Annotated in this window: 58 protein-coding genes and 2 pseudogenes (2 of these 60 cut by a window edge); 35 read left to right on the top strand and 25 right to left on the bottom strand. The window is 68.9% G+C overall.

Features of this window, described 5'->3' with window-relative positions; all coding sequences use genetic code 11:
• The 3 genes in view from AVR91_RS19345 to AVR91_RS19335 are tightly spaced (at most 32 nt apart) and all read right to left on the bottom strand, a layout consistent with a single transcriptional unit that may run on beyond the window.
• A protein-coding gene (locus tag AVR91_RS19345) for a TetR/AcrR family transcriptional regulator (RefSeq protein ID WP_043848118.1) crosses the window boundary here: on the bottom strand, nt 1-303 show its start. It extends 303 nt beyond the left edge of the window; the window shows 303 of its 606 coding nt (coding positions 1-303); it begins with the start codon at nt 301-303; its stop codon lies beyond the left edge, outside the window.
• A 32-nt stretch (nt 304-335) separates the two neighbouring features.
• Entirely contained in the window at nt 336-794 is a 459-nt protein-coding gene (locus AVR91_RS19340) for a peroxiredoxin family protein (protein ID WP_063275602.1), read from the bottom strand.
• Between the two features lie 21 nt (nt 795-815).
• Nucleotides 816-1,349 carry an RNA polymerase sigma factor gene (locus AVR91_RS19335; protein WP_063275601.1) on the bottom strand — a complete coding sequence of 178 codons (534 nt, stop codon included), beginning with the start codon at nt 1,347-1,349 and terminating at the stop codon, nt 816-818.
• Between the two features lie 145 nt (nt 1,350-1,494).
• Here AVR91_RS19335 and AVR91_RS19330 point away from each other — a divergent pair, with 145 nt between their 5' ends.
• From AVR91_RS19330 to AVR91_RS19315, 4 genes are read left to right on the top strand one after another with little or no spacing between them, the layout of a single operon-like run.
• Complete coding sequence (locus tag AVR91_RS19330) at nt 1,495-2,010, top strand: DinB family protein (protein WP_063275600.1); 516 nt, start codon at nt 1,495-1,497, stop codon at nt 2,008-2,010.
• Nucleotides 2,011-2,012: 2 nt separating this feature from the next.
• On the top strand, nt 2,013-2,780 hold the full coding sequence (locus tag AVR91_RS19325; RefSeq protein ID WP_063275599.1) for an NAD(P)-binding domain-containing protein: 768 nt from the start codon (nt 2,013-2,015) through the stop codon (nt 2,778-2,780).
• Nucleotides 2,777-3,535 carry a putative protein N(5)-glutamine methyltransferase gene (locus AVR91_RS19320; RefSeq protein WP_063275598.1) on the top strand — a complete coding sequence of 253 codons (759 nt, stop codon included), beginning with the start codon at nt 2,777-2,779 and terminating at the stop codon, nt 3,533-3,535. Before AVR91_RS19325 ends, AVR91_RS19320 begins: the two co-directional genes overlap by 4 nt.
• 10 nt (nt 3,536-3,545) lie before the next feature.
• Entirely contained in the window at nt 3,546-4,187 is a 642-nt protein-coding gene (locus AVR91_RS19315; protein WP_063275642.1) for a class I SAM-dependent DNA methyltransferase, read from the top strand.
• A gap of 1 nt (nt 4,188) precedes the next feature.
• Here AVR91_RS19315 and AVR91_RS19310 read toward each other — a convergent pair whose 3' ends face one another.
• Both AVR91_RS19310 and AVR91_RS19305 read right to left on the bottom strand, forming a co-directional pair.
• A complete protein-coding gene (locus AVR91_RS19310) occupies nt 4,189-5,028 on the bottom strand; it encodes a class I SAM-dependent methyltransferase (RefSeq protein ID WP_063275597.1) in 840 nt (279 codons plus the stop codon).
• Between the two features lie 49 nt (nt 5,029-5,077).
• Complete coding sequence (locus AVR91_RS19305) at nt 5,078-5,917, bottom strand: NAD(P)H-binding protein (protein WP_063275596.1); 840 nt, start codon at nt 5,915-5,917, stop codon at nt 5,078-5,080.
• 92 nt (nt 5,918-6,009) lie between these two features.
• Between AVR91_RS19305 and AVR91_RS19300 the strand changes: the two genes are divergently transcribed.
• Complete coding sequence (locus AVR91_RS19300) at nt 6,010-6,378, top strand: winged helix-turn-helix transcriptional regulator (RefSeq protein ID WP_063275595.1); 369 nt, start codon at nt 6,010-6,012, stop codon at nt 6,376-6,378.
• On the opposite strand, the gene AVR91_RS19295 is transcribed toward AVR91_RS19300, so the two are convergent.
• Together AVR91_RS19295 and AVR91_RS19290 are read right to left on the bottom strand one after the other, a co-directional pair.
• Complete coding sequence (locus AVR91_RS19295; protein ID WP_063275594.1) at nt 6,347-6,775, bottom strand: VOC family protein; 429 nt, start codon at nt 6,773-6,775, stop codon at nt 6,347-6,349. The two genes, AVR91_RS19300 and AVR91_RS19295, sit on opposite strands and share 32 nt — an antisense overlap.
• Nucleotides 6,776-6,818: 43 nt before the next feature.
• Nucleotides 6,819-7,307: a DUF4303 domain-containing protein gene (locus AVR91_RS19290; protein WP_228708281.1), complete on the bottom strand. Its 489-nt coding sequence runs from the start codon at nt 7,305-7,307 to the stop codon at nt 6,819-6,821.
• A gap of 601 nt (nt 7,308-7,908) precedes the next feature.
• Between AVR91_RS19290 and AVR91_RS19285 the strand changes: the two genes are divergently transcribed.
• Nucleotides 7,909-8,889: a tyrosine-type recombinase/integrase gene (locus AVR91_RS19285; RefSeq protein WP_016334315.1), complete on the top strand. Its 981-nt coding sequence runs from the start codon at nt 7,909-7,911 to the stop codon at nt 8,887-8,889.
• Between the two features lies 1 nt (nt 8,890).
• Here AVR91_RS19285 and AVR91_RS19280 read toward each other — a convergent pair whose 3' ends face one another.
• A complete protein-coding gene (locus AVR91_RS19280; protein ID WP_007034383.1) occupies nt 8,891-9,274 on the bottom strand; it encodes a hypothetical protein in 384 nt (127 codons plus the stop codon).
• A gap of 66 nt (nt 9,275-9,340) precedes the next feature.
• Here AVR91_RS19280 and AVR91_RS19275 point away from each other — a divergent pair, with 66 nt between their 5' ends.
• Complete coding sequence (locus tag AVR91_RS19275; RefSeq protein WP_063275593.1) at nt 9,341-10,120, top strand: glycerophosphodiester phosphodiesterase; 780 nt, start codon at nt 9,341-9,343, stop codon at nt 10,118-10,120.
• Nucleotides 10,121-10,176: 56 nt separating this feature from the next.
• Here AVR91_RS19275 and AVR91_RS19270 read toward each other — a convergent pair whose 3' ends face one another.
• A complete protein-coding gene (locus tag AVR91_RS19270) occupies nt 10,177-10,851 on the bottom strand; it encodes a transglycosylase family protein (protein ID WP_063275592.1) in 675 nt (224 codons plus the stop codon).
• Between the two features lie 270 nt (nt 10,852-11,121).
• On the opposite strand from AVR91_RS19270, the gene AVR91_RS19265 reads away from it, so the two are divergent.
• The 3 genes from AVR91_RS19265 (at nt 11,122) to AVR91_RS19255 (ending at nt 13,885) form a co-directional block, all read left to right on the top strand.
• A complete protein-coding gene (locus AVR91_RS19265; protein WP_063275591.1) occupies nt 11,122-12,522 on the top strand; it encodes an MFS transporter in 1,401 nt (466 codons plus the stop codon).
• A 30-nt stretch (nt 12,523-12,552) separates the two neighbouring features.
• The gene (locus tag AVR91_RS19260; RefSeq protein WP_043848119.1) at nt 12,553-13,311 is read left to right on the top strand and encodes a thymidine kinase; all 759 of its coding nucleotides are present in this window, start codon (nt 12,553-12,555) and stop codon (nt 13,309-13,311) included.
• Between the two features lie 226 nt (nt 13,312-13,537).
• Nucleotides 13,538-13,885 carry an RNA polymerase-binding protein RbpA gene (locus AVR91_RS19255; RefSeq protein ID WP_005151365.1) on the top strand — a complete coding sequence of 116 codons (348 nt, stop codon included), beginning with the start codon at nt 13,538-13,540 and terminating at the stop codon, nt 13,883-13,885.
• Nucleotides 13,886-14,160: 275 nt separating this feature from the next.
• On the opposite strand, the gene dapA is transcribed toward AVR91_RS19255, so the two are convergent.
• The gene (dapA, locus tag AVR91_RS19250; protein WP_063275410.1) at nt 14,161-15,057 is read right to left on the bottom strand and encodes a 4-hydroxy-tetrahydrodipicolinate synthase; all 897 of its coding nucleotides are present in this window, start codon (nt 15,055-15,057) and stop codon (nt 14,161-14,163) included.
• 73 nt (nt 15,058-15,130) lie between these two features.
• Between dapA and AVR91_RS19245 the strand changes: the two genes are divergently transcribed.
• On the top strand, nt 15,131-16,132 hold the full coding sequence (locus AVR91_RS19245; RefSeq protein WP_063275411.1) for a LysR family transcriptional regulator: 1,002 nt from the start codon (nt 15,131-15,133) through the stop codon (nt 16,130-16,132).
• On the opposite strand, the gene AVR91_RS19240 is transcribed toward AVR91_RS19245, so the two are convergent.
• From AVR91_RS19240 to AVR91_RS19230, 3 genes are all read right to left on the bottom strand, one after another.
• Complete coding sequence (locus AVR91_RS19240) at nt 16,025-16,810, bottom strand: SDR family NAD(P)-dependent oxidoreductase (protein WP_063275412.1); 786 nt, start codon at nt 16,808-16,810, stop codon at nt 16,025-16,027. The two genes, AVR91_RS19245 and AVR91_RS19240, sit on opposite strands and share 108 nt — an antisense overlap.
• Before the next feature lie 67 nt (nt 16,811-16,877).
• On the bottom strand, nt 16,878-18,143 hold the full coding sequence (locus AVR91_RS19235) for a sigma-70 family RNA polymerase sigma factor (RefSeq protein WP_211282738.1): 1,266 nt from the start codon (nt 18,141-18,143) through the stop codon (nt 16,878-16,880).
• A gap of 44 nt (nt 18,144-18,187) precedes the next feature.
• Nucleotides 18,188-18,562: a DUF4406 domain-containing protein gene (locus AVR91_RS19230; protein WP_228708280.1), complete on the bottom strand. Its 375-nt coding sequence runs from the start codon at nt 18,560-18,562 to the stop codon at nt 18,188-18,190.
• A gap of 51 nt (nt 18,563-18,613) precedes the next feature.
• Between AVR91_RS19230 and AVR91_RS19225 the strand changes: the two genes are divergently transcribed.
• Complete coding sequence (locus tag AVR91_RS19225) at nt 18,614-19,411, top strand: DeoR/GlpR family DNA-binding transcription regulator (RefSeq protein WP_063275414.1); 798 nt, start codon at nt 18,614-18,616, stop codon at nt 19,409-19,411.
• Here the strand turns inward: AVR91_RS19225 and AVR91_RS19220 are convergent.
• From AVR91_RS19220 to AVR91_RS19210, 3 genes are read right to left on the bottom strand one after another with little or no spacing between them, the layout of a single operon-like run.
• Complete coding sequence (locus tag AVR91_RS19220; RefSeq protein WP_016334326.1) at nt 19,365-20,132, bottom strand: polyprenol monophosphomannose synthase; 768 nt, start codon at nt 20,130-20,132, stop codon at nt 19,365-19,367. The genes AVR91_RS19225 and AVR91_RS19220 overlap by 47 nt on opposite strands.
• A 26-nt stretch (nt 20,133-20,158) precedes the next feature.
• Nucleotides 20,159-21,751 (bottom strand): apolipoprotein N-acyltransferase, encoded by a 1,593-nt coding sequence (lnt, locus tag AVR91_RS19215; RefSeq protein WP_063275415.1) that lies wholly within the window; start codon nt 21,749-21,751, stop codon nt 20,159-20,161.
• Nucleotides 21,752-21,760: 9 nt separating this feature from the next.
• Entirely contained in the window at nt 21,761-23,371 is a 1,611-nt protein-coding gene (locus AVR91_RS19210) for an amidohydrolase (protein ID WP_063275416.1), read from the bottom strand.
• 142 nt (nt 23,372-23,513) lie between these two features.
• On the opposite strand from AVR91_RS19210, the gene AVR91_RS19205 reads away from it, so the two are divergent.
• From AVR91_RS19205 to AVR91_RS43835, 9 genes and pseudogenes are all read left to right on the top strand, one after another.
• Nucleotides 23,514-24,905 (top strand): KamA family radical SAM protein, encoded by a 1,392-nt coding sequence (locus AVR91_RS19205; RefSeq protein WP_063275417.1) that lies wholly within the window; start codon nt 23,514-23,516, stop codon nt 24,903-24,905.
• Nucleotides 24,906-25,316: 411 nt separating this feature from the next.
• Entirely contained in the window at nt 25,317-26,687 is a 1,371-nt protein-coding gene (locus AVR91_RS19200; protein WP_228709243.1) for an MFS transporter, read from the top strand.
• Entirely contained in the window at nt 26,687-28,162 is a 1,476-nt protein-coding gene (locus tag AVR91_RS19195) for an FGGY family carbohydrate kinase (protein WP_063275419.1), read from the top strand. Before AVR91_RS19200 ends, AVR91_RS19195 begins: the two co-directional genes overlap by 1 nt.
• A gap of 33 nt (nt 28,163-28,195) precedes the next feature.
• Nucleotides 28,196-29,866, top strand: coding sequence for a glycerol-3-phosphate dehydrogenase/oxidase (locus tag AVR91_RS19190; RefSeq protein WP_063275420.1), 1,671 nt, complete (start codon nt 28,196-28,198; stop codon nt 29,864-29,866).
• Nucleotides 29,863-31,425, top strand: a complete 1,563-nt coding sequence (locus tag AVR91_RS19185; RefSeq protein WP_063275421.1) for an FAD-binding oxidoreductase — start codon at nt 29,863-29,865, stop codon at nt 31,423-31,425. Before AVR91_RS19190 ends, AVR91_RS19185 begins: the two co-directional genes overlap by 4 nt.
• 18 nt (nt 31,426-31,443) lie before the next feature.
• Nucleotides 31,444-32,037: a glycerol-3-phosphate responsive antiterminator gene (locus tag AVR91_RS19180; RefSeq protein ID WP_016334334.1), complete on the top strand. Its 594-nt coding sequence runs from the start codon at nt 31,444-31,446 to the stop codon at nt 32,035-32,037.
• Nucleotides 32,034-32,324, top strand: coding sequence for a putative quinol monooxygenase (locus tag AVR91_RS19175; protein WP_063275422.1), 291 nt, complete (start codon nt 32,034-32,036; stop codon nt 32,322-32,324). The genes AVR91_RS19180 and AVR91_RS19175 overlap by 4 nt, the downstream gene beginning before the upstream one ends.
• Nucleotides 32,321-32,725, top strand: a pseudogene (locus AVR91_RS44435) (alcohol dehydrogenase catalytic domain-containing protein); the annotation flags it as partial. The gene AVR91_RS19175 and the pseudogene AVR91_RS44435, both read left to right, overlap by 4 nt.
• A gap of 262 nt (nt 32,726-32,987) precedes the next feature.
• Entirely contained in the window at nt 32,988-33,413 is a 426-nt protein-coding gene (locus AVR91_RS43835; protein ID WP_228709242.1) for a zinc-binding dehydrogenase, read from the top strand.
• Nucleotides 33,414-33,687: 274 nt separating this feature from the next.
• On the opposite strand, the gene AVR91_RS19165 is transcribed toward AVR91_RS43835, so the two are convergent.
• Entirely contained in the window at nt 33,688-34,242 is a 555-nt protein-coding gene (locus tag AVR91_RS19165) for a YceI family protein (RefSeq protein WP_063275423.1), read from the bottom strand.
• A gap of 192 nt (nt 34,243-34,434) precedes the next feature.
• On the opposite strand from AVR91_RS19165, the gene AVR91_RS19160 reads away from it, so the two are divergent.
• From AVR91_RS19160 to AVR91_RS19125, 8 genes are all read left to right on the top strand, one after another.
• Nucleotides 34,435-35,340, top strand: coding sequence for a LysR substrate-binding domain-containing protein (locus AVR91_RS19160; RefSeq protein ID WP_063275424.1), 906 nt, complete (start codon nt 34,435-34,437; stop codon nt 35,338-35,340).
• Entirely contained in the window at nt 35,340-36,443 is a 1,104-nt protein-coding gene (locus AVR91_RS19155) for a mandelate racemase/muconate lactonizing enzyme family protein (RefSeq protein WP_063275425.1), read from the top strand. The genes AVR91_RS19160 and AVR91_RS19155 overlap by 1 nt, the downstream gene beginning before the upstream one ends.
• A gap of 26 nt (nt 36,444-36,469) precedes the next feature.
• Nucleotides 36,470-37,321, top strand: a complete 852-nt coding sequence (catA, locus tag AVR91_RS19150) for a catechol 1,2-dioxygenase (RefSeq protein ID WP_063275426.1) — start codon at nt 36,470-36,472, stop codon at nt 37,319-37,321.
• Nucleotides 37,322-37,346: 25 nt separating this feature from the next.
• Nucleotides 37,347-37,628: a muconolactone Delta-isomerase gene (gene catC, locus AVR91_RS19145; RefSeq protein ID WP_063275427.1), complete on the top strand. Its 282-nt coding sequence runs from the start codon at nt 37,347-37,349 to the stop codon at nt 37,626-37,628.
• A 181-nt stretch (nt 37,629-37,809) separates the two neighbouring features.
• Nucleotides 37,810-38,754 carry a threonine ammonia-lyase gene (locus AVR91_RS19140; protein WP_063275428.1) on the top strand — a complete coding sequence of 315 codons (945 nt, stop codon included), beginning with the start codon at nt 37,810-37,812 and terminating at the stop codon, nt 38,752-38,754.
• A complete protein-coding gene (gene sbnA, locus AVR91_RS19135; protein ID WP_063275429.1) occupies nt 38,741-39,727 on the top strand; it encodes a 2,3-diaminopropionate biosynthesis protein SbnA in 987 nt (328 codons plus the stop codon). The genes AVR91_RS19140 and sbnA overlap by 14 nt, the downstream gene beginning before the upstream one ends.
• 10 nt (nt 39,728-39,737) lie before the next feature.
• On the top strand, nt 39,738-40,664 hold the full coding sequence (locus tag AVR91_RS19130) for an ornithine carbamoyltransferase (protein ID WP_063275430.1): 927 nt from the start codon (nt 39,738-39,740) through the stop codon (nt 40,662-40,664).
• Nucleotides 40,661-41,698, top strand: a complete 1,038-nt coding sequence (locus tag AVR91_RS19125) for an ornithine cyclodeaminase family protein (RefSeq protein WP_143254031.1) — start codon at nt 40,661-40,663, stop codon at nt 41,696-41,698. The genes AVR91_RS19130 and AVR91_RS19125 overlap by 4 nt, the downstream gene beginning before the upstream one ends.
• Before the next feature lie 16 nt (nt 41,699-41,714).
• On the opposite strand, the gene AVR91_RS19120 is transcribed toward AVR91_RS19125, so the two are convergent.
• The 3 genes from AVR91_RS19120 to AVR91_RS19110 form a co-directional block, all read right to left on the bottom strand.
• Entirely contained in the window at nt 41,715-42,746 is a 1,032-nt protein-coding gene (locus tag AVR91_RS19120) for a TolB-like translocation protein (protein ID WP_063275431.1), read from the bottom strand.
• 15 nt (nt 42,747-42,761) lie between these two features.
• Nucleotides 42,762-44,321: a discoidin domain-containing protein gene (locus AVR91_RS19115; RefSeq protein WP_063275432.1), complete on the bottom strand. Its 1,560-nt coding sequence runs from the start codon at nt 44,319-44,321 to the stop codon at nt 42,762-42,764.
• An 89-nt stretch (nt 44,322-44,410) separates the two neighbouring features.
• Nucleotides 44,411-45,979 (bottom strand): discoidin domain-containing protein, encoded by a 1,569-nt coding sequence (locus AVR91_RS19110; protein ID WP_063275433.1) that lies wholly within the window; start codon nt 45,977-45,979, stop codon nt 44,411-44,413.
• A gap of 173 nt (nt 45,980-46,152) precedes the next feature.
• On the opposite strand from AVR91_RS19110, the gene AVR91_RS19105 reads away from it, so the two are divergent.
• The 5 genes from AVR91_RS19105 to AVR91_RS19090 all read left to right on the top strand — a co-directional run bounded on the left by AVR91_RS19105 (nt 46,153) and on the right by AVR91_RS19090 (nt 50,898).
• Nucleotides 46,153-47,688, top strand: coding sequence for a PucR family transcriptional regulator (locus AVR91_RS19105; RefSeq protein WP_063275434.1), 1,536 nt, complete (start codon nt 46,153-46,155; stop codon nt 47,686-47,688).
• 107 nt (nt 47,689-47,795) lie between these two features.
• Nucleotides 47,796-49,058 carry an NAD(P)/FAD-dependent oxidoreductase gene (locus AVR91_RS19100; RefSeq protein ID WP_063275435.1) on the top strand — a complete coding sequence of 421 codons (1,263 nt, stop codon included), beginning with the start codon at nt 47,796-47,798 and terminating at the stop codon, nt 49,056-49,058.
• Nucleotides 49,058-49,228, top strand: a complete 171-nt coding sequence (locus AVR91_RS43365) for a hypothetical protein (protein WP_170064556.1) — start codon at nt 49,058-49,060, stop codon at nt 49,226-49,228. Before AVR91_RS19100 ends, AVR91_RS43365 begins: the two co-directional genes overlap by 1 nt.
• Nucleotides 49,229-49,318: 90 nt before the next feature.
• On the top strand, nt 49,319-49,765 hold the full coding sequence (locus AVR91_RS19095; RefSeq protein ID WP_063275436.1) for a GreA/GreB family elongation factor: 447 nt from the start codon (nt 49,319-49,321) through the stop codon (nt 49,763-49,765).
• Between the two features lie 227 nt (nt 49,766-49,992).
• On the top strand, nt 49,993-50,898 hold the full coding sequence (locus AVR91_RS19090; protein WP_076857377.1) for an ornithine cyclodeaminase family protein: 906 nt from the start codon (nt 49,993-49,995) through the stop codon (nt 50,896-50,898).
• Nucleotides 50,899-50,911: 13 nt separating this feature from the next.
• Here AVR91_RS19090 and AVR91_RS19085 read toward each other — a convergent pair whose 3' ends face one another.
• From AVR91_RS19085 to AVR91_RS19070, 4 genes are all read right to left on the bottom strand, one after another.
• Nucleotides 50,912-51,145 carry a hypothetical protein gene (locus AVR91_RS19085; protein WP_211282736.1) on the bottom strand — a complete coding sequence of 78 codons (234 nt, stop codon included), beginning with the start codon at nt 51,143-51,145 and terminating at the stop codon, nt 50,912-50,914.
• Between the two features lie 341 nt (nt 51,146-51,486).
• Nucleotides 51,487-53,661 carry a xanthine dehydrogenase family protein molybdopterin-binding subunit gene (locus tag AVR91_RS19080; protein ID WP_063275437.1) on the bottom strand — a complete coding sequence of 725 codons (2,175 nt, stop codon included), beginning with the start codon at nt 53,659-53,661 and terminating at the stop codon, nt 51,487-51,489.
• A complete protein-coding gene (locus tag AVR91_RS19075) occupies nt 53,658-54,620 on the bottom strand; it encodes an FAD binding domain-containing protein (RefSeq protein ID WP_063275438.1) in 963 nt (320 codons plus the stop codon). The genes AVR91_RS19080 and AVR91_RS19075 overlap by 4 nt, the downstream gene beginning before the upstream one ends.
• Nucleotides 54,607-55,059 (bottom strand): (2Fe-2S)-binding protein, encoded by a 453-nt coding sequence (locus tag AVR91_RS19070; RefSeq protein WP_063275439.1) that lies wholly within the window; start codon nt 55,057-55,059, stop codon nt 54,607-54,609. The genes AVR91_RS19075 and AVR91_RS19070 overlap by 14 nt, the downstream gene beginning before the upstream one ends.
• Nucleotides 55,060-55,283: 224 nt before the next feature.
• Between AVR91_RS19070 and AVR91_RS19065 the strand changes: the two genes are divergently transcribed.
• Complete coding sequence (locus AVR91_RS19065; RefSeq protein WP_016334361.1) at nt 55,284-55,859, top strand: TetR/AcrR family transcriptional regulator; 576 nt, start codon at nt 55,284-55,286, stop codon at nt 55,857-55,859.
• 19 nt (nt 55,860-55,878) lie between these two features.
• On the opposite strand, the pseudogene AVR91_RS19060 reads toward AVR91_RS19065, so the two are convergent.
• Nucleotides 55,879-56,015, bottom strand: a pseudogene (locus tag AVR91_RS19060) (TetR/AcrR family transcriptional regulator) (it continues 446 nt past the right edge of the window).

The raw sequence follows: 56,015 nt of genomic DNA, 5'->3' as shown, positions 1-56,015 counted from the left end.
GCTCGCGAAGGTGTCGAAGACCGCCACGACCCGCTCGGCGGGTGTACCGGGCCGCTCCGACACCTCGCGCACAGCCTCGACCTCACGCGTGACGACCTTGCGGAACAACTCCACGACCAGCGCGGCCTTGGTGGGGTAGTGGCGGTACACGCTGCCGACCGCCACCCCCGCGCGTTCCGCGACCGCCGCCACCGAGCAGCCCGCGTACCCGCGCTCGGCCAACTGCTCCATGGCGGCGGCGAGGACCGCGTCGCGCTGGGCGTCCAACCGCTCCTGGACCTTCGGTGTACGTCGATACGGCACCCAAGAAGTGAAGCACTGATTCACACCTTCAGTCAACGCACCTTGGCGAGCCCTTCGACGGCCTTGGCGATGCCCTTCTTGTCATAAGCACCGGTCGGCATGGTCGCCGCATGCGCGTGACGGACCACCCCATCCCGGTCGAACAGCACACTGCCCGACCGCTGCAGCAGCTTCTTCCCCAGCCCGAAGGCCTCGTGCGGCGTACCGCCGCGACCGGTCACCACCTGGAACGGCACCCCGCGCTTCGTCCGCCACGCCTTGGCCTCCGCCCGGTCCTCCGGGACGGCGACCAACACCCGCACGTCGGCGGCGGCCAGTTCCTCCGCACGCCCCACGAGATCCTTCACATGGCCGTTGCACACCGGGCACGAGGTCGACCGCATGAAATAGATCAACACGTTCCCCGTGCCACGGAACTCCGCAAGCCGCACGACCTGCCCGGACGTGTCCTCCAGAACGACATCAGGCACCGTGGAACCGATTTCCAGCATTGAAGACTCCTCAACAGAAGGTCAGGAAGAGGGGATGTCGAGAGAGGCACGGACCGCCGCCCGCGCGCGATGCAGCCGGGACTTCATCGCGGCCGGGCTCAGCCCGAGCGCGTCGGCCACCGCCCGACCCGAATGACCCTGGATGTCACGCATGATCAAGACGCGACGCTGATCGGCGGGCAACCCGGCGATCGCCGCGGCCACCCGCTGCGCCTCCAGCCGATCCAAGGCGTCCTCTTCGGCCGACACCATCACCACGGAATCCGCCGGCTCGTCACCCCGCCACGCCCGGCGAGCCCGCCTGAGACATTCGTTGCGCACGATCCGGAACATCCACGACGCCAGCGCACCGGTGGCCCGCAGCGACCCGATCTTCCGGTACAGGATGATCAGCGCCTCCTGCGCCGAATCCTCCGCGTCCTCCGGCGAAGCACACAACGACCGCGCGAACCGCTGCACATGCGGATGGGAACCCGAAACCAAAGCGGCGATGGCGGACGCGTCCCCGCCCTGCGCCGCCACGATCAGCGAATCCCGCGGCCAATCGGCCTCCACGACGAACCTCCTCCCGCGCCGAGCTTGTCCCGGCCCTTACAAGAGCCGGGAACCCCGCAAAAGGATTCAGCCCCTTCCACGTGACCCCGCTCACCCCAGTCGGCGCACCACGAATCCCACGTCACCCGATGGCATGATCGCCGCTATGACATGGACCGCCCCCGAGGTGACCCGACCGTCCGGCGACACCGCCGCCGACGAGCGGATCCTTCTGCCCTCCCTGCTGACCTGGCACCGCAGCACCTTCCTCCACAAGCTGTCCGGTCTCACCGGAGAACAACTCGCCACGGCGTCGGTCCCGCCGTCGAACATGACCCTCCTCGGCCTCGTCCGGCACCTCGCCAAGGTCGAACGCTTCTGGTTCCGCCTGCGCTACGCCGCACAGGACATCGAACCCCTCTACGACCCCGCCCTCGGCAAGGACCACGACTTCGAAGTCCTCGACGCCGCCAAAGCCGAAGAGGCCTACGACATCCTCCTCGAAGAGATCCGGCTGGCCGACGAGGCCGCCGCCGAAGGATCCCTCGACGACACCTTCGACCTCGGCGGAACCCCGTTCTCACTCCGCATGCTCTACCTCCACATGATCGGCGAATACGCCCGCCACAACGGGCACGCCGACCTCATCCGCGAACGCGTCGACGGCCACACGGGAGCCTGACCATGGACTACGGATTCATCGGTGCGGGGGAGATCACCGCCGCCATCGTCGAAGGCCTCAGCAAGGACATCACCGACCCGCCGCGGATCTTCCTCTCACCCCGCAGCCGCAGCGTCGGACAAGAACTCTCCGCCCGCTTCGCCAACGTCGAAGTCCGCGACAGCAACCAAGCCGTCGTCGACAGCGCCACGACGATCATCCTCGCCGTCCGCCCGCCGATCGCCGAAGAAGTCCTCCGCGACCTCACCTTCCGCCCCGAACACGTCCTGATCAGCGCCCTCGCCGGCGTCCCCCTCGACCGGCTGCGCGATTGGGCCGCCCCCGCCGGCGAAGTCGTCCGGAGCATCCCGCTGCCTCCCGCCGCACGCCGCCAAAGCCTCACCGCGATGTACCCCGACAACCCCGAAGCACGCGCCCTCTTCGACAGCATCGGAGGCAGCGTCGTCCCCGCCGCCGAGAAGGACCTCGACATCTTCAGCGGCGCCACCGCCACCTTCGCCGCCCACCTCGACTACCTCGGCACCATCGCCGCCTGGATGACCGACCAGGGCATCGGCGACACCACGGCGACCGCCTTCACCAGCCACATCTTCGGCCAGCTCGGCCAATCCCTCGCCGAACGGAACGGCTCCCTCGAAACCCTCACCGGCAAACACATGACCCCCGGCGGACTCAACGAACAGTTCCTCACCGACCTGCGCACCAACGGCGTCCCCGACACCGTCCGCGAGGCCCTGGACGGAATCCTCACCAGACTGCGGGACAAGTGACCATCATCGACGAACTGCGGGCGGCCGGGTGCGTCTTCGCCGAAGACGAAGCCCGGCTCCTCACCGCCGAAGCCCGCACCCCGGCCGAGCTCGACACCATGGTCCAACGCCGCATCGACGGCGAACCACTCGAAGTCATCCTCGGCTGGGCCGGATTCCACGGACTCCGCATCGCCGTCGAACCCGGCGTCTTCGTGCCACGGCAACGCTCCGAACTCCTCGTCCGCCACGCCGTCACCCTCGCCGGACCAGGAGCGGTCGTCCTCGACCTCTGCTGCGGAACCGGCGCACTCGGTGCCGCCATCGCCGGCGAACTCGGCGACATCCGCCTCTACGCGGCCGACATCGAACCCGCCGCCGTCCGCTGCGCACGCGAGAACGTCACCCAAGCCGGGGGAGAGGTCTTCGAAGGCGACCTGTACGCACCCCTTCCCGCGTCGCTACGAGGCCGCGTCGACATCCTGGTCGTCAACGCCCCGTACGTCCCCTCCGACGCCATCGCGATGATGCCGCCCGAGGCGCGAGACCACGAACCCCGCGTCGCACTCGACGGCGGGCACGACGGCGTCGACGTCCACCGCCGCGTCGCCGCCGAAGCCATCCACTGGCTCGCACCAGGCGGGCACCTGCTCATCGAAACCGGCGAAAACCAAGCCGCGAGCACCGCGGAAGCCATGGCACACAACGGTTTGACCCCCGAAGTGATCACCGACGAAGAGCTGTACGCGACGATTGTTGTCGGTGCCCGGGGTTAAGGTCGCCGCCGTGACCGACTACCTCCAAACCACCCGCACCGCCTACGACACGGTCGCGGCCGACTACGCCGAACTCCTCCGCGACCACCTCGCCGGATCCACCTGGGACCGAGCCGTCCTCGGCGCGTACACCGAGCTCGTCCAGGCCGCCGGCGGCGGCCACGTCGCCGAAATCGGCTGCGGAACCGGCCGCATCACCGAGTACCTCCACCAGCTCGGGCTCGACATCCACGGCGTCGACCTCTCTCCCGGAATGCTCGCCGTCGCCCGGAAGTGGTACCCACATCTGGACTTCCAGCTCGGGGAGATGCCCGGACTGTCCCTTGAGGACGGTTCACTCGCCGGCGTCGTCGCCTGGTACTCCATCATCCACACACCACGAGAGCGACTGCCGGAGATCTTCGCCGACTTCCACCGGATCCTCGCCCTGGGCGGCCACCTGCTGCTCGCCTTCCAGGTAGGCGACGAAGTACGCCACATCGAGCACGCGTACGGGCACGACATCTCCTGCGACGCCTACCGGCTGGCGCCCGAGAAGATCGCCGCACAACTGGGGGAGGCCGGCTTCAGCCTGCTCTCCACCCTCGTCCGCGAGCCGTCCGAGGAATTCGAAAACACCCCACAGGCCTATCTGATCGCCCGCAAGCAGTAGCTCAAGGCCGCCGCGCCTCGACGAGCCAGGCCGCCGAGCCGTAGAAAACGCCCCGGTCGGCCTGGTGCTCGGCGAGATCCGCACGCAGAGCCTGGATGGCGCCGTCCCGCGCGGTGTCATCCAGGTCGCCCAACCGCCCACCGTGCTGCTCGACGATGAACTCCGCCGCGTCATCGACGTCCGCACCGAAGTACATCGGCTTGTTCACCGCGGTGCACTCGACGTCGACATACCCGGCGGAGGTCAGCAACTCGCCGATCTCTCGGGGATCGCTGAGCGCGAGATCCGCCGACGGAACCTCACGGCCGGCCGCGAAGATCGTCCGGAACGTGGTGATCCATTCGTTGAGCCGCAACGGCTGCCACGTCAGCAGGACCAGACGGCCACCCGGCCGGGTCGCCCTGGCCAGATTGCCGAACGCGGCCAGGGGAGTGCCGAAGAACATCGAGCCATGCCTGCTGATCACCACGTCGAACGACGCCTTGGTGAACGGATGAACCTGCGCGTCCGCCTGCTCGAACGAGACGTTGGGAACACGCTCCTCCTCGGCGAGCCGACGAGCGACACCGAGCATCTCACTCGAGAGATCGACACCCAGCGCCGAACCCGCGGCGGCCAGCCGGGCCGCGTCCCGCGTCGTCTGACCGGCACCACAGCCGACGTCGAGAACCCGATCCGCCGCCTGGACATCGGCCGCGGCGAAGAAGAGATCCCGGTACGCGGCGACACCGTCGTTGAAACGCTGCGCACGCTTCGCCCAGAACGAGCCGTCGTCACCATCCCACGCCTTCAACATCCGCTCGTTGGACGGATCGACACGCACAGCGGTGCTCTCGGACATTTCGGCAACCCCCAGATTCGGTATCCGGGGACGACCCTAGCGTGACCCGTCAGCGGAACGCCGCGACATTCCTGGCGGCCCACTCGGCGAACGACCGCGGCGCGCGACCGAGCACCCGCTCCACATCCGGGCTCACCCGCAACTCCGCCGGAGTCGGCGAACCAATGATGTCCAGGGTGTCGTCCGCGAGCTCCGACGGCATGCTCAAGACCATCCCCGCCTTCGCCTCTTCCCGCGTGAGCTCCTGAAAACGCACCGGCGAACCCAAAACGTCAGCGAGGGCCGCGGCCTGCTCCCGCGGCGTGATCACCGCCGGACCGGTCAGCTCGTACACCGCACCGAGATGCCGATCGTCCAGCAGACAAGCGGCCGCGACCTCCGCGATATCCGCCGGATCGACGATCGGCACCCCGGTATCCCCGAACGGCGCGGCGACCACCTGCCGCGAGCGGACCGAATCCGCCCACCACAGCGCGTTGGACGCGAAACCACCCGGCCGCAGGACCGCCCAGTCCAGACCGGACCCCCGCACCACGTCCTCCAGCTCCCGCATCGCGATCCGCGTCGTTCCGAACGGCCTGGTCGCCACACCCAACGTCGAGAGCAGGACGACCCGGCGCACCCCGCTCGCCGCGGCCAGGCCGATGATGTCGGCCGGGTTCGCCCCGACGGCATGCAGATCGCCGGAAAGCAGCAGGAACAACGCCTTCGCCCCGGCCAAGGCGGGTTCGAGCGTGGCGGGCTCGGCCAGATCGGCCACCACATGCCTGCCGCCGGACGGTGCCGCCGCAGCGTGCCGCGACACCGCCGTCACCTGCTCACCCGCCTCGGCCAGCGCCCGCGTCAACGGCTTGCCGATGTTCCCGGTAGCCCCGGTCACCACGATCATGGACAACTCCTTCGCTCGATCTTCTCGTGGCGACGACGCTAGGGATCGCGGCTAACCTTTCGTAAGTACATACCCAGAGGTAAGCTCCTCCCATGGCAGGAGGCGCGCAGTTCACACCGGCCGACACCGAGCCGCGGTATGAGGTGTTTCACACCGACTGCGCCGCCCGTGACGTGGTCGGTCACGTCACCAGTCGATGGGGGATCTGGGTGCTGATCTCCTTGCAGCGCAACGATCTCCGCTTCTACGAGCTACGGGAGAGCATCCAGGGGATCAGCGAGAAGATGCTCGCCCAGTCCCTGCGGGCCCTCGTCCAGGACGGCCTGATCTGGCGGCAGGTCGAGCCCACGACGCCGCCACAGGTCACCTATGGACTGACAGAATTCGGCAAGGACGTCAGCGAGCCACTAGTGGAACTGTTCGACCGGATCACCCGGCGAGTGGCTCCGACGGCAGGGTGATGTTGAACATCCAGGAAATCCCGAACTGGTCCACCAGCGCGCCGGCTTCGTCACCCCACAGCTGCTTCTCCAAAGGCATCGTCACGGTCCCGCCGACGGACAGCTTCTCGAAGTATTCGCGAAGTTCGCCATCGCCGCCGAGGTAGACCGCGACGTTGTTGCCAGGGGAGTGGGGCGCGTCCTCGACCTGGCCATCGACATCGCAGGCCATCAGCGTGTGTCCGTTCGCGGTGTCGAGCTGAGCGTGCATGACCTTGTCGGCGGCAGGGGAGTCGGGTGCACCGAAATCCGCGATCGTGCCGATTTCCAGCTTGCCGCCGAAGACCTCCTGGTAGAACTCCATCGCCTGTCGCGCGTTTCCGTTGAACCTGATGTACGGGTTGAGTCGAGATTCCATGACAGGACCATTCCACCCAATATGCGACACCTTGTGTCGTGTATCAGCCGACGTCCCAATAGGCCAGCCAAGCATCCAGGGCCGGCCCAGGCGGGTTGAGTCGACGAGCCCGGGCGACGTTGTCCTCGTCCTCGGGAACGACCTCGGCCAGAATCAGGATTTCGGCGCGAGCCTCGCCGACGCCGAACAGTCCTTCGTCGGACAGCCTGTGCAGTGCCGTCTCCATCGCACGCAGTCGAAGGTCGAACTCGGCCTCGGAGGCTTCGTCGTCGAGGTCGAACACCGCCGGCCGGGCGGCGAACAGATCGCGGACCGGCTTCAGCTGGTTCTCACCCAGAATCGAGAAAGGTGAATCGGCATAGGAGTAGCGGACGTCGTCAGCGTCCGTTCGCTGAGCCAGCGCTTCGTGCGACCACGCTGACAGTGCCGGACCGAACGCTTCGCCGGGCGTCGTCAGCGTGACGTAGTAGAAGGTGTGGCCGGGGTTGTCGCGGAACAGGTCTGTGACAGCCGCACGGGTGGCCGCGGCCAAGGCGTCAGCGAGGTCGGTTTCGGTCGGAGTCATCGGGGCATCGAACCACATGCCGCTTACTTGACATAATGTACATTATCGGCACTTTGGACGGCCTGGATAACGGCGGCCGAGAGGGGCCCTTGCGGTGGGCTGAAGGCGTCCTTCATCGCATGTCACGCGGCGAAAGCGTCCTTCGCCGCGCTCGACGCGGGCATCTCTCCCTCTCGTGCCCCTTGGGGTGCCGGTGTCCTGAGGCTCCAGGGCGCCTCAGGACACCCCCGAGGGTGACGGACCGATGTCCGATCACTCGACCTCAATACGTCACTGTGACGAATCGATCCGGGCGTCTCGGCTGAAGATGATCAATGGAGGCGTCGGTCGCGGGCAGATCCCGCCGGGTCGGCCAGGTCGACGACGTTCGCAGCCCCCGGGGTCGGAAGTGTCATGAAAGGGTCGTTCAGGACGAAAAACGTCAGGAACGACCCTTTCATGACATATCAGAGAACGACAGGAGCGCCGAGATCCCCCGCGAGGAGTTTCCGGACCCATCACTCCGTTTCATGCATAATCACTATTATGCATGAAACGGGATATAACCCAGTGTAAGACTGTCGGTGCCATGCGGTACAAGATGTTCATGAGGGTTTCCGAGGCACAGCAAGCCTTTTTCGCCGCACGTCGTCCCCGCAAGGATTCTCCTCACACCACCGACGCCTACCGCCGCGACCTCGCCGGCATCACCGCTCTTCTGCTGCGCGAGCTGGACCGCTCCCCTGACGACCTCATGGTCGAGATGCTCACCGCCCAGGCACTTCGCAACGCCTTCGGTGCCTTCGCCGACACCCACGCGAAGAGTTCGGTGCTGCGTGCGTGGTCGACCTGGAATCAGTTCCTCACGTTCTGTGTGTCCGACGGGCTGCTCGCGGGCAATCCGATGGGCGCCGTCGCCCGGCCGAAGGCACCTCCGTTGACGCCGAAACCCTTGCGGGGCGAGGAAACCCCGGAGCAGTTGCTTGCAGCCGCGGCCGACGGTGCGCGCCGGACGCGGGATCCGTGGCCGGAGCGGGACGTCCTGGTGATCGCGCTCGGGCTGGTCGCCGGGCTGCGTGCCGCAGAGATGCGGGCGCTGACGGCGCGGTCGCTGGTCGGCCGTCAGGGCGAGATGCGCTTGCACGTCCATGGCAAGGGAAGCCGGGACCGGTCGATCCCGGTGCAGCCGATCATGGAGAAGATCATCGAGGAGTACCTCGCCTCCTGTCGCCGCCGGTTCCCGCAGCAGCGGTTCGGGCCCTCCACTCCCCTCCTTCGGGATCGTGCCGGCGAGCCGATCGGCCGCGGGGCCCTGGAGTACCTGGTCAAATCCTGCTACCGATGGGCAGGCCTGCACGACCGGGTGCCGGTCGGGGCGAACCTCCACGCGTTGCGGCACACGTTCGCGACCCGGCTGGCGGAGGACGGCGCGACGGCGTCGGAGATCATGGCGCTGCTGGGGCACGCGAGCCTGGCGACCAGTCAGAACTACATCGAGGCGACCGGTCGTGAGCAGCGGGCGGCGGCCGCGAGCAACCGGACGTACCGGGCGCTGGACGGGATCGTGTAGGTCAGCGGAGTTGTTCGAGGTCCTTGGCGGCCTGGGCGATCTCGCCCGCCAGGCTGCGGAGTTCGGCGACGGAGGCGCCGTCGTCGGCCGCGGTGACGACGTCTTCCGCGGCGCAGCGGAGCTGGAAGAGCCGGTCCTGGAGGGTGGCGATCTCGGTGTCGGAGAGGACGACGGCGTCTTCGGGGAGGCCGCTGCGCTGCAGGGCGGTTCGCCGTTCGTAAGCTCGCTGGCGGCATGATTGCCCGCAGTAACGGCGGCGCCTGCCGACGTTGCCGCCTTGTTCCAGGCGCCGGCCGCACCATCCGCAGTGTTTGGGTGCCCCCGCGCGGCGTAGCTCGGACACCTCTTCGGCGGACGTCTTCGGGTGTTCGGCCACTTCCCTCACGGTTCAGACCCTAGCTGGCCACCCGACGATCATGCCGGGGCCACGACCGAAGTGCACACTAGTGGGGTGCCGACACTGTTTCCGTACCTCGCCGATCCGCTTCCGCGCGCCTTCGCCCATCGGGGCTGGCACCTCGGTGACCTGGAAGGACTGGAGAACTCGTTGCCTGCCTTCCAGCAGGCGGTGACGGAGGGCTACCGCTACCTGGAGACGGATGTGCACGCGACGTCGGATGGCGTGGTGGTCGTGCATCACGACGCGTCGTTGGACCGGACGACCGATGGCACCGGGTTGATCTCGCAGCAGACGTGGGCCCAGCTGCGGACGGTCAAGATCGGCGGGCGTGTGCCGTTGTCGCGGCTGGAGGACGTGCTCGAGGAGCTGCCGGAGGCGCGGTTCAACATCGACGTGAAGTCGAACGAGGCGGTGGAGCCCTTCGTCCGGGCGATCGAGCGGTCGGGTGCGCATGACCGGGTGGCGGCGGCGTCGTTCTCCGACGCGCGGTTGGCGCGGATCCGGAAGCTGGCGGGGCCGAAGCTGGTGACGGCGATGGGGCCGCGTTCGGTGGCGGTGATGTGGGCGAACGGGTTCTTGCCGCTGTTCTCGCTGCGGGCGTTGTCGCGGGGGGCGATGGCGCAGGTACCGGTGCGGCAGGGTCGGTTGAAGGTGGTGGACCGGGCGTTCCTGCGGCAGGCGACGCGTGGGGGTTTCGAGGTGCACACGTGGACGGTGGACGATCCGGCGGAGATGCGGTTGCTGCTGGATCTGGGGGTGCACGGGATCGTGACGGATCGGCCGGATCTGCTGCGTGAGGTGCTTCGGGAGCGGGGCGCTTGGCCGTCCTGATCCGCGTTTAGTCCTCTAAATGCGTGTGAGTGCATTTAGAGGACTAAACGCGGGGGTCAGCGGGGTGGTTTGCCGTTCCAGGCGGCGTCCCAGGTTTTGGGGCCGAGCCGTCCGGAGTCGTTGATGCCGTTGGCGCGCTGAAGGGCGAGGACGGCTTCGCGGGTCTTGTCGTAGTAGCAGCCTGTTCCGGTGAAGCCGTAGCCGAAGGCGTTCATCCGCAGCTGGAACTGCTTGAGCGGGACGGCGCAGTCGCCGTAGGCGTAGACGACGCCGGGCCAGGCGGGTTTGGGGCCGCCGGGCGGTGCGGGCGGGGTGGGCTTCGGTTTGGGTGCGGGCGGCGGGGCGGGCTGTCCTCCCCCGCCGATGTAGGCCGATTCGGCGTAGGACGGGACGCGTTTGCTGCGGCCGTCGCTGTCGTTGCGGAAGCCGAGTTTGCCGGCGCATTCCCAGGGTTGCCAGCCGCGCATGCGGTACAGGTAGAGGGCCCGGTAGTCCTGTTCGCGGGGGGCGGCCTGGTCGGGTCGTCCTTGGCCGCCGACGCTGCGCCAGGTGGGCAGGTCGAACTGGTAGGCGCCGTAGTAGCCGTTGCCGGTGTTGATGTTGTAGCGCCCGCTCGATTCACACATGCGGAGCTTGGCCCAGTGGGAGCCGTGGGGATCCGCGGCGGCGGATCCGGTGGTGGCGATCTGCAGGCCCGTCACGGCGAGGGCGAGCAGGAGCGTTCTCGCCACTACGCGGTGTGCTGTGCGAAGGCGATGGGTCCTCATGAGCGGAACAGTAAATACCGGACACTTGCTTCACAAGAGTCACAGCTCGCTCACCAGCCTCACACGAAACACACGGCGATCGTGGCAGCGACACGCCGACGATGGTCGTGGAGGTGTCCGGGAAGGGTTCGTCCCGCGTCGAAACGAACACGGTCCGGACTCGTGCCGGACACGTGGGTGTGATCGCCAGTAGTCTCCCGCTGACCTCGACGTTCTCGACTTCAGGAGCTGTGCATGACGGTGGCCGTGACCCGTGAACGCAAGCGGGTGTGGCGGGCTTGGTACCTCTACGACTGGGCCAATTCGCCGTTCTATTCGTCGGTGATCACCGTCTTCGGAGCGCTCTATTTGAGTGAGATCGCGTCCGCGGACGCGAAGGCGAATTTCACCCTTAACGGGGACAGGGCGTGCACCGATTCGAGTGGAGCTTCGAGCACCCTGCAGAGCTGCGACGTCTCGTTGTTCGGGTTGCAGTTCCCGGCGGGGTCGCTGTGGGGCTATCTGCTGTCGGTCGCGACGGTGACCCAGGTGCTGGTACTGCCCATCGCCGGCGCAATCGCGGACCGCAGCAGGCACAAGCGACGGATCCTCGGCGGGTTCGCGTTCCTGGGTGCGGCGGCGTCGGCCTTGATGTTCTTCATCGCGGGAACGAACTGGGAGGTCGGCGTCTGGACGTTCATCCTGGCCAACATCGGTTACGGCGGTGCGCTGGTCGTCTACTACTCGTTCCTGGTGGACATCGCGGAGCCGGACGAGCGGGACGCGGTGTCGTCGAAGGGGTGGGCGTTCGGGTATCTCGGCGGTGGTCTGGCGCTGGCGCTGCAGCTCGGGTTCTTCCTCGGACACGAGGCTTTCGGGGTGAGCGAGTCGCTCGCCGTCCGGATCTGCTTCCTGACGTCGGGGATCTGGTGGGCGGTGTTCACGTTCCCTGCGGTGCGGGCACTCCCCCAGACTCACGTGCCGAAGTCGAGCGAGCGGGGCCTGTCGGTGTTGACGGCCGGGTTCAAGGAGCTGAAGCAGACGATCAAGGACGCGCGGGCCTATCCCCTGACGCTGGCGTTCCTCGGGAGCTATCTGGTCTTCACCGACGGGATCACGACGGTGGTGGCGGTGTCGGCGCAGTACGGCAAGGACGAGCTGAAGTACAGCACCCAGGTGCTGATCGTCACGATCCTGGTGATCCAGTTCCTGGCGTACGCCGGGGCGATGATCCATGGTGCGATCGCGGCCCGGGTCGGGGCGAAGAAGACGATCTTGGGCAGCCTGGTGGCGTGGGTGGCGGTGCTGTGCTTCGCGTACTTCATCGAGGCCGGTCAGCCGCTGCAGTTCTACGCGGTGGCGGTCGGGATCGGACTGGTGCTGGGTGGGACGAACGCGTTGTCGCGGTCGTTGTTCGGGCAGATGATCCCGGAGGGCAAGGACGCGCAGTACTTCTCGCTGTACGTGGTCGGTGAGCGGGGGACGTCGTGGCTCGGTCCCCTGCTGTTCGCCGCGGTCGGGCAGATCACCGGCTCGTTCCGGTACGCGATCATCGCGCTGGTGATCTTCTTCGTGCTCGGTTTCGTGTTCGTGTGGCTGGTGCCGGTGCGCCGGGCGATCGAGGCGGCGGGTAACCGACCACCGGCGGTGCTGTGAGGGTGGAGCGTGCCGATAGGGTCGGGCGTCGTGACCGTACTGAAGGAGAGTGGCCCCGATCCCACGGACGCGTTGTCGTCGGTGCCGGTGGCGGGTTCACGGCGGGGTGTGCCGGTCGTCGGGAAGTTGAAGTTCTGTTACGGGCCGATGGACTGCGGGAAGTCGACGCTGGCGTTGCAGATCGACCACAACCACGCGCGGCAGGGTCGCCGCGGGATGGTGCTGGTGCGGCATGACCGGTCCGGGGAGCCGCAGATCACCAGCCGGATCGGGTTGACGCGCAAGGCGATCGAGGTGGGGAACGAGACCGATCTGCGGTTGCTGGTGCGTGAGCAGTGGGCGGCCGGGCGGCATGTGGACTACTTGATCGTCGACGAGGCGCAGTTCTTGTCGCCCGATCAGGTGGATCAGCTGGCCGAACTGGCCGATGACGTCCAGATCGACGTGTACTGCTTCGGGATCGCGACGGATTTCCGGAGCATGTTGTTCCCGGGGGCCGCGCGGTTGTTCGAGCTGGCGGACGAGTTGCAGCCGGTGCAGGTCGAGGTGTTGTGCTGGTGCGGGCAGACGGGACGGTTCAACGCGCGGGTTTCCGACGGTGAGGTGCTGCGGGCCGGGGACACCGTGGTGGTCGCGGATACCGAGCAGTCGCTAGTTGAAAGTTCACCGGCATCACGTTCCGAGGGTGAGTCGAACACGGTCCGTTATCAGGTATTGTGCCGTCGGCACTTTCGACTGGGCGACCTGGGGCCCACCTCAGCCCAACACGGTCAGTTACGGTTGACGTGACAGGCGTACTACTAGCCCATCTGGGGGATATCCGCACCAAGATGGCCGTATTGACGTCACGCCAGAGCGCGAAACCACTCCTACTAGGAGAAGCTGTTGCCACCGGGTGACACAGCTCATCGTGAGCAAGGACATGCTGTCCAGGGAATCTCTTGGGCGTCATCGTCGTTGCATAGGGTGAGCATCACCCTGGCTCCACCCGGAGCTGACTGAAAGGACCCCCATCATGGCCGACCGTGTTCTCCGTGGAAGCCGGCTGGGAGCGGTCAGCTACGAGACCGACCGCAACCACGACCTCGCGCCTCGGCGCACCGTGCGCTACGCCTGCCCCAAGAACCACGAGTTCGAGGTGCCCTTCTCCGACGACGCCGAGATCCCCTCGGTGTGGGAGTGCAGGCTGCACGGCAGCGAGTCCGAGATCGTGGACGGCGGGCAGCCGGAGCAGAAGAAGGTCAAGCCCCCGAGGACGCACTGGGACATGCTCCTGGAGCGCCGTTCGATCCCGGAGCTCGAAGATCTGCTCAACGAACGTCTCGCCGAGCTGAAGGGACGCAGGACCACCCGGTCCGCCTGACGCACGGCACAAGTAGCTAGCCCCACCACGAACCGGCGAAGCCCCCNNGGGGGCTTCGCCGGTTCGTGGGCCCTGCCAAGTTCCGTGAAGGCCTCCTTCATTACCTACCGACGACCATCCTTTGAGGGATCCGAGACGCTCCTCATCGCAGCACCCAGTGCCACCAATGTGGCATTGGAGACGCTCGGTGTCCCCAATGCCACATTGGTGGCACCGGGCCCATCGCGAAACGGACCCCGGTCTGGGATCAGCCGCAGCCGGGATTGCCTAGGTGGCTAAGACACCGCGAGAGCCCCGACGCTGAGGGGCGTCAAGGCGTCGCGAAGGCGCCGTAGGTGCTCCGGCGGCGATTCGAGCAGCGGAAGCCGCACCGTCGCGTGCGGGATGACGCCGAGTTCGGCCAGCGCGGCCTTGGCCATGATCGCCCCCTGCGAGGTACGCATGACGGCCTCCGCCAGCGGAAGCAGCCTGGCGTTGAGCGATCGCGCGGTGTCGAGGTCTCCCCCGCGTACGGAGGCGATCAGTGCGGCGTTGCGGTCGGCGACGGCGTTGCCCACGACGCTGACCAGCCCGGTGGCGCCGGCGGCGAGGTAGGGCAGGTTGAGCTCGTCGATGCCGCAGTAATAGGCCAGCGGTGTGTGCGCCATGACGGTCATCGCTTCGAACAGGTCGCCCTTGGCGTCCTTCACGGCCCGGATCCTGGGGTGACGGGCGAGTTCGATCAGGGTGGCCGCTTCCATGGCCGTCCCGGTGCGGGCTGGGACGTCGTAGAGCATTACGGGCAGGTCGGTGGCGTCGGCGACCGCCTGGCAGTGCGCCACGATCCCGGCCTGTGTCGGCTTGGAGTAGTAGGGGCAGACGAGCAGGAGTGCGTCGGCGCCTGCGGCCTCGGCTTCCTTCGCGCGTCGGATGCAGGCGGTGGTGTCGTACGTGCCGACTCCGGCGATCACGCGCGCCCGGTTACCGGCGCGGTTCGCCACGGTGTGGACGAGCCATGCGGCTTCGGTGTCGGTCAGGGTGGGTGACTCCCCGGTGGTTCCGCCGACGACGATGCCGTCGCAGCCGGTGTTCAGCAGGTGGTCGACCAGGCCGGTGAGGCCGGGTTCGCTGAGCGCGCCGCCGGGTTCCATCGGGGTGACCATGGCGACGAGGTTGGAGCCGAAGGGTGTCATGCGGTCGATCCTGTCGGCGCTGATACCTGTGGTCCAGCGATGGTTTTTGGACGGTATTGCGTAGCCTGGCTTCATGATTGAGGTCGGGGCACTGCGGGCCCTGCGGTCGGTGGCCGTGTTGGGGACGTTGGCGCGGGCGGCCGACGAGCTCGGTTTCACGGCGTCGGCGGTGTCGCAGCAGATCAAGCGGCTGGAACGGCAGATCGGGATGCCGGTGCTCGCTCCGGCCGGTCGTGGCGTCGTGCTGACTCCGGCGGGCCAGGCCGTCGTCGACTCCTCGCTGGAGGTGTTCCAGGCGCTCGAACGGTGCGCCGAGGCCGCTCAGTCGGTCGCGGAGGGCGCGCCGCGCGGGGTCCTGCGGGTTGCCGCGTTCTCGACCGGTATCCGCGGCCTGCTCGCCCCTGTCCATCCGCGGCTCCTGACCCGCTACCCCGACCTCCGGCTGCACATCACCGAGCAGGACCCCGACCAGGCTCTGCATTCGGTCGAGGCCGGGACCGCCGACCTCGCGCTCCTGCATGACGCCGACGGCCTGCCGGTCCCGCTGTCCCCCGCGTTGTCGCGGCGCCTGGTGCACACCGACCTCGGTGACGTCGTCATGTCCGAGACCCATCCCCTGGCGCGGTCCGAGCCGCTGCTGGACGGCGCGGACCTGGCCGGGCACGCGTGGGTGACCAGTCCGCCCGGCACGGTCTGCCACCAGTGGTTCCGGCGCGTGTTCGCCGGCCTTCCCGAAGAACCCGACGTGCGGCATCTGGTCGACGACTTCTCCACGCAGCTGTCGCTGGTGGCCTCGGGCGAGGTCGTCGCGTTGATCCCGCGGCTGGCTCGTCCGCCGTTGGCCGAAGGGCTGGTCGCCCGGCCGCTGCGGCGCCCGCCGACGCGCGAGGTGCACGCCGCGTGGCGCCGCAGTGCCGAGTCGAGTCCCGCGATCCGGGCGGTGCTGGCGGAGCTGGGGGCGGCTCGGTCAGCTGGGGTACATGCTGGTCACGTTGATGAACGTGCCGGTGATCCCCATGGCGTCGTCGGAGGCGAGGAACGCCAGCGTGGCGGCGACCTCGGCCAGGCGCGGTGAGCGTTTGGTCATGCGGGCCTCGGTGAGGCCGTCGAGGACGTTCTGCACCATTTCGGGGGTCGCCGGCAGCTGGTTGTTCACCGCGGAGAGCTTCTCGGGCGTGAAGGTCTCCGGGATACCCGCGACCCAGATGCCGAGCGCGCGGACGCCGTGCGGTCCGATCTCGACGGCGAGGTTGCGGATGAAGGTGTCCAGCGCGGCGTCGATCGAGCCCGTGGCGCCCATCATCGGGCTGCCGTGGGCGGATCCGCTGTCGAGGGCGAGGATGGCGCCGGAGCCCTGGGCGACCATGTGCCGGGCGGCGGCCCGCGCGGTGATGAAGTTCGTCGTGATGCCGTCGGTGATCGGGCGGACGTAGTCCTCGACCGACATCTCCACGAGCGGGATGCCCTGGATGTCGCCACGCGGGACGAGGTTGAGCGAGACGTCGATGCTGCCCGCCTCGGCCACGACGGAGGCCGCGTGCGCGTCGACCGCGGTTTCGTCGAGGCCGTCGACGACGGCGACTTCGGCCCGTCCCCCGGCCTCCTTGATCTCGCCGGCGAGCTTCGTCAGTGCCGGTTCGTGGCGGCCGGTGAGGAAGACGCGGGCTCCGCGCGCGGCGAACTCCTTGGCGACGCCGTTGCCGATCGCCCCGCCGGCGCCGTAGATGATCGCGTTCTTGTTCTGGAGGCTCATGGGTTTTCCTTCCGCGTTGTCGGTTACGACGGTTGAGACGCGGAAGGCCCGGAGATCTCATCGGTCCTCAGGTCAGCGTCAGCGGCAGCCCGAACGCGGGGAACAGATGCGGCTCGAACGCGGTGATCTCGGCGACCTTCCCGTCTTCGATGCGCAGCACGTCGAGCACCTGTGCCCGGTAGATGCGGGTGCCCGGCCGCCGGACGTAGCCCGCTGCGGCGGGAAGCCCGTTGGCCACGGTCGGAAGGTGTTTCCACTCCCCGAAGTACGTCGACGAGGCGGGATCGAGGGATTGGGCGACGAACTCGAGGAAGACGTCGCGGCCGGAGAACCACAGCGGGTTCGGCGGCATCGTGACCAGCACGTCCTCCCTGAGCAGCTCGGCCATGACCCGGCTGTCCCCGTTGGCGGTGGCAGCGGCCATGTAGCGCCGAAGGATCGCCTGCTCCTCGTCGGTCGGCTGCACGGTCCTGGCCCACTCGGTGCGGCGTTCCGGCAGGCGTTCGCGCAGCGTGGGGCGTGCACGCTGAAGGGCACTGGTGACCGAAGCGACGGTGGTTTCCAGCAGGTCCGCGGTTTCGGCGGCCTTCCAGCCGAGGACGTCGTTGAGGATCACCACGGCGCGCTGTTTCGGTGGGAGGTGCTGGATCGCGGCCAGGAAGACGAGCTCCATCGTTTCCCTTGTCTCGGCGATCTCCGCGGAGTCGTCCGGGAACGGCTGCAACCAGGGCAGGAACTGCGGAGGTTCACCCTGCTCGACGTCGGGCAACGGGTCGTAGGGACGGGGGACCCGTTTGTTGCGGCGCAGGAAGTCGAGGCAGGTGTTGGTGGCGATGCGGTAGAGCCAGGCGCGGAAACTCGACCTGCCTTCGAACCCTTCGCGGCCGCGCCACGCTCGCAGAAATGTCTCCTGGACCAGGTCCTCGGCGTCGTCGTAGGACCCGACCATGCGGTAGCAGTGCACGCGCAGCTCTCGCTGGTGCTCCTCGATCCTCCCGGCGAAGGCGACCTCGTCGACGGTTTCCGTCACGGGTTCCGATGTGACGTTTTCGTCCTTCGTCCGCAGTGCCAGTTGAGCGATCCGCCGCAGCCTCCCGACGCCCGAGGTGAGGGAGGTGAGATCGGTGAGGAACTCCTCCGGCGGCTGGGGTGCGAGCCGGTTCGCGAGGCGGCCGACCTCGGCGATGAGGGTTTGCACATCGGGCGCGGGGTCGCGCCGTGACCGGTAGGCCCGCTGGCGGCACGCGGCCGAGCAGTAGAGGGCCGTACGCCCGCGCGAATCCGCCTTCGACGGCAGCGGGCCTCCGCACATCCCGCAGACCTTCCCGGTCACGGCTCACCTTCCCCCGAAAACGTCACATTCGATCGAGTGACGCATTATGCGGCTTGATACCCCGGGATGTCCTCGACTCGGTGATAGACGTCGAGCCCGCGGGACAGGGCGATGGCGACGTCCTGGTCGGCTCCGGTGGATTCGCCCGGCAGCCGCAGGACGGCGTCGCAGTGGTGCAGCAGCCGGTCGGCCGTCGGGTACATGACCTCCTTGGCGACCGGATCGGCGACGGTCTTCCCGCCCGCGCCACGCAGCACCGGCAACGCGACCCACTCGCCGATCATCGGCACGTGCCCGCTGCGGAAGATCGGCCAGGCGGCCTCTTCGAGCCGGGCGAGGTTGCGGGCGAGAAGTTCGGGGTCGTCGCCGGTGCCGGAGCGGAACGGCCCGGCGATGAGGATCATCAGAGGTTTGCTCATGCGGCAGAGCATAATGTGCAACAATCGGCAGGAACAAGGAGGAACGTGCAGATGTTGGCTGCGCAGCGACGAGACCTGCTGATGGAACGACTCAAAACCGAAGGCCGGATCGTGGCCAAGGATCTCGCCGCCGAACTCGGCGTGTCCGAGGACAGTATTCGCCGTGACCTGCGAGAACTCGCCGACGCCGGGCTCTGTCAACGCGTCTACGGCGGAGCCTTGCCGGTCTCCCCAGCCACTGCGGACTACGCGACGCGTATGGCGGTCAGCGTCGCGGGCAAGGAAAGGATCGCAAAACGTGCAGCAGCGTTGATCCGGCTCGGCTCGACGGTCATCCTCGACGGCGGGACCACCGCGCTCGCGCTGGCGAAGGCGCTCCCCGTCGATCTCGAAGCGAAGATCGTCACGCACAGTCCCACGGTCGCGGCCGCGCTCGTCACGCATCCGAAGGTCGAGGTGTTCCTGATCGGCGGCCGGCTCTTCAAACACTCCGCCGTCACCTGTGGAGCGGCCGCGGCGGAGGCCGCGATGGGGATCAACGCCGATCTGTTCTTCCTCGGCGTCACCGGGGTGCACCCGGAAACCGGGCTCACCACCGGGGACTCCGACGAGGCCGCGATGAAACGCACCCTCGCCAAACGGGCCGCCGACACCTACGTGCTGGCCAGTTCCGAGAAGATCGGTGCGGCCTCGCCGTTCACCGTGCTCCCCCTGTCCGACGTCGCGGGCGTGATCACCGACGCGGCGCCGGACGAGCCGACAGTGAAGGAACTGGGGAAACTCGGGGTGAGCGTGCTGGGCGTCAGCCCTTCTTGGCCAGCCCGCGAAGCTGCTGCCAGCGACGCTTGACGCCCCACAGCCCGACCAGGACGATCGCTTCGCGCACGACCGAGCCGCTCATCTTCGACTGGCCGACCTCGCGTTCGGTGAAGGTGATCGGCACCTCGACGACCTCGAATCCGGCGAGTGCCGTGCGGAACGCCAGGTCGATCTGGAAGCAGTAGCCGCGCGAGGCGATCTCGTCGAGCGGGAGCTTCTCCAGCACCGTGCGGCGATACGCGCGGAAGCCCGCGGTGATGTCCTTGATCTTCGTGCCGAGCGCGACCCTCGCGTAGAAGTTCGCCATCCAGGACAGCGCCTTGCGCTGGAACGGCCAGTTCACCGTGCTGCCGCCGGGAACGTAGCGGGAGCCGATGGACAGATCCGCGTCTTCGAGCGCGGCCAGCACCCGGGGCAGATCCTCCGGCGCGTGCGAGCCGTCGGCGTCCATCTCGACGATGGTGGCGTAGTCGCGGGAGAGCCCCCAGCGGAATCCCGCGACGTACGCGGCGCCGAGGCCGGCCTTCTCGGTCCGGTGCATGACGTGGATCCGCTCGTCGGCCTTCGCGAGTTCGTCGGCGACGTCACCGGTGCCGTCCGGGCTGCCGTCGTCGACGACGAGGGCGTGCACGTCCGGGAGTGCTTTGAGCAGACGTTCCAGGATCGGGCCGATGTTGTCCCGCTCGTTGTACGTCGGGACCACCACCAGCACCGGGTCGATTCCCTGGGCCCCCCGCGGCGCCTGCGCCATCCGCTTTTCCTCCGTGTTCCGGCGGGTCAGCCCGCCGCTTCCCTCGTTGCCTTGGCGGCGCTCGCGCGCCGGGTGCGGAAACGGAGCACGTACCCGCCGGTAACCCCGGCGATCGCCAGGGCCAGCAGTCCGTACTCCGTCGTCACACCGAGTAGATCCGACAGCGTAGTCTGCTGCCTCAGCGGTACGCGCCCCACCAGGGAGTCTGCGGTGAACAGGCTGGTGGAGGCCTTGATCGAACCGTCGGGCGCGACGATCGCACTGACCCCGCTGGTGGCCGAAACGATCACCGCGCGCCCATGCTCGACCGCCCGCAGCCGCGACATCGCCAGCTGCTGGTAACTCATTTCCCCCGGCCCGTACCAGGCGTTGTTGGTCGGCACGACGAGCAGTTCCGCGTCGTCGGCGACCGATTCCCTGGCCGGGTAGTCGAACGCGGTCTCGTAGCAGATGAAGACGCCGACCTTGGTGCCCGCGACCGACAGCGCGGCGTTGGCGCCGTCACCCGGTGTCATGTTCGCCACGCTGTCGACGAACGGCGTCACCAGCTTCGCGATCTCGCGAGCCGGGACGTATTCGCCGAACGGGACCAGCTGCTGCTTGGCGTAGCGCTGGCCGGGACCGGTCACCGGATCCCAGACCAGCGCGGAGTTCTGGGCGGTGCCGTCGGGCAGCCGGACCAGCGCGCCGATGATCGCCTGCGTGCCGTAGTCGCGGACCATCTGATCGACGCCGGCGTCTCCGGTGCGCATCGCCATCGCGGTCTCGGGCCACACCAGCAGGTCGACCTTGGTGTTGCTCGCCTTCAGCTTTTCCAGCAGGCGTGCGCTCTCGGCGAGGTGGTTGTTCCGCAGTTCGTCACGGCGGCCTTCCAGCGCCAGGCCGATGTCCGGGGCGTTGCCCTGCACCGTGGCGACGGTGAGTTCGCCGTCCTGGGCTTCGGTGCCGATCGTCGGCCACACCGCGAGACCCGCCACCACCGGCACCAGCGTCACCGCCGCCGCGGCCACCAAAGAACGTTGCGGATCGGCGCCCCTCAGCCGCAGGCACAGCGCAGCGAGCCCGAACCCGGTCGCCACGACGGCGAGGCCGACCAACGGAGCGCCGCCGATCGAGGCCAGCGAGACGAAGGCGCCCTCGGGCTGGCTGAACGCCACCCGGCCCCACGGGAAACCGCCGAAGGGGAACCAGGCCCGCGGTGTCTCCAGCGCGATGATCACCAGCGCGGCCCACAGCGGTCCGAGCGGCAGCCGCCACACCACGGTGGCGAACGCGCCGCCGAAACCGAGGTACACCGACAGCGCCATCGACAACGCGATCCAGGGCCACGGCCCGAAGCCCGGGCCGAGGAAGTCCAGCAGCCACGTCAGCAGCGGCAGGAAGAACCCCATCCCGAACACGAACGCGTAACCGAACGCACCCCGGAACCTGCGTCCGTGCACCACGAGGGCGAAGCCGGTGAACGCCAGCGGCGCGAGCCACCACAGCGGACGCGGCGCGAAACTGAGGTACAGCGAGAAACCCGACGCCGCGGCGACGAGGAAACGCAGGAGCCAGGCGCGGGAGAACCGCTTCCGGGGCACCGCTTCGGGGTCCGGATCGGTCACGGTCGAGGGCACTCCTGAACCCTAGGCCGTGCGGGTGAACACATCGTGGATGACCTCTCCGTCCCGCACCGTGCGCAGGCACTGGGGCAGCGTCGCCCCCTCGGCCAGGTTCGGCAGCGGGGGCACCCCCGCCCGCGGGTCGGTCGACCAGCGCTGCACCCGCGAGTCCGGCGTCGCGACGACGAGATCCTCGGCGTCCCAGATCGCGTAGTGCGCGGGAGCGCCCGGGACCAGGCTGCCGGTGACGCCGTCGTTCACCCCGGCGGCTCGGTGCCCCGCGCGGGTGTGGGCGGTGAAGGACGCGCGAGCGGACAGTCCCGAGCCCGGCGTGCGGTGATAGGTCCCGGCGCGGACGGTGGCCCACGGGTCGACAGGCGTGACGGGAGCGTCGGAGCCGAAGGCGAGCAGGAGCCCTTCGGCGGCCATCGCGGCGAAGGGATTGAGCTTCGGGGCTCGTTCGCCGCCGAGGCGGTCGACGTACATGCCGTGCTCGCCGCCCCATTCCGCGTCGAACTGCGGCTGGACCGACGCGACCACACCCCAGCCGGCGAGTGCCTTCGCCTGCTCGGCGTCGATCATCTCGACGTGCTCGAGCCGGTGGTGCCGGGCGGCCAGCGCGCGACGGCCGACGGTCTTCTCCGCGAGCCGGAATCCTTCGACGACCTCGGCGACGGCGGCGTCGCCGATGACGTGGAAACCGGCCTGCAGTTCGGCCTCGGTGCAAGCGGCGACGTGCTCGGCGATGGCGGCCGCGTCGAGGTAGAGCGTTCCGGAGGTGCCGTGGGCGTCGGCGTACGGCTCGTGCAGCGCGGCCGTGCGCGAGCCGAGCGCGCCGTCGACGAACAGGTCGCCCGCGACTCCCCTGGCCCCGAGCGCGCGGGCGGTGTCGATTCCGCCGCGCTCGCCCCAGTAGCCGACGACCTCCGGCAGTCCCGGCTCGGACGCGAGCGCGAGCAGGTCGGTGAGGTCTTCGGCGCCGGAGATGTCCGGCCCCGCGCATTCGTGGACGCTCACGACACCGCGCGCGGCGGCTTCGGCGAGGAACGCGCGCTGGGCCTCGCGGCGCTGTTGCGGGGTGATCGCGTCGCGCATCGCGGCACGCACGAGGTGGTGGGCGTCGCGGGTCAGCGGCCCGTCGGCCGACCAGCCCGGCGCGTCGTGCACCCCGGTGGCCAGTGCGACGAGGGCGCTGGAAACGAGTGCCGAGTGGACGTCGACCCGGCTCAGGTACACCGGGGCGCCGTTCGCGGCCTCGTCGATCTCGGCGCGGCTGGGCAGCCTGCCGTCGGTCCAGCGGGATTCGTCCCAGCCGTGCGCGACCAGCACCTGGCCGGGACGGACGGCTTCGCGGACGGCGGCCAGGAGCTCGGCGGCACCGCGGACGTTCGCGAGGTTCAGCCCGGTGAGGTGCAGGCCGGTCGCGGTGGCGTGGACGTGCGCGTCGACGAAGGCCGGGGCGACGAAGGCGCCGTCGAGGTCGACCGGTTCGGCGTCGGGGTGCAGGGCTTTGGCCGGGCCGTCCTGTCCCACCCAGACGACGATGCCGTCGGTGATCGCCATGGCGGTGGCGTCGGGAGCCGAGGGGCTGTAGATGCGCCCGCCGAGCAGGAGCGTCGTTCGCGCGTTCGTCACCCTCCTGAGTTTGCAGCGTGCGGACGACCACGTGACCGGCGGGTCGGGAAGATTTCGACACACCACGTAGGACAGGAATATTTACGTCTTCCGAACGATGTGACAGGATATTTTCACGCGTTTCCGACGACGAGGAGTACAAGTGACTGCGATCCAGGAACCGACCTCGCCGGTGGCCGCCTACGATCAGCCCTACGACTACACCCGGGTCGAGCTGATCGAACCCGACTGGCGCCGCTTCCCCGGCTGGCACGACGTGGCCGAGGCAGAGTGGCGCGACGCGCAGTGGCAGCGAGTGCACTGCATCCGTAACGCCAAGCAGCTGCGCGCCCTGATGGGCGATCAGCTCGAGGAGCGCTTCTACGAGGACATGCTCGCCGACCAGCGCGAGATGGCCACGATGTCGATGCTCTTGCCGCCGCAGATGATCAACACGATGGCGCCCAACGCGGGCACCGACCCGGCGAAGGTGACCGAGGCCTGGTACGCCGACCCGATCCGCCGCTACATGCTCCCGGTGCGCAGCGACCGCGACACCGAGTGGCCGAGCCACCCGCACTCCGAACGGGACTCGCTGCACGAGGCGGAGATGTGGGTTGTGGAGGGGCTGACGCACCGCTACCCCACCAAGGTCCTCGCCGAGATGATCTCCACCTGCCCCCAGTACTGCGGGCACTGCACCCGGATGGACCTGGTCGGCAACTCCACCGAACAGATCGAGAAGCACAAGCTCTCGCTCAAACCGGTCGACCGCCAGGACGCGATGATCGACTACCTGAAGAAGACCCCCGGCGTGCGTGACGTCGTGGTCTCCGGCGGAGACGTCGCGAACGTGCCGTGGCCGCAGCTGGAGTCGTTCCTGATGCGGCTGATGGACATCGACACCGTCCGCGACATCCGGCTCGCCACCAAGGCGCTCGCCGCCCTGCCGCAGCACTGGATCCAGCCGAAGGTCGTCGAAGGACTCGAACGCGTCGCCGGCACCGCGCAGCGCCGCGGCGTCAACCTCGCGATCCACACCCACGTCAACCACGCCCAGTCGGTGACCCCGCTGGTCGCGGAAGCCGCCAGGACCGCGCTCGACGTCGGCGTCCGCGACGTGCGCAACCAGGGTGTGCTGATGAAGGGCGTGAACGCGTCCCCGGCCGACCTGCTGGACCTGTGCTTCGCGCTGCAGGGCGAGGCGAACATCCTGCCGTACTACTTCTACATGTGCGACATGATCCCCAACGCCGAGCACTGGCGGGTTTCCGTGCACGAGGCGCAGGAACTGCAGCACGCGATCATGGGCTACCTGCCCGGGTACGCGACTCCGCGCATCGTCTGCGACGTGCCGTATGTCGGGAAGCGGTGGGTGCACCAGCTCGCCGAGTACGACCGCGAGCTCGGGATCTCCTACTGGACCAAGAACTACCGCACCGGGATCGAGCACGAGGACCCGGAAGCCTTGCAGCGGCGGTACCCGTACTACGACCCGATCTCGACGCTGCCCGAAGCCGGTCAGCGTTGGTGGCGGGATCAGCCGAAGGCGTAAGCGTCCGGGCGGCTTTGAAGTACGTGAAGGCCCCCTTCATTGCGCTAGACGCAGTGAAGGGGGCCTTCACGTACTGGGGAAGGTAGTGAAGGCCTCCATCACTACCTTCAAGGTAGGCAAGGAGGCCTTCACGGACCTGGCCCGCGATCAGCCGCGGCCGGAATCCCCGGCACTCAGCGAAGATCTTTCCGCGCGAGTGTCCTATGTGGCCGGACAAGGCACTGTCTTGACGGACCACGGATCGGGATCTACTCTTCTCCCCTCAGACAGGCACAGACGAAGAGCCACTGTCAGCGGTCTTCGTCGTGTCTGTTTTTTTGTGTCGGATCGCTGACAGCCAGCGCAGAAAGTTGGCGGTCCATGAGTTCATCGACGCTCAGCCCGACAGGCTCTATTTCGAACGTCTCCCAGGTGGCCGCGCTCGTCAACGGGCTTTCGAGGTTGCCGCGCAAGGCCAATCTGCTGTGGTATCTGGTGCTGGGCGGGCTTTTCCTGGACGCCTACTCCAACGCCGCGCTCGGCGCGGGCCTGTCCCCGATGATCAAGGAGCTCGGCCTCAGCTCCACCCAGGTCGGCGTGCTCACCGCGACCGCACCGGCGGTGGCCATCCTGTTCAACCCGATCGGCGGCTGGCTGGCCGCCCGGATCGGGCGCGTCAAACCGCTGATCGCGGCCAAGGCGATCGCGGCGATCGGGGCCGTGCTCACCGCGACGGCGGGCGGGTTCGGCGAGGTCTGGTTCGGACGCGGTCTCGTCGGCGTCGCCTACGGGATCGACTTCGCGGTGGCCATGGCCATGCTCGCGGAGTACACCCCCGCGAAGCTGCGCGGACGGCTCAATCTCTGGCAGTCCGTCTGGTACGTCGCCACCACCGTGAACCTGGGACTGACGCTGGTGTTCTTCCAGCTCGACGCCGGGGTTGGGATCTGGCGATGGTCCGTCGGCTCGGCCGGCGTCTTCGCGCTCGTCCTGCTGGTGCTGCAACTGCTGTTCCTCGTCGAAAGCCCGTCGTGGCTCGCGGCCAAGGGCAGGCTCGAGGAAGCGGCGGTCAGCCTCCGCCGGATCTACGGTTTCCAGGTGACCCCGGGCACCAGCAGCGGGCCGGATCCCGCCACGGAACAGAAGATCGGATTCCGGCACGCGGGGGTGCTGTTCCGCAAGCCGTATCTGCCGCGGACCTTCCTGTCCACGGCCATCTCCCTGACCCAGTCGATGCAGTACTTCGCCGTCGGGTGGTACCTGCCGGTGATCAGCCTGGCGATCTTCGGGCAGGCGTTCCAGACCGCGACCCTGGGATCGATGATCTTCAACATCGCCGGGATCATCGGCGGCGCGCTCTCGGCGTACTTCGGCAGGAAAATCGGACTGCGCACGAGCTCCGCCATCGGCTACGCCTTCGCGTTCGCCATCCTGCTGGTGATGGGGCTGGGCTTCGGGAAGCTGCCGATCGCCGTCGGCTTCCTGCTCCCGTTCCTGTTCATCTTCTTCCACTCGGCCGGACCGGGCGCGAACGGCAAATCGATCGCGGCGCTGTCCTACCGCAGTGACATCCGCACCCTCGGCACCGGCGTGACCGGGATGCTCGGCAGCTTCGGCAGTGTCATCGGGCTCTACGTGTTCCCGCAGATCAAGGAATCGATGGGGCTCGGCCCGACGATCGCCCTGCTCGCGGTGGTGCCGTTCCTCGGGTTGGTCTCCTGCCTGATCGTCCGCTGGGACCCCACTCGCAGCGGCGTCGATCCCGACGACGAGACCATCGACCTCAAGCGCAGGAGCGCGTGATGCGGCGCGGGATCCTGGCCGTCGACGAGGGTTCCACCGGCACCCGCGCGGCCGTCGTCGGCGAGGACGGACAGTGTGGCCCCTCCTTCTACACCTCGATCGACGTGAGCCATCCCCGGCCGGCCGAGGTGGAGCAGGACGCCATGCAGCTGCTGGAGCGGACCGTCGACGTCGCCCGCCAGGCGGTGACGTGGGCCCCCGACAACGGCGTGGAGATCACAGGCATGTCGATCTGCACCCAACGGGCCACTGCCGTGCTGTGGGACCGCGAGACCGGACGTCCGCTGGCACCGGCCGTGGTGTGGCAGGACAGCCGCTACGCCGCCGAGCTGGCGAAGCTCGCCCCGGAATGGGACCGGTACCTGTGGGCCGGAACCGGGCGTCCCGTGGGCACCCGCGCCCCGTTCCTGTGGGCCGCAAGGCAACTCGAGACGCTCGGCGTTCCGGCCGGGCGGGCGCTCTTCGGTTCGGTGGACACCTGGCTGGTGTGGCATCTCAGCGGCCGCGAGCGGTACGCGATCTCGGCGACCAACGCCGTCGCGTTCGGCGGCTACCGGTTGCGGGAACACGCCTGGGACACGAAATGGCTGGAGGCACTGGGTTTTCCGGCCGAGTCGGCTCCGCCGCCGCTGGACGACGACGGCGACTACGGCTACACCGACCCGGAACTGCTCGGCATCCGCGTACCGATCGCGGCGGTGATGGGCGACCAGCACGCGTCGCTGATCGCGCTGGGCGCGCTCGAACCCGGCCAGGCCACCTGCGTCCATGGCACCGGAACATTCGTCGGCGCGCTCGCCGGTGACGAGCCGCCCGAGGCGGTGGGCGGTCTCGACGGCGTGCTGTGCCTGGTCGCCTGGCGCAGCGGCGGCCACAGCCGGTTCAGCCTCGAGTCCTACACCTCGACCACCGGCTCCGCCCTGCGATGGCTCATCGAAGACCTCGGCCTGTTCGCTTCGGCGGCCGAGATCAGCGCGCTGGCCGCGGCGCAGCCCAGTGGCGAGGCGACGTGGTTCGTGCCGACGCTGGCCGGACTGCGCACCCCGGTGCAGCGGCCCGACGCCCGCGGCATGCTGGCCGGGCTGAACCTCGCGACCACGCGGGAGATCCTGGCCAGGGCGGTGATCGACGGGATCGCCCACGCGGTGAGCGACACCGCCGACGCCTTGCGCACCACCATGGACCGGCCGATGACCCGTCTGCGGGTCGGCGGCGGCCTGGCGGCGAGCGACCCGTTGCTCCAGAGCCAGGCCGATTTCACCGGTCTCGCCATCGAACGGGTGGCGGATTCGGCCACCGCCAGCCTGCGCGGCGCCGCCTATCTCGCCGGAACCCGGCTCGGGCTGTGGTCTTCGCTGGCCGAGGCCGTCGCCCACCAGCCACCCGGCCGGGTCTTCGAGCCCGCCATCGCCGAAACCGACCGGCTGAAACTACGCGCGCGCTGGCAAGACGTGCTCGCCGTCTCGCTGTCGTGAAACCCCAGTTCTGAGTGGAGAGGTTCCTCAACCATGTTCACACTGCCGTCCCGGCGGCCGAATGCCGTCGCAGCGGGAGCGACCCCTTCGGCGTTGCTGCGGCTGGACCGCCGCACCGCGCTGACCGGACTCGACGCCGGCGAGTTCGACCTTCTCGTGATCGGCGGCGGGATCACCGGCGCCTACACCGCGCTGGACGCCGCCGCCCGCGGCCTGTCGGTCGCGCTGGTCGAGCGGGACGACTTCGCGTCCGGGACCTCGTCGAAATCCTCCAAGATGGTGCACGGCGGCCTGCGCTACATCGAGCAGGGGAACCTTGACCTGGTCAGGCATTCCCTCCTGGAACGCCAGCGATTCCGCCGCAACGCCCCGCATCTGGTGCAGCGGCTGCCCTTCCTGTTCCCGATCCTGGCCAAGGACGGCGTTTTCGACGCCCGGATCGCCCGCGCCTTCGAGAGTCTCTTGTGGACATACGACCTCGCGGGCGGCTGGCGGATCGGCAAACTGCACCAGCGGCTCACGGTCGACGAAGTGCTGGCGCACGCCCCGACCCTGCGCGCCGACCACCTGCGTGGCGGCCTGATGTACTACGACAGCCGCGCCGACGACGCCCGCCTGACCCTCGCGATCGTGCGCACCGCGGCCCGGCTCGGCGCCGTCGTGGCCAACGGCGCCGAGGTGACCGGCCTGCGCACCACGGGCGGGCGGGTGACCGGCGCGACGGTCGAGGCCGACGGCGAACGGATCGACGTCCGGGCGCGGGTGGTCGTCAACGCGACCGGCGTGTGGGCCGACGACGTGGACGGCATGGCCTCCGCGGGACACCGGCCACAGGTGCGCCCCGCGAAGGGCGTCCACATCGTGCTGCCCTGGTCGAAGATCCGCAACGACTGCACGGTGACGGTGCCCATCCCGGGCCGCGCGCGGCGGGCGACCTGCACCCGCTGGGGTGACGTGGTCGTGGTCGGCACCACGGACACCGACTACGACGGCTCGACCGACGACGTGCACTGCACCCGCGACGAGATGGAGTTCCTGCTCGAAGGCGCCACGATCGCCTTCGACACCAAGCTCGGCCCCGAGGACGTGCTCGGCAGCTACGCGGGCCTGCGGCCGCTGGTCGGCGGCTCCGAAGGGACCACCCTCGACATGCGGCGCGATCACCACATCACCGTCGCCTCGGGCATGGTCACCGTGACCGGCGGCAAACTCACCACCAGCAGGCATATGGGCGAACTCGTCGTGGACGAGACGCTCGGGCTGCTGGGGCGCAAGGCCCGCTGCCGCACCAAGAACCTGCCCCTGCTCGGCGGCGCCGGCTACGACGCCGAAGCCACCGCCGCGACCGGCGGGACCGCCGCGCACCTCGGCGGCCGCTACGGGACCGAAGCCCGTTTCGTGAGCGCGCTCGTCGACGAGGACCCGACGCTCGGCGAGCCGCTCATCCCCGGACAGCCGCACCTCAAGGCGGAGGTCGTGTTCGCGGCCAGGTCCGAGATGGCGCGCTCGGTGGACGACGTGCTGTCCCGGCGCACACGGCTGCGGCTGTTCGCCAGGGACGCCTCCGCCGAGGCCGCGCCGCTCGTCGGCGAACTGCTCGGCGCCGAACTCGGCCTGCCACCGGAGACCGTGGCGTCGCAAGTGCAGGACTATCGGGCGGGCGTCGCCCGGGAGAAGTCGATTCTGTTGGGAGACAACGCATGATCAGCAGCCAGACCATCGCCCACCCCTTCAACCGGGGGAAATACGTGGTCGGGGCCCCCACGCCGCCCCGCTGGGGCGACCGGACACCTCCGGGACAGGGCCCGGCGTCGCTGCAGACGACCGTCGTCCCCGTGCCCGCCGCGCTGACCGAGGCGCTGCGAGACGTCGCGGACGCCGTGCACACCGAGCACGACGAGGTCGTGCTGCGCACCCGCGACTGGTGGGCCGGTTCGATGATCGGCGAGACCGCGGGAAACCCGGCGACGCCGGACGCGGTGATCGCCGAGGTCGGCACGGTGGAACAGGTACAAGCCGTGGTCCGCCTGTGCGGCGAGCACAAGGTGCCGCTGACCGTGTCCGCCGGTCGCAGCAACGTCACCGGCGCCGCCCTGCCGGTCCACGGCGGCGTCGTGCTGGACGTCTGCGGGCTGAACAGGATCCTGTCCTTCGACGCGGACTCCCAGGTCGTCGACGTGCAGGCCGGGATGTTCGGCGACCTGTTCGAAACCGAACTGCAGAAGACGCACGGCGCCACCACGGGGCACTGGCCGTCCGCGTACGCACTGTCCACTGTGGGCGGCTGGGTGGCCTGCCGCGGGGCGGGCCAGCTTTCCACCCGCTACGGCAAGATCGAGGACATGGTGGTCGGCCTCGACGTCGTACTCGCCGACGGCACGCTCGCCCGGTTCGGCGACTACCCGCGGGCCGCCACCGGCCCCGACCTGCGCCAGCTGTTCGTCGGCTCGGAAGGCACGCTCGGCGTGATCACCTCCGTGCGCCTGCGCACGCATCCGCTGCCCGGCTACGCCAAGGCCGTCGCTTATGGCTTCGAAACCTTCGCCGCCGGGCTGGAGGCGTGCCGGCTGATCATGCAGCGCGGCGCGACCCCGGCCGCGATGCGGCTCTACGACAAGCTGGAGAGCGGGACACATTTCGGCCTGCCGGACACCAACCTGCTGCTGATCGCCGACGAAGGAGACCCGGTACTGGTCGACGCGATGCTGCAGGTGAGCTCCGAGGTCTGCGCCGCGACCGGGTCCGAACTGGACGGTCAGGCCGTCTTCGAGCGCTGGCTCGACGAACGGATGCTAGTCGGGAAGTCGGCGGACGGGTTCACGCCCGGCCCGGGTTTCGTCGCCGACACGCTCGAAATGGCGGGCGCGTGGTCGGCGCTGCCCGCGATCTACGACGAGGTCGTGGCCGCGATCGAGGCCGTCCCCGGCACCTTGGCCGCGTCCGCGCACCAGTCCCACGCCTACACCGACGGCGCGTGCCTGTACTTCTCGCTCCGCGGCGACGTGGAACCGGAGAAGCGGCGGCACTGGTACCGCTCTGCCTGGGACGCGGCCAACGCCGTGCTGGTGCGCCACGGCGCGGCGCTGAGCCACCACCACGGTTCCGGCCTGCTCCGGGGACCGTATCTCGCGGACACGCTCGGCTCCGGGTTCGGCACGTTCGTCGCGGTGAAGCGGGCGCTCGATCCGCAGGGCCTGCTCAACCCGGGCAAGCTCGGGCTCCCCAGCGACCTCGGGCCGAACCCCCTTGACTCCGCGAGCTGATCGACCACTGTGGACCGTATGAACGAGAGGATCACGGCGGCGTTCGCGGACGTCCCGGTGTGCGCGTCGGTGGTCGGCACCGCCAAGGTGGCCGACTTCGCGAACGCGGCGTCCCGCGTCGGCATCCTGGCCGCGGTCCCGGTCGGGCAGCTGGCCAAGATCGTCCCGGTGCTGACCGGGCTGGAGAAGATCCTGTTCGTGAACATCGACTCCTGCCCGGGACTGGCCACCGATCGAGGCGGCGTGGATTTCCTCCACGAGATCGGGGCGACCGGGGTGGTCAGCACCCGGGTCGCCCCGATCGAACGGGCCCGCGCGGTGTCGATGCTGACCATGCACAAGGTGTTCGTCACCGACCGGTCGAACCTGAACCGCAGCCTGGAGGCGGTGAAACGCAGCCGCCCGGACCTGGTGGAGCTGATGCCCGCGCCGATCATCCCGTGGATGTCGGCTCAGGCCCGCGAGGTCATGTCGCCGTTCGTGGCGGCCGGTTTCGTCACCGACCGGGCCGGGGTGGCCCATTCACTCGCGATGGGCGCACTGGCCGCCGCATCGTCCGATTCGGGGCTGTGGTCGCTGACCAGGTCCCAGCTGAGCGCAGGAGAGAAATGAGCTTCGTCGTGGTGGCCCGGTACGTGACCGCGCACCGGGACCGCGTCCTCGAACTGCTGGAGCCGATGGCCGACGCGTCACGGCGCGAACCCGGCTGCCTCCGGTACACCGTCCACACCGGAACCGAGGACGGCGTGGTGGTGATCGTCGAGGAGTACGAGTCCGAACAGGACTTCGCTGCCCACTGCGCGTCGGACCATTTCCAACGCATCGTGCTCGGCGAGGTGGTACCGCTGCTGTCCGAACGCCAGGTCACCGCCTGCGTCCCGGCCGGGAGCGCGCGGTGACGCCGGTGCGGGGCGCGGTACTCCGCGAAGTCGGCCGTCCGCTGGAGATCGAGAACCTGACGCTGGACCCGCCCGGGCCCGGTGAACTGCTCGTCCGGGTGCGGGCGGCGGGGCTGTGTCATTCGGATCTGTCGGTGATCGACGGCAGCAGGCCCCGGCCGCTGCCGATGGTCCTGGGGCACGAGGCCGCGGGCGAGGTCGTGGAGCCGGGACCGGGCACCGGCTTCACCGCAGGGCAGCACGTGGTGTTGTCGTTCGTTCCCTCGTGTGGCGACTGCCGCCCTTGCCTCACCGGACGGCCCGCCCTGTGCGCCCCGGCGGCCGACGCCAACCGGAACGGCACCCTGCTCGGAGGCGGCACCCGCTGGTCGACACCCGGCGGACGGCCGAACCATCACCTCGGCGTGTCTGCCTTCGCCGAGCACATCGTGGTCTCGGCGCGTTCGGTGGTCGCCGTGGACGAGACCCTCCCGTTCGACGTCGCCGCCCTGTTCGGTTGCGCCGTGCTCACCGGCGCCGGTGCCGTCTTCAACGCGACCGACGTGCGTCCGGGCGACAGCGTCGTCGTGTTCGGCCTCGGCGGTGTCGGCCTCGCGGCGCTGCTCGCCGCCAAAGCCGCCGGCGCGTCCACGCTGCTGGCCGTCGACGTCGTCGCGGAGAAGCGTGAGCTGGCTCGGTCCCTCGGGCGCCACCCACGCGCTCGAAGGCGACGTCGAGGCGATCAAGGAGCTCACCGGCGGTGGCGCCGACCACGCGATCGACACCACCGGCGTGGTGGCCGCCCTGCAGCAGGCATACCGGGCGACACGGCCGGGCGGCACCACCGTCACCGTCGGGCTGCCCGATCCCGCCGCCGAAGTCGCGCTACCCGCGCAAAGCCTGGTGGCGGAGGAGAAAACGCTGCGCGGCAGCTACCTCGGCTCTTGTGTCCCCCGGCGCGATATCCCCCGGTTCATCGAGCTGTACCGGTCGGGGCTGCTGCCCGTGGAGGCGTTGCTGACGCACCGGATCGGGCTGGAGGAGATCAACACGGGATTCGACCGGCTGCGGCGCGGTGCGGCGGTCCGGCAGGTGGTCACCTTCTCTTGAGGGTGGGGCTTGAGCGGCGCAGTTCGGGGTTGCGAAACTGGCTTTCGCAACGTTGAAGCGAGACCCGAGCTGCCCTCGACGATGTGGGAATCGGGACACTCAACGTCCCGATTCCCACATCGTCACCTCCAGGCAAGCCAAACCTCGCGCTGGCCCATCGGAATCCCCCTGACGGTGCCGGTCACATCTTCCGTAAGCATCAGTGACCTCCACCGCGGTCGCCTGCACCGATCGGCTCTTCGTGCCTGAGTTGTCGTCCGCCCGCGACCGGGCGTTACGGCGAACGGCGTATCGGCCGGCTCGCGGCGACGGTCAGCTGCATGGTCACCTTCGAGCCGACCATGAGCCTGGTGGCGAGGTTCTCGTTCACGCCCCAGTGGTTGCGGTTGAGCGAAACAGCGCCCGTGAAGCCGATGCGGAAACCGTCCGCGCCAGACCTGGCGCCGACCAGTTCGACGGCGACGCGGACGGGTTTCGTGACGCCTCGGATGGTCAGGTCGCCAGTGACCTCGAAGCCGCTGCCGCCGACATGCCGGACGGCTGTCGAGACGAAGGTGATGACCGGATGCCCTTCCACATCGAAGAAGGCGGTGCGCAGATGGTCGTCGCGCTGCCGGTTGCCGGTATGGATGCTCGCGGCCTTGATGGTGAGCCGCACGCTGGACTTGGCCGGGTCGTCGCCATCGAAGTGGCCGCTGCCGTCGAATTCGTCGAAATGGCCAGGCACCCGGCTTCCCATCGTGTGCCGGGCGATGAAGGCGAGCGTCGTACCGGCGGCGTCGAGAGAGTAGTCGCCGGTCAGTTCGCCGAGAGGGGTCGTTGTCGTCACGCTGGGCTCCTGGCGGGTAAGGGAAGCGTTCTCGGCATTACGACGAAACCGACCCGCCGGATGTGAGCCGCATCCGACGGACTGCTATTGATAATTTCTGTTTATCAATAGACCGCAATAAAGTCTTTGTCTTCGATGATTTCGCTTCCTACCGTGAACGAATCGGCGACAGAGGCAGGGAGGAGGCGTCCCATGGAACTTCGTCACCTGCGTTACTTCGTCACCGTCGCCGAGACATGTCACTTCGGCCGGGCGGCCGAGCAGTTGCACGTCGCGCAGCCGGCGCTCTCGCACACCATCCGGCAGTTGGAGGACGAACTGGGCGTCGTCCTGCTGGCCCGGACCACCCGCCAGGTCCGGGTGACGCCGGCGGGTGAGTTCTTCCTGGCCGAAGCCCGGCGCGTGCTCGCCGGGCTGGACGTGGGTGTCCGCGGGGTACGACGTATCGGCGAAGGCAAGCTGGGCCTGCTTCGGGTCGGGTTCACCGGCACGGCGGCCTTCTCCCATCTGCCGCATCTGGCCAGGGCGCTCGCGCAGCGGGTGCCGCAGGTGGAGCTGGAGATCCGTGCCGATCTGCTGACCGCCGAGCAGTGCGAACGCCTGCGCACGGGCACCTTGGGGATCGGGGTGCTCCGCCCTCCGGTCACCGGGGACGACATCGACTTCCGGGTGATCGAGAGCGAACCGCTGATCCTCGCCGTCCCGGCCGACCACCGGCTGGCCGTCGAACCCGTCGTCGCGATGGCGGACCTGCGGACCGAACCGCTCGTCACCTACGACCGGCGCAACTCGGTCGTGCACGAAGCAGTCGCGCGCAGCTGCCGCGAGGCCGGGTTCACGCCCCATCAACTGCACGAGGCATCCGGAACCGCGGTCCTGCTGGCCCTGGTCGCCGGCGGGCTGGGAGTCGGCGTGGTGCCCGCCTCGGCCCGCGCCCTCCCCCTGGCCGGTGTCGTGTTCCGCGACCTCGCCGGAGCGGCGACCGTGGAGCTGGCGCTGGCCTGGCACCGCGAAACCCCGTCCCCGCTCGTCACGACCGTCCTCGACGCGCTCGAAGACGTCTTTCCTTCCGTCGCACCGTCCACAGGGGGCACCTGATGAAGATCACGCGAGTCGAGGCGATCCCGTTCGCCATTCCGTACCGAAAACCGCTGAAGTTCGCTTCGGGAGAGGTGCACGTCGCCGAGCACGTCCTCGTGCGGGTGCACGCCGACAACGGCGTCGTCGGCGTGGCCGAGGCACCCCCTCGGCCGTTCACCTACGGCGAGACCCAGGCGGGGATCATCGCGGTGATCGACTCGCTGTTCGCCCCGCAAATCGTCGGTCTCAGCCTGCTCGACCGGGAAACGGTGCACACGCGGCTCGCTCGCACGGTCGGCAACCCGACCGCGAAATCCGCCATCGACATGGCCGTCTGGGACGCGCTCGGCCGCAGCCTCGACGTGTCGGTGACCGAACTGCTCGGCGGCTACACCGACCGCATGCGCGTGTCCCACATGCTCGGCTTCGACGAGCCGTCCGCGATGGTCGCCGAAGCCGAGAAGATGCGCGACACCCACGGCATCAGCACCTTCAAGGTCAAGGTCGGCCGCCGTCCCGTGTCGCTCGACACCGCCGTCGTGCGCGCGCTGCGGGAGCATTTCGGCGACGGCGTCGACCTCTACATCGACGGCAACCGAGGCTGGACCGCCGCCGAATCGGCCCGTGCGATGCGGGAGATGGCCGACCTCGGCCTGCTCTTCGCCGAAGAGCTGTGCCCGGCAGACGACGTCCTCGGCAGGCGCTGGCTCGTGGGACAGATCGGCATTCCGTTCATCGCCGACGAATCCGCCGTGACCCCGGCCGACGTCACCCGTGAGGTGCTCGGCGGCTCCGCCACCGCGATCAGCATCAAGACCGCCCGGACCGGCTTCACCCGTTCGCAGCGCACGCACCACCTCGCCGAGGGACTCGGCCTGGAGGTCGTGATGGGCAACCAGATCGACGGCCAGCTCGGCTCGCTGTGCACGGTCGCGTTCGGCTCGGCCTACGAGCTGACGTCCCGCCGCCCCGGCGAGCTCTCGAACTTCCTCGACATGAGCGACGACCTGCTCACCGAGCCCCTGCGCATCACCGACGGCGAGCTCACCGTCCGCCCCGGCGCCGGCCTCGGTGCCGAAATCGATCCCGAGAAGCTCCGGCGCTACCGCCAGGACCATTGACGCCCACCACGAATCAAGGAGGATTCATGACCGCCATCCACGAGACGGCCACCGCGGCCGCGTCCGGCGCCAACGCGACCGAGCGGTTCAAGAGCGACAAGTTCGCCGGTGTCGCCGGAACACCCAAGGAACGGGTCAGCCTGCTGGCTCGCGAGGTGCTGGAAGCGGTGCACGGCACGATCAGGAAGCACAAGGTCACCTACGACGAGTACAACGCGCTCAAAGCGTGGCTGATCAGCGTGGGCGAGGACGGCGAGTGGCCGCTGTTCCTCGACGTGTGGGTGGAACACGTCGTCGAAGAGGTCGCCACCGAGCACCGCGAAGGCAACAAGGGCACCATCGAAGGCCCGTACTACGTTCCCGGCGCGCCCGAGCAGGGTGCTCGCGGCTCGGTCCCGATGCGCGAGGACGAGGCCGGTACGCCGCTCAGCTGGACCGGCCAGGTCACCTCCACCGACAGCACCGCGCTGGCGGGCGCGAAGGTCGAGCTGTGGCACGCCGACGCCGACGGCTTCTACTCCCAGTTCGCGCCCAACATCCCGGAGTGGAACCTGCGCGCGAGCTTCACCGCCGACGACGAAGGCCGGTTCGAGATCCACACCGTGCGCCCCGCCCCGTACCAGATCCCGACCGACGGTGCCTGCGGCAAGCTCATCGCCGCGGCGGGCTGGCACGCGTGGCGCCCGGCGCATCTGCACGTCAAGGTCTCTGCGCCCGGCCACGAACTGCTCACCGCGCAGCTGTACTTCCCCGGCGACGAACACAACGACGACGACATCGCTTCGGCGGTCAAGCCGGAACTGGTGCTGGACCCGCGCCCGTCGGGTGACGGCGAGGCCATCGAGTACGGCTTCGTCCTCGACCCCGAACACCCCTGACCGAATGTCCTTTTTGGAGTGATCGATGCTCTACCACGTTCGCATGGACGTTCGCCTGCCGCCGGACCTCGACCTGGCGGAGCGGACCGACATCATCGCGCGGGAAAAGGCGTACAGCCAGCGGCTGCAACGCGAAGGCAAGTGGCCGCAGCTCTGGCGGATCGCGGGCGAGTACGCCAACTTCTCGATCCTCGACGTCGCGGACCACGACGAGCTGCACACGCTGTTGTCCGGTTTGCCGTTGTTCCCGTACATGGACATCGAGGTCACGCCGCTGGCGACGCATCCGTCGAAGGTCATGGGCTGACGCAGCTCGATCGCGGTCCGTGTGCCCGCCGTTCCGGTCGGTGAACGAGCTCCGCCGACCGGAACTTCCAACCCCGAAGTTCCGGTCGGTTGTTCATGGACCGCACCGGTCCGGCCCCAGTTGAATCGGCCGAGGTCCACTTCGGACCGGCTGGGGTGAAGGAGTTCGGCGGAGTGACCCGATGACGCGTCTGGTGACCGGGGCCGACGTCGCGCGGGCGGCCGACCGGATCCGGTGCTCCGTGCGCCGCACCCCCGTGCTCGGGCCGGTCGGCGGACTGTGGATCAAACCGGAGAACCGGCAGCGGACCGGCTCGTTCAAGGTCCGCGGCGCGCTCAACGCGGTCGCCGGGCTGACGGGCCACGTGCTGGCCCAGTCGTCCGGCAACCACGGCCGCGCGGTCGCCTACGCCGCGGCCCGCCAAGGGCTGAAGGCCACGGTCGTACTACCCGGAACTGCGCCCGCGTTGAAGGTCGACGCGGTCCGCGCACTCGGCGCCGAAGTGCTCGTCGTGCCACCGGCCGAACGGGAATCCGCGACGGCCGAACTCCTGGCCCGCACCGGTGCCACCCTGATCACGTCGGCCGATTTCGCGGTGATCGCCGGCCACGGCACGGTCGGCGCGGAAATCGTCACGGACCTGCCGAACGCGGGCACCGTCCTGGTCCCGGTCTGCAACGGCGGCCTGCTCGCCGGTGTCGCCGTCGCGGTCAAGGCGTTCTCGCCGGCCACGCGGGTCGTCGGTGTGGAGCCCGAACTCGCCGCCGACGCGGCCGACTCGTTTCGCACCGGCCGCCTGACGCGCTGGCCGGTGTCGCGGACCTACCGCACGATCGCCGACGGCCTGCGCGCCCCGGTGCTCGGCGAACTGGCGTGGGAGCACGTCAAGACGCTCGTGGACGACGTCGTCACGGTCGACGAGGAGAGCATCGTCGCCGCACAGGCGTTCCTGTTCGCCCGGTTCGGCGTGGTCGCCGAGCCGAGCGGTGCGGTGGCGACCGCCGCCCACCTGAGCGGGCGCGCCGGGCCGTCGGGAAGGGCGACGGTCGCCGTCGTCTCCGGCGGGAACGTCGCCGCGCCGCCACTGGGGGCGACGAGAGAGCGGGTGTCCGTTGAGCACGGCTGAGATCGGCGGAGTGCTCGCGACAATCGGGAACACTCCCCTGGTCGCCCTGGACCGGGTCGTGCCACTGACGGGCTCCCGGGTGTTCGCGAAACTGGAGAAGTTCAACCCCGGCGGCAGCGTCAAGGACCGGACCGCGCTGAACATGCTCCGCGGCGAAATCCGCTCCGGCAGGCTCGTGCCGGGCAGATCGGTGGTCGTCGAGTCCACGTCGGGTAATCTCGGCGTCGGGCTCGCCCAGATGTGCGCGTACTTCGGGCTCGACCTCGTGTGCGTGGTCGACACCCGTACGACCGCGCAGACCCTCGCGCTGTTGCGGGCCTACGGCGCCACGGTCGAGGTCGTGACCGCCCCGGTGGACGGCGACCTGCTCGGCGCCCGGATCGCCCGCGTCCGAGAGCTCCTCGCCCTGCTGCCGGACGCGTTCTGGCCCGATCAGTACGCGAACCCACTCAACCCGGCGGCTCACGAGCACACGATGCGCGAGATAGCCGACGCGCTCGACGGCCGCGTCGACTACCTGTTCTGCGCGGTCAGCACCGGCGGCACGATGCGCGGATGCGCCGACTACATCCGGCGCGAAGGGCTGGCCACGAAGCTGATCGCGGTCGACGCCGCCGGCAGCGCGATCTTCCACGTGCCGACGGAAGAACGCCGGATCCCGGGCCACGGCGCCGGACGGCGGCCGCCGCTGGTCGACACCTCCGCGATGGCCGAAGTCGTGCACGTGACCGATCTCGAATGCGTCCGCGCCTGCCGGACGCTCGTCGCCCGCGAAGCCATCCTCGCGGGCGGTTCCTCCGGTGCGACCGTGGCCGCGCTGGCGAAGTTGCGCGACCGCATCCCGCCAGGCTCCCGGTGCGTGCTCGTCTTTCCCGACGACGGCAACCGCTATCTCGACACCATCTACTCCGACGCGTGGGTCCTCGGTCATTTCGGCGAAGTGCCCGCCCGCGCCCTGGCCACGATTTCCTGAGGAGCTCCCCTTGCGTCACCTCATCTCACTCGACGACCTCACCGACGACGACCTGCGAGCCATCGTCCGCCGAGCCGTCCTGCTGGCGGAACGGCCGCGCGCGACCTATTCCACTTTGGACGGAGCGGTCGTCGGCATCCACTTCCGCAAGACCTCCACCCGCACGCGCACCGCGTTCTCCGCGGGCGCGCTGCGGCTGGGCGCCCGGATCATCGCCTACGGCCCGAACGATCTCCAGACCAACACCGGCGAGTCCATCGAGGACACCGGACGCGTGCTGTCGTCGATGCTGGACTTCCTGGTGGCCCGCACGGCGGCCGATCCGGCGGAACTCCGGGCCATCGCCGCACAGGACCGGATGGCCGTCGTCAACGCGATGAGCGCCGACGAGCACCCGACCCAGGCGCTGGCGGATCTGACGACGATCGTCCAGCGCTTCGGCCGCGTCGACGGCATCCGCATGCTGTACCTGGGCGAGGGCAACAACACGGCGGCGGCCTTGGCGCTGGCGCTCAGCCGATTCCCGGGCAACGAGCTGCACCTTCGCACTCCGCCGGGCTACGGCGTCGACCCGGACGTCCTGGAGCGCGCGGGTAAGCACGCCGCCCGGCACGGTTCGTCCATTGTGGAGCGACACGACGTCCTCGACCTGCCCGGCGGCGTCGACATCGTCTACACCACCCGATGGCAGACCACGGGAACGTCCAAACCGGACCCCGGCTGGCGCACGGTGTTCGCGCCGTTCCAGGTGACCGCGGACCTTTGGCGGACCAGTCCGGACGCGCTGTTCCTGCACGACCTGCCCGCGCACCGGGGCGAGGAGGTCACGGCCGACGTGCTCGACGGACCGCGTTCCGTCGCCTTCGCGCAGGCGGAGAACAAGCTGTACAGCGCGATGGCCGCGCTCGAATGGTGCGGCGGGGAGGACTTGGCGTGAGCTGGTTCGACGTGGCCGAGAGCGGCCTGTCCGGTACGGGCGAGGTGACGATGCTGTCCCGTGAAGAGGTCCGCAAGTGCCTGACGAACCTCGACCCGGTCGACGTCGTCCGCGAAACACTGGCCGACCACGACCGCGGCATCAGTCTCCTGCCCGCCGAGGCCTACTTGCGCTGGGAGAACTCCCGAGGCGCCTACACCCGGTCGATCGGGATGCCGGGCGCGGTGCGGTCGGCGTACGGGATGAAGATCATCAACGCCAGCGTGTCCAATCCCGCCATCGGGCTGGAACGCGCGGGCGGGATCGGCCTGTGCTTCGACGCGGAGACCGCCCGGATCACCACGATCATGGAGGCAGGCCTGCTGAGCGCGGTCCGGACGGCGGCGGTGAGCGCGGTGGGGGTGGACGCGCTCGGATACGGCGGAGCGGTTTCCCTGGCCGTCGTCGGCTGCGGTGCTCAGGGTCGGATGCACGCCGCGCTGCTCGCCGAACGGCTGCCCTCGCTGCGGAAGGTCACGCTGTACGACCGGTCTCCGGACGCCGCGCAAGCCTTGGCCGCCACCCTGCCCGGGATCTCGGCGCAGGTCTGCTCGAGCGCGCGGGAAGCGGTGTCCGCGGCCGAAATCGCCGTGTTCACGACCACGATGGACACAGGCTACGTCGAGCCGGACTGGGCCTCGTCGGGTGCGCTGCTGATCAACGTCTCCCTCGGCGACCTGACGGACGCGGCGTTCCGCGACGCGGCGGCGGTGTACGTCGACGACGTGGACCTGGTGGCCGACAACCCGCGCCGGCCGCTGGGCCGCCTGATGGCGGAAGGCCTGTTCGGGCGCCCCGATTCCACCGGGCCGGCACGCCCCCTCGACGGCACGTTGGGTGGGATCCTGACGGGACGGCACCGTGCGGACGGGGTCGCGTCGCCGTATGTGGTGCTGAACCCGTTCGGGATGGGAGTCCTCGACGTCGCGCTGTACGCGGCGGTCTCCGCGCAGGCCCGGGCGGAGAGCCTCGGTACCGCCCTCCACCTCGGCTGAGCCTCGCGTCACCTGCCTACCGGGAACCGCCCGTGACCGACGGCGACGAAGCGAACGGAACCAGCAGCCGTGCCGCCCCGCTTCCGTCCGCGGGCACGGCCCAGATGTCGCTTTCCTTCCCGTCCCCGCGCGGCAGGCTGTACCCGATCGTGTCGTTGTCGAGCCACACCACCTGGTCGTCCACACTGCGCGTCTCCGCGAGCGGGGTTTCGCGCATCGTGGCCAGGTCCAGGACGTGTTCCCGCCACGGGTTGACGTCGCCCTCCGCCACCCGCTTCTTGAACGCGAGCTTCTTCCCGTCCGGCGACAGCGAAGGACATTCCGCGTTTTCCCGCAGCGTGCGGGCGTTCCACGCGGCGTTGTCGCCCTGCACCAGATAGGTCCGCCCACCGGTGGCGACCGTGGCGTAGAACGTCCGCTCGTCCGCGGCGAACGTGACGCCCCAGTAGTTGACGTCCTCGCCACGATGGGACACGTCCCCGATCCGCAGCGGGATGCCCTCGATGTTGCTCGACAGCTCGTTCAACTCACGATCCATGATGGCCGTACGCGTCGAGAAGGTGCCGGGTGTCGAGTAGGAGTCACCGGTGACGAACGTGGTCCAGCTGCCCATCCGGCCGCCGGGTGAGAGCTTCGCGCGGTTGGGGATTCCGGGCACATCGACGCGTTTGACCTCGCCGAGCGCGGGATCGACGAACCGGGCGACCGCGCCCGCCATCGGCGCGGACTCCTTCGCCAGGCACAGGCCTCCCGCGGCCGCGGTGTAGAACCGTTCGCAGGTGAGCGAGCTGATCCGCCGCGGCCCGCCGGGATCGGAGACGGGGACCGAGGCGACGTTGCCGTACCCCGGCCCCGGCGCCCCGTTGCGGAACAGCAGTCTTCCCTGCTCTCCCAGTACGACCTGCCCCGAGGTGTCCACCGCGACCGTCGCGTCGGCCGCCTGCCGCTCGGGGCTGTTCGCCTTGGCCTGCACCACGTACACCACCGAAGCGGCGACGAGGGCGGCGACACCCGCCAGCGCCACGACGAACTTCACCGGAAGTTTCACCCGTCTCCTTCCCCGTCACCGGCAGCGGTACGGACCTGCTTTGTCGAGCAGTTCGCCGTTGGTGCCGATGATTTCCCAGGAATAGGTCTTTCCCTTGAGGACCAGCTTCATCACCCCGTGCTTGCCCAGGATCTTCTCGACGCCTTCGCGGGCTTTGTAATCGAGGTACAGGCTGTCGCCACCGATACCGGCGATGACCGAGCGCACGCCGTTGGCTTCGTCGACGTGCCCGTTGACGTCCAGCGGCTTCGTCCGCTCGTAATGGTGGTCGTGCCCGGCGAACACGACGTCCGCCTTCGCCCTGGCCAGCTCGTTCCACAACGGCGCCACGCTCTTCGCGTCACCGGAGTTCCCCGAATTGAAGCGAGGGTGGTGCCAGTAGCCCGCGACACAGGACTTCTTGGTTTTCGCGAGGTCCTTGCGCAGCCACGCCACCTGCTCGGCGCCGCCGCCGTTGTACACCGGGTCCGAATCGAGCGCGACGAAGTGGAAGTCACCGACGTCGAAGCTGTAGTACGGCTTCCCCTTCGGCGTCGCGATCTTCCCGAAGTACTGCTTGTACCCCGCCAGCTCGTTGTTCCACTCGTGGTTGCCCGGAGTGGGTTTGGTGATCTTCTTGAACCTGCCCCAGGTCTTGTCGTAGTAGGTCCGGAACTCTTCGATGGTGCCGTCTACGTACTGGTTGTCGCCGACCGTCAGCACGTACCGCGGGTTGATCTTGCCGACCAACGCCGCCGTCTGCTGGTGTTCGGAAGGCAGCTCCGGCTTGGCGATGTCGCCGGCGAGCGCGATGACGATGCCGTCGGACGGTGTCGGCCGGGTGGCCGCCTTCACCGGCGCGGTCGAACCGGACAGGTTCCCCGCCGCGTCCCGCGCCCGCACCGCGTACTGGAAGTCGAAGCCCGACGCCAGCGACGTGTCGGTGTAGGACGTCGTCGCGGACCTGCCGATGACGTTGCCGTTGCGCAGGATCTCGTATTCGACGACCCCGACGTTGTCGCTCGCCGGGTCCCAGCCGAGCGTGATGCTCTCGGTGGTGGACGACGCCTGCCGGAGCCCGGTCGGCACCGACGGCGGCTGGATGTCGCCGTCGCCGGTCCGGACGCCGTAGATTTCCAGCTCCCACAACGAGTATCCGTAAACGGTCGCCCGTGCCGTGCCGAAGATCCGGACGTGCCGGGCGGAGGTGTTCAGGCCGGTGAACTCGTCGAGGCCGCCGTCGCTACCCACCACGGTCTTCACGTCGCGCCAGTTCTGGCCGTCGTCGGACGCCTGGACCTGGTAGTCCTTCGCATGCGCGGATTCCCAGAGGACCTTGATCCGGCTGATGTCCGCCGGGCCGCCGAGGTCGACCGCGATCCACTGTGGATCGCCCTCCAGGCTCGCCCACCGGGTCGTCGAATCGCCGTCGACGGCGAGAGCGCCACTGAAACTCTCGTTCTCGACGGTGGAAGTCGTGGTCCGTTTGTTGACCGACAGCAGTGATTCCACCGGTCCGGCCGTGGCGCTGGAAGCGATCACGGGCTGAGCGAGCAGGACGATCGCCGCGATCGCGGCGGTGCCCGGCTGCACCATTCGATTCACCTGTTACTCCTGGTTGGGCCTACGTCGTGGGTGGAACACGGACCGGGCCCGGCGCCGCGTACGGCACCGGGCCCCATCCGTCAGCGGCAGGTGTACGGACCCGCCTTGTCGAGCACGTTCCCGTTGGTGTCGACGATCTCCCAGGAGTAGGACTTCCCGTTCAGCATCAGCTTCATGACGCCGTGCTTGGCGAAGATCTTCTCCACCCCTTCACGCTCCTTGTAATTCGTGTAGAGGTAGTCCCCGCCGATGCCGGCGATGACCGAGCGCACGCCGTTGGCCTCGTCGACGTGCCCGTTGACGTCCAGCGGCTTCGTCCGCTCGTAGTGATGGTCGTGCCCGGACATCACCATGTCCGCCTTCACCTTGGCCAGCTCGTTCCACAACGGGGCGATCTGCTTCTTGTCGCCGTATTCGCCCGAGTTGAACCGCGGGTGATGCCAGTACCCGATGACACAGGCCTTGGTGTTCTTCGCCAGGTCGTCGCGCAGCCAGGCCACCTGCTCGGAACCGCCGCCACCGTAGATCGGGTTCGAATCCATCGCGACGAAGTGGAAGTCGCCGATGTCGTAGCTGTAGTACGGCAAGCCCTTCGGGTACGCGATCGCGCCGAAGTACTCCTTGTAGCCCCTGAGCTGGTCGTCCCACTCGTGGTTGCCCGTCGTGGGTTTGGTGATGCTCTTGAACTTGCCCCACGTCTTGTCGTAATGGGCGCGGTACTCGGAAATGGTGCCCTTGTGGTACTGGTTGTCCCCGACGGTCAGCACGTACTGCGGGTTCATCCTGGCGACCTGGTTCGCCGTCGCCTGATGCGTCGAGAAGAGCTCGGGGTTGGCGATGTCACCCCCGACCGCGATGGTGATGGGACCGGTTCCTCCAGGCTGCGTGGAGGCCTTGACCACCGAGCTCGCCGCGGAGACGTTCCCAGCCGCGTCCCGCGCCCGCACGGAATAGCCGAACTCCACTCCGGATGCCAGCCCGGAGTCGGTGTACGTGGTCGTCGCCGTGGTCCCGACGACGTTCCCGTCGCGGAGCACCTCGTACTCGGTGACTCCGACGTTGTCGGTGGACGCGGTCCAGCCGAGTGAAACGCTGTTCGTGGTGCTGCCCGTCGCGGTGAGACCGGTGGGCACCGTCGGCGCCTGCGTGTCGCCGCCGCCGACGCGGTCGCCGTAGACCTCCAGCTCCCACAGCGAATAGCCGTAGGTCGTACCGCGGGCCGTGCCATGGATACGGATGTGGCGCGCGGACGCGTTGAGGCCCAGGTGTTCGTCGATGGCGCCGTTCCCGCCGGTGACCGACTTGATGTCGGTCCAGGTCCGGCCGTCGGCCGAGCCCTGGATCTTGTAGGTCTTGGCGTAGGCGACTTCCCAGTTCAGCCTGACCTTGGTGATGGTCGCGGTCCCGCCGAGGTCGACGGCGATCCACTGCGGATCGACGCCTTCCTCGCTGGCCCATCTGGTCGTGGTGCTGCCGTCGACCGCGTTGCCGCCGGCGAACTCGGTGGTCTCCACCGACGATGTGGTGGTCGGTTTGCCCGCCGACAGCAGGGATTCCGCCTGCGCGGTGGTACCCGAAGAGATCAATGTCTGCCCCAGCAAGGCCAGGGTCGCCACCGCGACACCGGCCAGGGGTGTTCTCCGTTTCATGCGAACTCCTCGACGTTGCGGAGTCGGCGAGTACCGGCGGTGGGCGGCGACTTTCAGCCGGAGTCGCTTAGTTAAGTAAGTTTCCTAACGATGGCAGTGTAAAAGGTCCTTAAAGTCACAGTCAACGGGTGATCGGGCGGTGCCCGGCACCATTTGATGGCAGGGTCGCGGCCATGGTGACGCTGGATCGGCTCGTGAACGTCCTCGGTGGCTACGGGGCGCGGTTGTGGTGCTGCCCGGTGTCGCGCGAGGTGGCCTTGCGCGACGTGGTCATGCACGACGCCGCCGACCCCCGCGACCTGCGCGGGGACGTGTACCTCGCCGTCGGCGCGGACTCGGTCGCCGCGGCCGTCGACCTGGCCGCGGCGGCACAGGCCTCGGTCGTCCTGGTCCGGGGCTCGTCGCCGGATCCCGAGGCCGCCGAACGGGCGGAACGCGGCGGCGTCGCCGTGCTGCTGGTGGACCCGGACGTGTCCTGGGGCCAGCTCGCCGGCGTGGTCTACGGCCTCGTACTGGAGGGTCGCGAGACCGAGTCCGGCCGAGGGCCGACCGACCTGTTCGCGCTCGCCGACAGTCTGGCGGACGCGCTCGGCAGCGCGGTGACCATCGAAGACCGGCTGTCCCGGGTCCTCGCCTACTCCAGCCGTCAGCACCTGGCCGACCGGGCACGGCTGGAAACGATCCTCGGCAGGTTAGTCCCGGAGCCGGTCCGCGAGCTGTTCGAACGACGGGGCGTGTTCCGGCACCTCGCCGAATCCGACGAGCCGCTGTTCGTCGAGGCCGATCCCGAACACGGGCTCACCGGGCGCATGGTCGTCGCGGTCCGCGCGGGGCGCGAGCTGCTGGGCTCGATCTGGGTGGAATGCGACCGGCCGCTGTCCGACGCCCGGCGCGCGGTCCTGCGGGACAGCTCGCGCACGGTCGGCCTGCATCTGCTGCGCTCGCGGGCGAGCGCGGATCTGGAGCGGCAGGTCGAATCCGATCTGGTGATCCGGCTGGTCGAGGGCACACCGGACGCGGCGGCCGTGCTCAGCAGGCTGGGGCTGCCGCCAGGGCGGTTCCGGGTGATCGCGCTCCAGGCCCATATCGGTGACGAGCGCCACGCCGCGCTGCTGCTCGCGTTCGAGCGGGCGACCACCGGTTTCGGCTGGTCACGTCCGGGCCGCAGCACGCTGTTCAGCAACACCGTCTACACCGTCCTGCCCGGGGACGACGTCGAGGCGGCCAGGGCGTGGGTCGCTTCGATCCGCGAGGCTCTGCCCCGGCAGGTGACGATGCTGGCAGGCATCGGGGCCGGTGCGACGTCGGCGGAGCTGCCCGCCAGCAGGCTGGAAGCCGACGAGTGCCTCGCGCTGCACAGCGTGCGTCCCGGTACGAAATCCGCGATCGCCTACGACGAGGCCTGGGACGACATCCTGGTGCAACGGCTGCGGGCCGCCGCCGCGTCCGGCCGGGCGCCCGCCCGCGGCCCGATCACCGAGTTGCGGCGGCATGACAGCGCGAACGCCACGAGCTACGTCGCGACGCTGCGCGCCTGGCTCGAAGCGCAGGGGGATCTCGCGGAGGCGGCCGAGCGGCTGGACGTGCACCCCAACACGATCCGCTACCGGCTCCGGAAGATGGCCGAAGTGACCGAACTGCGTCTCGACCAGCCTGCGAAACGGCTGGCGATGATCATCGAACTGGCGGTGTCCGAACCCACCCCTTGACCGTTCCGGCCAAAGCGATCCGCCCAGATTGTCGGATCCGGACAATCGAGACCGCCCGGATCCGAGCGATCCTGACCGCGACAGCACCACTCGTAGCGGAGGAATTCATGGGCGATCTCGACCGGATCGACGGCGGCCCGCGTTCGGCGATCGTGATCGGCGCCGGCGTGGTCGGCCTGTCGACCGCGTGGTTCCTGCAGGAACGCGGCGTCAGTGTCACGGTGGTCGACCGCGCGGGCATCGCGGCGGGAGCGTCGTGGGGCAACGCGGGCTGGCTCTCGCCCGGGCTCTCGATCCCGCTCAACGAACCCGGCGTTCTGCGCTACGGGCTGCGGACGCTGCTGGACCGCCAGGCCCCGCTGCACGTTCCGCCGTCGCCCGATCCGCGGCTGTGGTCGTTCCTCGCCCGGTTCGCCGCGAACTGCACCGGCCGCTCCTGGACCCGCGCGGTCGAGGCGAACGCACCGCTGAACGACGAATGCCTGGAAGCCTTCGACGTCCTCACCGCGAACGGGGTGGACGCGCCGACCATCGAAGCGCCGATCACCGCGGCGTTCGAGACCGCCGACCAGGCCGCCGGGCTGATCGGCGAACTGCGGCGGATCGAGGAAGCAGGCCAGGGCATCTCCTACACCCGTCTCACCGCGGCCGACCTCGCCGAACGGTTCCCTCAGGCCACGGCCAGGCTCGGCGCCAGTGTCCGGATCGACGGGCAGCGTTACGTGGACCCGGGCCGGTTCGTCGAGTCGCTGGCGCGATCGGTGGTGAGCCGGGGCGGCACGATCCGCCACAAATTCGAGGTCGCTTCCCTGCGCGCGTACCGTCACGCGCTGAGCGTGCGCTCGAAGACCGGCCAGACCGTGAACGCCAACGCGGTCGTGCTGGCGACCGGGGCCTGGCTCGGAGGCCTTGGCCGGAAGTGGGGCGTCAAGGTCCCCGTCCGGGCCGGACGCGGCTACTCCTTCACCGTGCCGACCGACCAGCCGGTGCCCGGACCGCTCTACCTGCCGGACATCCGCGTGGCGTGCACGCCGTACCGCGAAGGGCTCCGGGTGGCCGGGACGATGGAGTTCCGGAAGCCGGACGCGCGGCTGGATCCGGCCAGGATCGCCGCGATCATCGCCTCGGCGCGGCCGTTCCTCACCGGACTGGACTGGGAACGGCGCACCGACGAATGGGTCGGTTCCCGCCCCGTCACAACCGACGGGCGGCACGTCATCGGCGCGACGAGCACACCCGGGCTCTACGTCGCGGGCGGACACGGGATGTGGGGATTGACCCACGGCCCGATCACCGGGCGCCTGCTGGCCGAGCACATCACCACCGGCAAACAGCCGGAGGCCCTGCGTCCCTTCGACCCCCTCCGCTGATGGCCCAGGACAACGGAACACCGGCTGACGAACAGTCCGAAGTGGACCGGCTCCGCGCCGAGAACGCGCTGCTGCGCGCGGAGAAGGACCTGCTGCTGAAGGCCGCGATCGGATTCGCCACCGACGCGGGCGCCTTCCAGCGCCGGTCCCGTGAACCCGAGACCCGCTGACCGAAGCGGGACTCATCGAAGGTCTGTGGGGGCTGGGTCCTTTCCGCGCCCGGCCCCCACAGACTTACCCACCGAAAGGCGATCATCACCATGTCAGGCCCTTGGCTGACCAAGGAAGCGCACGCTCGGCTGGTGCGGGAGCTCGCGACGTTGCGGCGCCCCGGCACCGACGACCGGTTCGGCGACGACGAAATCGCGCACAAAACCCATCGGCAGGCCCGGATCCGGCAGATCGAGGACATGCTGCGCGGCGCCGTCGTCGGGCAGGATCCGCCCGACGACGGGATCGCCGAGCCCGGCATGGTGCTCACCGTCCGGTACGACGACGGCGACACCGAGACCTTCCTGCTCGGCACCCGCGACGAGGCCGGACATGGCGAACTCGAGGTCTACTCCCCCGATTCCCCGCTCGGCCGCGCACTGCACGGCGCGAAACCGGGTGACCGGCGGGAATATCGCGTGCCGAGCGGCGGGGCGGTCCACGTCACGTTGCTGGACGCCAAGCCTTACGGGCGGCATCGGGAGACCGCTCACTGAAGCCGTGGACGGAGCCCGGAGCGGACGACGTGAAAGCCACTTTCGCAACGCTGATGGTTGCGAAAGTGGCTTTCACAACCATCCGGCGCCCCGTCCAGGACGGCGAGGGCACGGTTCGAGGGCCCGGATTCCTACGTCCTCGGCCACCGATTCCGGTCGAGGTGTCGTCACCGGACGGCTACGGTTCGGTAGTCCGGATACCGCGGACATACTGACAAGGAGGATTCGTGGACGTCCTGACCCTGGGCCCGGACGAGATCCGGGCCGCCGTGTCCATGCCCGCCGCGATCGCCGCGGTCCGGAACGGGTTTCTCGCCCTGCACCGCGGTGAATTCGAGATGCCGACGCGAACCGTGTTGCGCGACGGCGGATTCCTCGTGATGTCGACGCACCACCGCCCGACCGCGTCGGCGATGATCAAGACCTTGAGCCTCGACTTCGACCGCGACCCGGCCATCGTCGGCACGGTCGTCCGGAGCGAGCTCGGCCACGGCCGTCAGCTCGTCGCCGACGCCATCGAGGTGACCCGCATCCGCACCGGCGCCGCCACCGGCGTCGCGACCGACTTGCTGGCCCCGCCGGACGCGAAGACCTGCACCCTCATCGGCGCGGGCGGGCAGGCGGCCGACCAGGTCCGCGCCGTGCACGCCGTCCGGCCGTTGACCGAGCTCAGGATCGTCAGCCGCGGACTCGAACGCGCCGAAGCGCTCGGCAAGGCACTCGACGCGGAGCTGGGCATCAGCGCCGTCGTCCGCACCGATCCCGACGAGGCCGTTCGCGACGTGGACATCGTCTGCTGCGCGACGACGTCCACCACTCCTCTGTTCTCCCTCGAATCGCTGGCCGAACACGCCCACGTCAACGCCATCGGCGCGTACCGCCCCACCATGCGGGAACTTCCGGACGACCTGCTCGCCGACGCGACCGTCGTCATCGACGCACGAGAGGCCATCCTCGAGGAATCCGGGGAGATCATCCACGCCCTCGCGTCGGGAGCCATCACCGAGGACGACCTCATCGAGTTGGGGACCGCGCTGGCCGAAGGAGTCGTGAAGTCAGGCGGCCGTACGGTCTTCAAGTCCGTCGGGGTGGCCGCACAGGACTGGGCGATCGCCGATCTTCTCGCGCAGTAGGCGGCATGGTCGGTCAGCTCGGTAACCGGGTGTCCTCACGGGACATCGGGGCGCCGGAGGCCCGGGTCTCGGCGGGGATGTGCTCCCCGTCCGCGGGTTTCCGGCGACGTCCGTCCAGGAACCACTCGACGCCGAAGTCGTCAGAGCGGGCCACCATGATCAGCAGCACCACCAGATAGGCGAAGAAACCCGCCGCGAGCCCGACGCCGTAAGCACCGAACAGCCGGCTCTCGGGAGACCGGCGCAACCACCGTTCGGTCGCGCCGGAATTGTCAAATCGAGGAAGGAAATGGTCTTTCGTCGAGAGGAGCGAATCGTCGACGGTTGGTGAGTCGGTCGAGTGGGGAGGATTTGGGACATTGAACGTCCCAAATCCTCCCCAGCCGAATCGACTGATCAGTATGAGGGGCCGCCACTCCGCGCGCTGGATGCCGACGATGTGGGAATCGGGACGTTGAGTGTCCCAATTCCCACATCGTCGAGGGACCGATCAGGCATCAGCACTTCATCAACGGAGCATCAGGGACGCTGAGCATCCCGAATCCTCCCCACTTGAATCAACTGACCGGTAACTCCGCCACCGCGCCCCTACGACTCGTCGAGCAGATCCTCGAGCAGAATCGGGATGTGCCGCACCCGGATGCCGGTGGCGTTGTGGACGGCGTTCGCCACCGCCGCCGCCATCCCGACGATGCCGATCTCGCCGAGCCCCTTCGCGCCGACCGAGTTGTGCAACGTGTCCGGGTATTCGACGAAGTGGACGTCGACCTCGGGGATATCCGCATTGACCGGGATCAGATAGCTTGCGAAGTCCCCATTGGCGAGCCGCCCGTTTTCCTCGATCTCCAGCCCCTCGTGCAGCGCGGCCGAGACACCCCAGATCATGCCGCCCATGATCTGGCTTCGCGCCGCCGTCGGGTTGATGATCCGGCCGGCGTCGTACACCCCGAGCATGCGGGACACCCGGATCTCGCGCGTCCACTTGTGCACGCGGACTTCGCAGAACTGGGCGCCGAACGAGCTGAACGAATGCTTCGTCAGCTCTTCGCCAGGCGCCGAAGACCCGGTCACGGAAAGCGACGGCCGGTCCAGAGCGCGCAACAGCTCGCCGAAGGTCATCGTCCGTTCCCCGGCCTGCACGCGACCGTCCGCGTACGCGACCTCCATACCTTTGAACGGCGCACCCGGAGCCGACGCCAGATCCACCAGTTCGTCGATCGCCTTGGCGGCGGCGACCATGATGGCCGTCCCGGCGCTCGCGGTCGCTGTCGAACCACCGGACATGCCTCCGGACGGCAGGCGCGAGTCACCGAGCCGCGGTTTGACCCGATCCGGCGAGATGTCGAGTGACTCCCCACCGACCAGGGAAAGCACGGTGAGCAGACCGGTTCCCGGGTCGGCCCCGCTCGTCGCGACGGCGGCCGTGTCGTCGGGCAACAGCGTGATCTCGACGGTGGCGGGGAACCGCAGCGCGGGGAACATGGCGGTGGCCGTGCCCATGCCGACGAGCCAGTCGCCGTCGGTTCGTCCATCGGGTGAGCGATCCGCCCAGCCGAACCGTTCCGCGCCGACCCGGAAGCATTCGTCGAGGTGTTTACTCGACCACTGCAGATCCTTGCCGGGCGGAGCGGTCGAGTTGTTCCGCTGCCGCAGTTCGATCGGGTCCATGCGCAGCGCGATCGCGAGTTCGTCGATCGCGCTTTCCAACGCGAAGGAGCCGGGTGCCTCCCCCGGCGCCCGCATGAACGTCGTCGGCGGGATGTTGAGCGGCACCATCTTCTGGCTGATGGCCAGGTTGCGGGTGGCGTACCACTCGCGCGAAGTGCCATGCGAGGTCGGCTCGACGAACGACCGGTCCATGGGCGTGCTGCACCACGAGTCGTGCTGGAGCGCGTTGAGCGTGCCGTCGTGTTCCGCGCCGAGCGAGATCTTCTGCACCGTCGCGGCGCGGCCCGCGGTCGCGGTGAAGACCTGCTCCCGGCTGAGCACGGCCTTCACCGGCCTGTCCAGTGCCCTCGCCGCGGCCGCGGCGAGGAATGCCGGGGTGGACGTGTGCCCCTTGCCGCCGAACGCACCGCCCACGAACGGGTTCACCGCGTGCACCTCGGACGGTTCCACGCCCAGTGCCATCGCCAGCTCCGCCGCCTGCAGATCGGAGCCCTGGTTGCCGCTGTGGATCGTGAGGCCTTCGGGCCCCCAGACCGCGACCGCGGAATGCGGTTCCATCGCGGCATGGTTCTGCGTCGCGGTGGTATACGTGGCCTCGACGACCACCGGGCTTTCCGCGAGCGCGTCTTCGATCGACTCGACACCGTCGGCCAGGATCGCGAGGGACGACGGGCCGCCCCTCCCCTCCGGCGCGTCTTCGGCCGAGGCGAGGCCGTCCTGTAGCGAAGTCAGGGCAGGCCGGGGCAGATAGGACACTTCGACCAGCATCGCCGCGTCACGCGCCTGCTCGTACGTCTCGGCGACCACGAAGCCGATCGGCTGGCCGTAGTAGGTGACTTCCTTGTCCTGCAAAGGGACCCAGGTCTCACCCATGACCGGCGTCGTGGGCGTGTGCAACTCCAGCGGATCGAACGGCGTGTACACACCGACCACGCCCGGAGCGCCCTTCGCCGCTGTGACGTCCATCGTGTCGATCTCGCCGTGGGCGATCGTGCTCAGGACGACGTAGCCGTGGACCAGCCCGGGAAAGGCGTGGTCCGCCCCGTACTCGGCCCGGCCCGTGACCTTCAGCGGCCCGTCCACCCTGCTGGTCATGAGTGGTTCCCTTCGGTCAGTTCGAGCAGCGCGCGGACAATGGTCCGCCGCAGCAACGACGGCTTGAACGCGTTCGCCGCCAGCGGGCGCGCGCCCTCGGCGGCGAGCGACGCGGCCTCTTCGAAAGCGGTCACGGTCGCGGGCGCACCCCGCAGGGCCTCCTCGACGGCGGGCAGCCGCCACGGCACAGTCGCCACACCGCCGGCCGCGACCCGGGCGTCGACGATGCGCGAGTCCTCCACCCGCAGCGCGACCGCCGCGGAACACAGCGCGAATTCATACGACTGCCTGTCGCGAACCTTCACATACGTGGAGTTCGACGCCCAATCCAGCCGAGGGACCACGACCTCGGCGATCAGTTCACCGGGCCGCAGATCGGTCTCGACCTCGGGAGTGTCGCCGGGCTGCCGATAGAACGAGGCCAGCTCGACGGTGCGAGTCCCGGTGTCACTGACCAGCCGGAGCTGCGCGTCGAGGGCGACCAGGGCGACGGCGACGTCGCTGGCGTGGGTCGCCACACACGAATCGCTCGTACCCAGCACGGCGTGCATCCGGTTGGCGCCCGAGATGGCCGGGCAACCGCTGCCGGGGTCTCGCCGATTGCACGGCATGGCGACGTCCCGGAAGTACGAGCAGCGCGTGCGCTGCATGAGGTTTCCGCCGATGCTGGCCATGTTCCGGATCTGCTGGGAGGCGCTGAGCAGCAGCGCCCTGGAGATCGCCGGGTACACCCCCGCGTGCCCGGCGATGTCGCTCATCCGTTCCAGCGCGCCGAACCGCAGCCCGTCGGTGGTGTCGATGCCGCGCAGCGGTACCGCGTTGATGTCCAGGACCTGTCGCGGGGTCAGGACGTTCAGCTTCATCAGGTCGACGAGCGTGGTGCCGCCCGCGAGGAAGGTGCCGGGCGAAGCGACCGCGTCTTCGACGGTCTCGGGTGCGAGCAGCTCAAAGGGACGCATCGGCCCTCCTCGCCTGCTCGACCGCCGCGACGATGTTCGGGTACGCCGCGCACCGGCAGAGGTTGCCGGACATGAACTCGCGGACGTCCTCGACGTCCTGCTCGACGGCGGCGACCGCCGACATGATCTGCCCGGAGGTGCAGAACCCGCACTGGAGGGCGTCCTGGTCGACGAACGCCTGCTGAACCGGATGCAGACCGTCCTCAGTGGACAGTGCTTCGACGGTGGTCACCGGCTGTTTCACGGTTGCGGCCAAGGTGAGACACGACAGCACCGGCCGTCCGCCGACGTGCACCGTGCAGGCGCCGCACTGCCCCCTGTCGCAGCCCTTCTTGGGCCCCGTGACGGCGAGCCGCTCCCGCAGCGTGTCCAGCAGGGTCACCCCGGGATCGACGCTCAGGTGTTCCGTCCTGCCATTGACTTCGAGTGAGATGTCCACTGAAACTCTTTCCGCAGATCGCCCCGGCCGCGGCCCGGACGGCGTAGGTTGAGGTGGTGGGAGTCCGTTCGCGAATCGAAACGGATATTCATCCGCTTCGATTTCAAGTTAGCGGAACACGATCCACCCGGCAAGGTCGGTGCCTGCTCCTGGAGTCGCTCCAGGTTTTCCGGTCCCCTCGGCTACATTCAGCGGAGAACGGGATCGGCGGACAGGAGGGGCGGATGACGACGGGTTCGGTCAATCCCCGGCGTGCGGACACCCGGCGCAACCACGAGCGCATCCTCGCCACCGCCGCGAAGTCACTGGCCTGCTCCGGCGAAGTCTCGTTCAACGCCATCGCGAAGCAGGCCGAGGTCGGCGTCGGCACGGTGTACCGGCACTTCCCCACCCCGGAAGCCCTCATCCTGGCGGTGTACCGGCGCGAGGTCCGCCAGCTCGTCGAGATCGTGCCCACCCTGCTCGAGAAGTACCCGCCGGAACAGGCGTTCCGAGTGTGGACGACCGACCACCTGGCGCACTACATGATGACCAAACGCGGCCTGGCCGACGCTTTGCGCGCCGCGGGAGCGTCACGCGGTGAGTTGCCGGCGGGGGCCTACCAGGACATGGTCCGCGCGGTCTCCACCTTGTTGCAGGCCAACGTCGACGCGGGCACCGTCCGCGCGGACCTGAAGCCCGAGACCGTTCTGCGCGGACTCGGCGGGCTGCTCTACCTCGACCCGAAAGGCGAATGGCGGCACGATGTCGCGAGCCTTCTCGACCTCCTTTGGCGCGGAATGGGCACCGGCCGAGCCTGATCGTCCACAGTGGACGGCTTCAGCCGCGCAAGTAGTCCAGGTACAGGTCGAGCGCCGCCTCGAGATGATCCGCGGAGCCGGTGGACATCAGGATCGTCACCCCGCCCTGGATCGCGGTGATCAACGCGGCCGCGGCGCGGACCGGGTCGACGTCAC

Source organism: Amycolatopsis keratiniphila subsp. keratiniphila (assembly GCF_001620365.2).
Taxonomy (GTDB): Bacteria; Actinomycetota; Actinomycetes; order Mycobacteriales; family Pseudonocardiaceae; genus Amycolatopsis; species Amycolatopsis keratiniphila.
The sequence above is the reverse complement of the archived record's forward strand: the minus strand, read 5'-3'. Positions and strand labels throughout refer to the sequence as shown.

Coding starts and splice junctions, on each gene's coding strand:
- AVR91_RS19340 (WP_063275602.1), bottom strand. CDS start 794: ATGCTGGAAATCGGTTCCACGGTGCCTGATGTCGTTCTGGAGGACACG.
- AVR91_RS19330 (WP_063275600.1), top strand. CDS start 1,495: ATGACATGGACCGCCCCCGAGGTGACCCGACCGTCCGGCGACACCGCC.
- AVR91_RS19325 (WP_063275599.1), top strand. CDS start 2,013: ATGGACTACGGATTCATCGGTGCGGGGGAGATCACCGCCGCCATCGTC.
- AVR91_RS19310 (WP_063275597.1), bottom strand. CDS start 5,028: ATGTCCGAGAGCACCGCTGTGCGTGTCGATCCGTCCAACGAGCGGATG.
- AVR91_RS19305 (WP_063275596.1), bottom strand. CDS start 5,917: ATGATCGTGGTGACCGGGGCTACCGGGAACATCGGCAAGCCGTTGACG.
- AVR91_RS19300 (WP_063275595.1), top strand. CDS start 6,010: ATGGCAGGAGGCGCGCAGTTCACACCGGCCGACACCGAGCCGCGGTAT.
- AVR91_RS19295 (WP_063275594.1), bottom strand. CDS start 6,775: ATGGAATCTCGACTCAACCCGTACATCAGGTTCAACGGAAACGCGCGA.
- AVR91_RS19285 (WP_016334315.1), top strand. CDS start 7,909: ATGCGGTACAAGATGTTCATGAGGGTTTCCGAGGCACAGCAAGCCTTT.
- AVR91_RS19265 (WP_063275591.1), top strand. CDS start 11,122: ATGACGGTGGCCGTGACCCGTGAACGCAAGCGGGTGTGGCGGGCTTGG.
- AVR91_RS19255 (WP_005151365.1), top strand. CDS start 13,538: ATGGCCGACCGTGTTCTCCGTGGAAGCCGGCTGGGAGCGGTCAGCTAC.
- dapA (WP_063275410.1), bottom strand. CDS start 15,057: ATGACACCCTTCGGCTCCAACCTCGTCGCCATGGTCACCCCGATGGAA.
- AVR91_RS19245 (WP_063275411.1), top strand. CDS start 15,131: ATGATTGAGGTCGGGGCACTGCGGGCCCTGCGGTCGGTGGCCGTGTTG.
- AVR91_RS19240 (WP_063275412.1), bottom strand. CDS start 16,810: ATGAGCCTCCAGAACAAGAACGCGATCATCTACGGCGCCGGCGGGGCG.
- AVR91_RS19230 (WP_228708280.1), bottom strand. CDS start 18,562: ATGAGCAAACCTCTGATGATCCTCATCGCCGGGCCGTTCCGCTCCGGC.
- AVR91_RS19225 (WP_063275414.1), top strand. CDS start 18,614: ATGTTGGCTGCGCAGCGACGAGACCTGCTGATGGAACGACTCAAAACC.
- AVR91_RS19220 (WP_016334326.1), bottom strand. CDS start 20,132: ATGGCGCAGGCGCCGCGGGGGGCCCAGGGAATCGACCCGGTGCTGGTG.
- AVR91_RS19195 (WP_063275419.1), top strand. CDS start 26,687: ATGCGGCGCGGGATCCTGGCCGTCGACGAGGGTTCCACCGGCACCCGC.
- AVR91_RS19190 (WP_063275420.1), top strand. CDS start 28,196: ATGTTCACACTGCCGTCCCGGCGGCCGAATGCCGTCGCAGCGGGAGCG.
- AVR91_RS19185 (WP_063275421.1), top strand. CDS start 29,863: ATGATCAGCAGCCAGACCATCGCCCACCCCTTCAACCGGGGGAAATAC.
- AVR91_RS19180 (WP_016334334.1), top strand. CDS start 31,444: ATGAACGAGAGGATCACGGCGGCGTTCGCGGACGTCCCGGTGTGCGCG.
- AVR91_RS19175 (WP_063275422.1), top strand. CDS start 32,034: ATGAGCTTCGTCGTGGTGGCCCGGTACGTGACCGCGCACCGGGACCGC.
- AVR91_RS19160 (WP_063275424.1), top strand. CDS start 34,435: ATGGAACTTCGTCACCTGCGTTACTTCGTCACCGTCGCCGAGACATGT.
- AVR91_RS19155 (WP_063275425.1), top strand. CDS start 35,340: ATGAAGATCACGCGAGTCGAGGCGATCCCGTTCGCCATTCCGTACCGA.
- catA (WP_063275426.1), top strand. CDS start 36,470: ATGACCGCCATCCACGAGACGGCCACCGCGGCCGCGTCCGGCGCCAAC.
- catC (WP_063275427.1), top strand. CDS start 37,347: ATGCTCTACCACGTTCGCATGGACGTTCGCCTGCCGCCGGACCTCGAC.
- AVR91_RS19140 (WP_063275428.1), top strand. CDS start 37,810: ATGACGCGTCTGGTGACCGGGGCCGACGTCGCGCGGGCGGCCGACCGG.
- AVR91_RS19115 (WP_063275432.1), bottom strand. CDS start 44,321: ATGGTGCAGCCGGGCACCGCCGCGATCGCGGCGATCGTCCTGCTCGCT.
- AVR91_RS19110 (WP_063275433.1), bottom strand. CDS start 45,979: ATGAAACGGAGAACACCCCTGGCCGGTGTCGCGGTGGCGACCCTGGCC.
- AVR91_RS19105 (WP_063275434.1), top strand. CDS start 46,153: ATGGTGACGCTGGATCGGCTCGTGAACGTCCTCGGTGGCTACGGGGCG.
- AVR91_RS19100 (WP_063275435.1), top strand. CDS start 47,796: ATGGGCGATCTCGACCGGATCGACGGCGGCCCGCGTTCGGCGATCGTG.
- AVR91_RS43365 (WP_170064556.1), top strand. CDS start 49,058: ATGGCCCAGGACAACGGAACACCGGCTGACGAACAGTCCGAAGTGGAC.
- AVR91_RS19095 (WP_063275436.1), top strand. CDS start 49,319: ATGTCAGGCCCTTGGCTGACCAAGGAAGCGCACGCTCGGCTGGTGCGG.
- AVR91_RS19080 (WP_063275437.1), bottom strand. CDS start 53,661: ATGACCAGCAGGGTGGACGGGCCGCTGAAGGTCACGGGCCGGGCCGAG.
- AVR91_RS19075 (WP_063275438.1), bottom strand. CDS start 54,620: ATGCGTCCCTTTGAGCTGCTCGCACCCGAGACCGTCGAAGACGCGGTC.
- AVR91_RS19065 (WP_016334361.1), top strand. CDS start 55,284: ATGACGACGGGTTCGGTCAATCCCCGGCGTGCGGACACCCGGCGCAAC.